Here is a 57,671-nt window from a genome sequence, read left to right as displayed (position 1 = left end):
GACGTGACGAAGGAGCCGATCCCGATGCTCCCGACCGTCCACTACAACATGGGCGGCATCCCGACGAACATCCACACCGAGGTGCTGCGCCCCACCGCGCAGGACCAGGATGCGATCGTCCCCGGGCTGATGGCCGTGGGCGAGGCCGCCTGCGTCTCGGTGCATGGCGCCAACCGCCTCGGCACCAACTCCCTGCTCGATCTCGTGGTCTTCGGCCGCGCCGCCGCGCTGCGTGCCGCCGAGGTGCTGAAGCCCGGCGCGACCCAGCCGCCGCTGCCCGCCAAGGCCGGCGAGAACGCGCTGGATCGCCTCGATCGCGTGCGCAACGCCAAGGGCGGCACGAGCGTCTCCGATCTGCGGCTGAACATGCAGCGCACCATGCAGAACCACGCGGCCGTCTTCCGCACCTCCGATCTGCTGAAGGAGGGCGTCGAGAAGATGGACAAGATCGCCGCCGGCTATGAGGACATCCGCGTCGCCGACCGCTCGCTGATCTGGAACAGCGACCTGGTCGAGGCGCTGGAGCTCGACAACCTGCTCGGCAATGCGCTGACGACGATCCATGGCGCGGAAGCGCGCAAGGAAAGCCGCGGCGCCCATGCCCAGGAAGACTACCCCGATCGCGACGACGTGAACTGGATGAAGCACACGCTCGCCTGGGTGGACGACAAGCGCGAGGTCAAGCTCGACTATCGCGACGTGAAGATGCGGACGCTGACCAACGAGGTCCAGGTGTTTCCGCCCAAGCCGCGGGTGTACTGAACATGGCAACCTTCACCCTTCCGAAGAACTCGACCATCACGGCGGGCAAGACCTTCAAGGCCGAGCCCGGCGCGACCAAGGTCAAGACCTTCAAGATCTACCGCTGGGATCCGGACGAGGACGCAAATCCGCGCACGGACAACTACGAGATCGATCTGAACAAGTGCGGCCCGATGGTCCTGGACGCGCTCATCAAGATCAAGAACGAGGTCGACACCACGCTGACCTTCCGGCGTTCCTGCCGCGAGGGCATCTGCGGCTCCTGCGCGATGAACATCGACGGGTTGAATACGCTGGCCTGCCTCAAGCCCATCGACGAGGTGAAGGGCGACGTGCGCATCAACCCGCTGCCGCATATGCCGGTGGTGAAGGACCTGGTGCCCGACCTGAGCCAGGTCTACGCGCAGTACCGCTCCATCGAGCCCTGGCTGAAGGCCGAGACGCCGCCGCCGCCGGATGAGGAGCGCCGCCAGTCCAAGGAGGAGCGCGCCAAGCTCGACGGCATGTGGGAGTGCATCCTGTGCTTCTGCTGCTCGACCTCCTGCCCCAGCTATTGGTGGAACGGCGACCGCTACCTCGGCCCGGCGATCCTGCTGGCCGCCTATCGCTGGATCGCGGACAGCCGCGACGAAGCGACCGGCGAGCGGCTGGACGATCTGGAAGATCCCTTCCGGCTCTATCGCTGCCACACGATCATGAACTGCACGCGGACCTGCCCGAAGGGGCTGAACCCCGCGGAAGCGATCGGCAAGATCAAGACGCTGATGGTTACCCGCCAGGGCTGATGCCCTGGCCTTCGGGCTCCGGTCGCAACGCGGCCGGGCCCGAACCAGTTCTTCACAGATCGCTTCAGTGACGATCTTGCCCGACTCCGGTGTCGGGCCCATTCATTCCTCGATGATCCATCTGATTAAGCTCTCCGTCGGGACCAAGGACGTCGCGCATCTTCAGGCGTGGCAGGCGGAGCGCGCGATCACCCATGCGCCGCTGCGCCACCGCACGCGCAACCGCCCCAAGCGGCGCGACGACATCCTCGACGGCGGCAGCATCTACTGGGTGGTGGCCGGCTTCCTGCAGGTGCGCCAGCGCGTCATCGACATCATCGACGACACCATGGAGGACGGGACGGCCTGCGCCGGGATCGTGCTCGACCCCTTGCTGGTGCCCGTGGCCGCGCGTTCGGTGAAGGCCTTCCAGGGCTGGCGCTATCTGGATCCCGAGGCGGCCCCGCCGGACCTCGCGGACCACAGCGCCGCTCCCGGCATCGACGGGCTGCCCCCCGCCCTGAGGGCGGCGCTGCGCGAAGCCCGCCTGATCTAGAGCCTTCTTCGTTCGCAAGGGCTCACTTCGAAGTCTCTAGATCCTTGTTTTTTCGAGCATCTTTACCCGACCAGACGATTCCGTCTGATCGGGTGATGCTCTAAGCTCGGTCAGGCGATCCCGGCAGGGATGCGGGGGCGGAGCCCCCGCCCGGCCTTACTTGTCGCCCAAATCCCAATACATCCCGGCAAAGGCCAGCAGCCCCTCGCGCGCCGGCCCCGGCAGCAGGTGCTCGTCCGGCCCATGCTGCTTGCAGCCGTTATAGCTGTGCGGCACCCAGATCAGCGGCACGTTCAGGTGGTCCACGAAGACATCGCCCGGCAGACCGCCCGAGGAGTTCGGGATCACCTGCACATGCTTGCCCAGCGACTTCTCCATGCTGTCGCGCGCCCAGACGACCCAGGGGTGCGAAGGCGAGGTGCGCGAGGCCGGCATGCGGGTGAAGGCGTTCTCGATCTTCACGTTCTGCAGCCCGTGGGCATCGAGGTGGCTACGCAGCGCCTCCGCGAAGGTGTCGGGATCGCTGTCGACGGTGTAGCGGATCTGGCAATGCGCGCGGGCGTCGGGTGCTACGGCATTCACCGGGTTCTCCGGGCGGCCGCTGACCATGGCCAGGATGATGAGGCTGTTCCAGCCATAGATCTTCTCGGCCGCGGTCAGTCCGGGCTCGCCCCAATCGGCGTCGATGGTCGCGGCCTCGCCGCCGCCGCCCACTTCGCAGCCGTCCAGCACGCCACGGACATCGGCGGGGACGCCGTTGCGGGGCAGCCAGTCGCGCACGAGGATCTTGCCGTTGCGGTCCATCATCGTACCGATGGCATGGGCCAGGATCACCGCCGGGTCGCTGGTGAGGCCGCCCCAATGGCCGGAATGCACGCCGCCGTCACGCAGCTTCACGACGAGATCGAAGTGGAAGGTGCCGCGCGTGCCGGTGGCGATGGTCGGCACCTCGGGCATGACGCGCGGACCGTCGCTGGCGATCAGCGCGTCGGCGGCCAGGAGCCGGGCATTCTGCGCGACGAATTCGCGCAGGCCCTTGCTGCCGCGCTCCTCGGCCATCTCGATCACGAGCTTCACATTGGCGTTGAGCTTGCCGCCGCGCGCGGCCAGGGCCGCCTCCAGCGCCATGAGGTTGATGACGTGCTGGCCCTTGTTGTCGGCCGTGCCGCGCCCGTACCACTTGCCGTCGCGCTCGATGAGCTCCCAGGGCTTGAGGCCCTCGCTCCACTGGTCGTCCAGGCCGCGCACCGTGTCGCCATGCCCATAGAGCAGCACCGTCGGTCGGGACGGATCCTCGATGCGCTCGGCGGTCAGGATGGGGCCGAAGCCCGGCAGGGGATTCGGGTTGAGCGTGACCGAAGTGAAGCCCAGGCTCTCGACCCAGGGCTTGATGGCCTGCTCCAGATACTGCGTGAGATAGGGCTCGTAGCCCTCCTCCTGCGCCGTCGAGGGGATGGCGACGAAGTCCGAGAGCCGGGCCTTCAGCTTCCCCTCGTCGAACATCGCCGCCGCGCGCGCGAGGGCATCGGCCCGGGCACCTGTCTCAATTGTCATTCAAATATCGCCTTTTCGAACCCGCCGTTTCGCCAAATAGCCGTGCAACCGGCCCTGCGTCCATGCCTCATGGCGCGTGTTCCGCGCGCCAGCGCAACCATTGCGCGATCTCGACGAGACGGCGCGGCGCCCCGCTCGGCCCGGTGAGGCGCAGCGCCACGGCGGGCGCGCCTTCCTGGACCGGCAGCGTGACGCGCAGGTCGATCACGTCGCGCGGCAGGTCGATCTGCCCGGCGAGCCCGAGCGTGAGACCGCCCTCGCCGCTCAGCGCCGCCTCGTCGATCGTCACGGTGCCCGCCGCCAAGGAAAGGTTCGCCATGCCCCGCTCGATGGAGGTCGCGCCGCCGCCCAGACCCGCGCGCAGCCCCGCCTCCGCCGCACGGAGCGCGGGCAGGCCGAGCGCCTCGGCGGCGGCGGCGGCGTCCAGCCCCTGCACCACGCCGTCGCGCAGCGTGAGCCGGGCCGTGCCGCCCAGCCCGGCGACCAGCGCCGCCGGCGCATTGCCGTTGCTGGCGAGCCGGAATTCCCCGGAGAGACGGCCGGCGCCGATATCCATGGGCCGCCCGGTGAGCGGTCCGGAGAGCACCACATCGGTGAAGCTGCCCTCGGTCGAGAATCGCAGCGCCGGGCCACGCTCCAGCCGGGCCGTGCCGGCCAGGGTCCCGCCGGCGAGATTGCCGCGCAGATCCTCCAGCCGCAGGGAGGCCGCGTCGGCGCGCAGATTGGCCGAGGCTTGCTCGATGGCCGGCAGGTCCATCGCCTCCACGCGGTCGGCCGTCAGCGCCAGGTCGAGACCCAGGCCGGGCCAGGCGCTCAGATCCAGTGCGCGCCAGCCCGGCAGCGGCAGGCGGTCCATCGCCAGGCGGCCGGTCAGGGTGCGGCGCCCTTCGGGGGAGGCCAGAGCCAGTTGGCCCCGGCCGCGCAGCTCGCCGGCGACCATCTCGAAGCTGTCGGCGCTCCAGCCCTCCGGGCGAAGAGCGAGGGCCGCGATGAGCGAGAAGGAGCCCTCGCCGATCCAGCCAGGCGGCTCGCGTTCCAGCAGGGTACCGAACATGCGGGCCGCGCCGGGGTGGCGCACGGTCACGGTACCCTGCCCGCGGCCCGGGCCCTGGTCGAACGAGGGTTGGTCGAGCGTGGCCTGGGCCTCGATGCGCGCCTCGGCGAGGTCGCCCTCGATCCGCAGGGCCAGGGCGTCCAGCGGGCCGCCGCCGCTGGCGCGCAGCCGCAAAGGCAGCGCGGCGAGGCCCGGGCGCTCCAGCCCCAGGCGGGCGAGCAGCGGGCCGGCCGCGCCCTCGGCCTCCAAACTGAGATCGCTGACGCGGCCGCCGGCCAGGGTGCCGGCCAGGGTCACGTCCAGGCCCAGATGGCGCCCGGCGAGGCGGCGCAGCAGCAGCCGCCCGCCCTCGGCCGCGCCGTCCACGGAAAGGCGCTCCCAGACGGAGCCGCCCAGCGCCAGGCGGCCGAAGCCGAGCCGCAGCTGGTAGTCCGTCCCGGCGCTGGTCTCGCGCAGCACGGCGAGGAGCTGGCTGGGCGTCACGCCCGCCTCCAACCCGTCGAATTCCAGCCCGAGCGCGAGGCTCGGCCGGGCCTGCTGGCGCCAGACGAAGCCGCCGGTCGCGCGCGCCGGGCCGAGGCGTGCCGTGAGGTCCGTCGCGGTGAATTGTCCCGCCTCCCAGGAGAGGCGCGTCTGGCCCTCAGAGCCGCCGAGAGGCAACGGCCATCGCGTCAGGCCCAAGGCCTCGGCCAGTTGCTCCGGCTGGGCCGAGCGCCAGCGCAAAGCGAGGTCGAGGCGCGGGCCGGCGCTGGCGCCGGAGGCCTCGAGCGTGGTCCCGCCGGGCAGTTCGGCGGAGACGTCGCTCAGCGTCAGGCGCTCGCCCTGGAGGAAGGCGCCGGCGCGCAGCTTGCGCAGGCGCAGCGGGCCGAGCGTCGCCCCCTCGGCCGTCACGTCGAGCGAGATGGGCACGGCCTGCGGTCCCGCGCCGCGCAGGGCGGCCAGCCAGGGCTCGACCTCCAGCCGCGGCGTGGCGAGGGTGAGGTCGAAGCGCGGCTCGCGGCCGAGGCGCAGCAGGGCCGAGCCGCGCACAGCCTGGCCGCCGACCTCGAGCGCGAGTTGCCGGGCCGTCAGCGCCTCGGCCCCCGCGACCAGGGAGGAGGTGGCGCGGAAAGGTCCGGGAGGCGCGGGAATCACGGCGGCGAGGTCGGGGCCGCTGACCTCCAGCCGGCCCTCGAAGCCGCCCTCGGCGAGCAGCACGCCGCGCGCCTGGAGGTTCACCCCGGCATGGCTGGCCGAGAGATCGAGCGGGGCGATGCCGTCATCGCCGGCGCGGCCGAGCGTGGCCTGGAAGCGCACCGTGCGGCTGCGCCAGGTGAGCGAGCCCTCGGCCGTCAAAGCCTCGGAAGGATTGCCGGCGGTCAGCCGCGCGGTGACGCCGTCGAGCACCGCATCCCCGATGGAGATGCGGCTCTGCTCCAGACGGGCGTCGAGCGCGGTAAGGCGCGGCAGAGGGGCGAGACCCGGCAGCGAGGTGGGCGGCCAGGGCAGGCGGATATCGGCGCCGACCAAGGCCAGCTCGCGCACCTCGATCCGGCCGAGCAGCAGCGCGCCGAGGTCCAGGCGCAGCCGCAGCGCGCGGGCGGACATCCGCACGTCGTCCGCCGTCTGGCCGATGACGATGCGCGAGGCCTCCAGCCGTGGCTGCGGCAGCAGTTCCAGCGTGACGGGGCCTTCGAGCCAGACCGGGCGGCCCAGCCGCTCGGAGGCGATCGCCGCGATGGTGCCGCGATGGCGGTCCCAGTCGAGATATCTGGGCAGCAGGTAAGCCGCCACCGCCGCCAGGACGGCGAGCCCCGCGAGAAGCGCGAGGACGACCCTGCGCGCGGTGGCGGCTCGGCTCAAGCCTCGTCCAAACCGTTTTGGCCCCAGCCGCCGCCGCCGGGCGTCTCGACGACGAGGATGTCGCCGGGCTCAAGGTCGGCCTTGCCGGCATTGCCGGGGATCACGTCGCGCGTGCCGTCGGCGCGGTCCACCCATTGCCGGCCGGGCGCGCCGTCCGCACCGCCGTGCAGCCCATGCGGCGCCACGTTGCGGCGCGAGGCCACGACCACCGCCTGCATCGGGCGCAGGAAGCGGATGCGCCGGCGCGAGCCGTTGCCGCCCTGCCACTCGCCCGCGCCGCCGGAGCCCTGTCGGATCGAGAATTCCTCGAGGCGCACGGGGTAGCGCATCTCCAGGATCTCGGGATCGGTCATGCGGGTGTTGGTCATGTGCGTCTGCACGGCGCTGGTGCCGTGGAAGCCCGGGCCCGCGCCCGTGCCGCCGCAGATGGTCTCGTAATACTGGTAGGTGTCGTCGCCGAAGAGCGAGTTGTTCATGGTCGACTGGGCGGCGGCGCAGGCGTCGAGCGCGGCCAGCAACGCGTTGCAGGTCACCTGGCTGACCTCGGTGTTGCCGGCGACCACGGCCCGGCCCGGCGTCGGGCTGAGGAAGCTCGCGGGCGGGACGATGATCTCCAGCGGCTTCAGGCAGCCGTCGTTGAGCGGGATGTCCTCGCCCACCAGCGAGCGGAAGCAATAGAGCACCACCGCCCGGCAGACGGCGGCCGGGGCGTTGAAGTTGTCGGGGCGCTCGGGGCCGGTGCCGGTGAAGTCGATGACCGCCTTGCGGTTCGCCTGGTCCACGCGGACCTCGACGACCAGCGGCGTACCGTCATCCGTGACGGTCTCGAAGCGGCCGTTCTTCAGCGTGGAGAGCACGCGGCGCACGCTCTCCTCCGCATTGTCCATCACGTGGCCCATATAGGCGCGCACGACATCGAGGCCGAACTCGCGCACGGCGCGGCGCAGTTCCTGCACGCCCATCTCGTTGGAGGCGACCTGCGCCTTCACGTCCGCCACGTTCACGTCCGGGCTGCGCGCGGGGTAGCGCGCGGAGGCCAGGAGCTCCCGGAACTCGGCTTCCCGGAAATGGCCGGCGTCGACGAGAAGGAAGTCGTCGATGACGACGCCCTCCTCCTCCAGCGTGGCCGAGCCCGGTGGGGTGGAGCCGGGGGTGAGGCCACCGATATCGGCATGGTGCCCGCGCGAGCCGACGAAGAAGAGGATCTCGCTCCCCGCCTCGTCGAAGACGGGCGTGATCACCGTCACGTCCGGCAGATGGGTGCCGCCGTTATAGGGGTTGTTCAGCGCCACCACGTCGCCCGGGCGCAGCGTTTCGGCGCGCGAGCGGATGACCGTGCGCACGCTCTCGCCCATCGCGCCGAGATGCACGGGCACATGCGGCGCGTTGGCGATGAGCTGGCCCGTCACGTCGAAGATGGCGCAGGAGAAGTCCAGCCGCTCCTTGATGTTCACCGAGAGGCTGGTGTTCTGCAGCACCGTGCCGGTCTGCTCGGCGATGGACATGAAGAGGCTGTTGAACAGCTCCAGCATCACCGGATCGACGCGGCCGGTCTCGGCCAGCCGCGCGGCGGCGCGGGCCTCGATGCGGTGGAGCACGAGGTGGTTCAGCGGCGTGACGCGCGCCTCCCAGCCCGGCTCGACCACCGTGGTCGCGATCGCCTCGCGGATGAGGGCGGGGCCGCGGATGGCGTCGCCCGCCAGCAGGGCCTCGCGGTCATGGACCGGCGCGTCATGCGACGCCCCTTGGGCGAAGAGCGTGGCGCGGTCGAGCAGCGGGATGGCCTCGCCGGACGGCCGGTCCGCGAGCTTCTCCTCCTGCACGGCCTCGCCCGGCATGGTGACTTCCACGAGCGCGGCCTCGACGACGACCTGGCGTTCCGGCGTCGCGAAGCCGAAGCGCGCGCGATGCGCCTCGGTGAACTCGCGCAGCACGCCGTGGTAGCAGCCGAAGGCGACGGGCAGGAAGGAATCGGTGCCGGCATAGCGCAGGTGCAGGCGATGCTCGGCCTTGAGACGGGTCGGATCGGCGCCCTGGCGCACCAGCTCGGCGCGGCCGGCGGCCTCCAGCTCGGCCAGCCGCGCCTCCAGCACGCCGATGCCCTCGGGCGCGAGGGGCTTCTCGACCGCCGCCTCGCGGATCACCGCCTGGTCGGCGAGGCCCATGCCATAGGCGCTCAGCACGCCGGCGAAGGGATGGATGAAGACGGTCTCCATGCCGAGCTCATCGGCCACGAGGCAGGCATGCTGCCCGCCCGCGCCGCCGAAGCAGGCCAGGGTGTATTTCGTGACGTCATAGCCGCGCTGCAGGCTCACCTGCTTGATGGCATGGGCCATGTTGGAGACGGCGATGCGGAGGAAACCCTCGGCCACCTGTTCCGGCGAGGGCGCGGTATCGGTGGTTCGCGAGATCTCGGCGGCCATCGCGGCGAATTTTTCGCGCACGACCCCGGCGTCGAGCGGCTGGTCGCCGTTCGGGCCGAAGATCGCGGGGAAGTGCTTCGGCTGCACCTTGCCGACCATGACGTTGGCGTCGGTCACGGTCAGCGGGCCGCCGCGGCGGTAGCAGGCCGGCCCCGGAACCGCGCCCGCGCTCTCGGGGCCCACGCGATAGCGCGCGCCGTCGAACTTCAGGATGGAGCCGCCGCCGGCGGCCACCGTGTTGATCGCCATCATGGGCGCGCGCATGCGCACCCCGGCCACCACCGTCTCGAAGGCGCGCTCGAAGGCGCCGGCGTAGAGCGCCACGTCGGTCGAGGTGCCGCCCATGTCGAAGCCGATGATGCGGTCGTAGCCGGCCATGGCGGCCGTCCGCGCCGCGCCGACGATGCCGCCGGCCGGGCCGGAGAGGATCGCGTCCTTGCCCTGGAAGCTCGTCGCCTCGGCGAGGCCGCCCGAGGACTGCATGAAGTAAAGCTTCGCGTTCCCGCCCAATTCCGACGAGACCTGCTCCACGTAGCGGCCCAGGATCGGCGAGAGATAGGCGTCCACCACCGTCGTGTCGCCGCGCGGCACGATGCGGGGCAGCGGGCTCGCCTGATGCGAGAGGCTGATCTGCGGGAAGCCGATCTCGGCCGCGATGGCGCCGATCCGCAGCTCATGCGCCGGATGCGCCCAGGCATGCATCAGCACGATGGAGACCGCGCGGATGCCGTCGTCATAGGCGGCCTGGAGCGCCGCGCGGGCGGCAGCCTCGTCCAGCGGCTCGATCTCGGCGCCGTCCACCGCCACGCGCCCGCCGATCTCGGCCACGCGCTCATGCAGCAGCTCAGGCAGCTTCACGTTCAGGTCGAAGAGCCGGGGGCGCGCCTGGTTGCCGATGCGCAGCATGTCGGCGAAGCCCACGGGGACCAGCAGCACCACGCGCTCGCCCTTGCGTTCCAGCAGGGCGTTGGTGGCGACGGTCGTGCCCATCTTCACGGCCTCGACCAGGCCCTCGGGCAGGGTCGCGCCGGGCGCGAGGCCCAGGACCTGGCGGATGCCGGCGACGGCAGCGTCCTTGTATCGCTCGGGATTTTCGGAAAGCAGCTTGGCCGTGGAGAGGGACCCGTCCGGATGCCGGGCCACCACATCGGTGAAGGTGCCGCCGCGATCGATCCAGAACTGCCAGGTCCCAACGGTCATTCGAAAACTCCTCAACTTGACGTTGCTTTGCAGGGCCGGGGCGTGGCGCGCAAGGGGGTTGGCGTGTTACTCCCTGGGAAGGCAAAGGGGTCGATGTTGAGCTTCTGGGGCAAGATCATCGGCGGAATCGCCGGCTTCGCGACGGGCGGACCGGTCGGCGCCCTCATGGGCGCCATGGCCGGCCATGCCGCCGACAGCGCCACGCGCCTCGGTCCCAACGCCGCCAACATGGCCGCCGCCCTCGGCTCGCGCGAGCAGCTCTTCGCCATCTCGGTGGTGGTGCTCTCGGCCAAGCTCGCCAAATGCGACGGCCCCGTGGTGCGCGCCGAGATCGACGCCTTCAAGCGCATGTTCCGCATCCCGCCGCAGAACATGAAGGACGTGGCCGAGCTCTTCGACGAGGCGCGCCAGACCTCCGCCGATTACGAGACCTTCGCCGACCGGCTGGGCGAGGCCTTCGCCGCCGAGAAGGCCGTGCTGGAGGATGTGCTGAGCGCCCTCTTCCAGATCGCCCGCGCCGATGGACCGCTGACCCGTGGCGAGGTCCGCTTCCTCCAGCGCGTGCAGACCGGCTTCAGGCTGGAGGCGCGCGAATGGGAGCGCGCCCGCGACGGCCAGGCCCGCCCCGGCGCGCGGGCCGGCGACATGCCGGGCGTGGACGCCTATGCCGTGCTGGGCCTGCCCCAGGACGCGACGGACGAGCAGGTCCGCACCGCCTGGCGCAAGCTGATGCGCGAGAACCATCCCGACGCCATGGCCTCGCGCGGGGCTCCTCAGGACCTGATCCACCGGGCCACGGGCAAGGTGGCCGAGATCAACAACGCCTGGGACCGGATCAAGAGAGAGCGCAAGCTTTGAGCCTCCGCGTCACGGAGCTCCTCTCGCCGAATGTCGATACCCGGCCCGAGGGCGCGGCGATCGACACGCTGATCCTGCATTATACGGGCATGACCTCGGGCCGGGCGGCGATCGAGCGCCTGCGCGACCCGCAGGCCGTGGTCTCCTCCCATTACGTGGTCGAGGAGGACGGCCAGGTCTTCCGCCTCGTCCCCGAGGCGCTGCGGGCGCGGCATGCCGGCGTCTCGCACTGGCGTGGGCGCGAGGTGCTGAACGACGTCTCGATCGGCATCGAGATCGTCAATCCGGGGCATGAATGGGGCTATCGCCCCTTCCCGGCGATGCAGATGGCGGCGGTGGCGGATCTCTGCCTGGAGATCCTGGGGCGTCATTCGATCCCCGCGTGCAACGTCGTCGGCCATAGCGACGTGTCGCCCGACCGCAAGCAGGATCCGGGCGAGCTGTTCGACTGGCAGGGCCTGGCGGCGAACGGCATCGGGCTCTGGCCGAAGGTGGACGGGCCGGCGGAGGGCGATGCGCGCGCGCTCCTTGGCCGGATCGGCTACCGCACCGATCTGGAGCTGCCGGTGCTGGTCACGGCCTTCCAGCGCCATTGGCGGCCGGAGCAGGTGAACGGCGTGGCGGATGCCGGCACGCTGGCGCGCATGCAGGGCGTCCTGACTGCCATCGGCTGATCCCGGAAGCGTCCGTCCCGCGCGGATGCCGCCCGCACAGCGGACGGCGCCGCCGCCGTCCGAGGGCGCAAAACAATGATGCCGGGTGGCCTGTAAGCCGGGTTCTGTCTTGGCCCCCAGGCTTTTGACCTTGGGGCCATGGACGACCATTCCTCTGGGACCCGCGTTACCGCGAGCCTCGCGCGGCCAACCCGGAGGACGAGGCGGAAATGCCCCTGCTTGCGCTGCCCTCCCTATTCGGCCTTGCTCCCGGTGGGGTTTGCCGTGCCGCCGCCATTGCTGGAAGCGCGGTGGGCTCTTACCCCACCGTTTCACCCTGACCGCCCGCACCCCGGCCGAAACCGAGGCTGGGACGGCGGTCTGTTCTCTGTGGCACTTTCCCTAGGCTCTCGCCCGCCGGCCATTGGCCGGCACCGTATTTCCGTGGAGCCCGGACTTTCCTCCAGCCCCGCGATCGCTCGCAGGACCAGCGGCCGTCCAGCCACCCGGCACCGCGCGCTTGTTGCGCCGACCTCGCGGCGGTGGTCAAGCGCGAATCTGTGTCTTCCCCGCCACACTCCCCAAAAAGGGTGTTTGGCGCCGAAGGTAAAATTTTAAAAGTGATCATCAAGCCACTGTCAAAGCTCAGGAATGTATCTCTCGAGCCCTTTGAGCCTGAGTCATTATCCCTTGATTGCCCATATCGACCCAGATAAAACCATTTCAGCCCAATACGGATGAGACGCTCGGGGGGGCGAGCATCCGGACAAGGGCTGGTCGGGCGAGCCGACGAGGTTCCGGGGGGGATCTCGTCGGCCGCTGCTCCCGACCCAAGGAACCCAGCCGACATTCCCCCTTTGCGCATTCGAAAGGGGCATCTGTCGGCACGATGACCCAATTTCGGGGCAAATTCATCAACGGGCTGGACAAGAAGGGGCGCTGCAGCGTGCCGGCCCTGTTCCGCACCCGTCTTGCCGGAGACAGCCTCGTCCTGCGCCGTTCCACGCGCCACGCCTGCATCGAGGCCTGGCCCGCCTCCACCTTCGACACCTCCCTCGACTCCCACGGCCCGCTCGACGAGCCGACCGAGGAAGAGGAGTTCCGCGCCTATGCGCTCTATTCGGACACCCTGGAAATCACCCCCGACCCCGACGGCCGCATGATTTTGCCGAGCGAGCTGATTTCCTTCGCCGGCCTCACCGACAGCGTCACCTTCCTCGGCCGCATGAAGTGCTTCGAGCTCTGGGAGCCCGCGGCCGCCGAGGCGCTGATCGACAAGGCCCGGACCTTCCTGACCGACAATGCGCGCGCCCGTGCCGCTGGGGGCGACGCCTGATGAGCCATATTCCTGTCCTGCTGAACGAGGTTCTGGAGCATCTGGCCCCCCAGGCCGGCGAGACCATTCTCGACGGGACCTTCGGCGGCGGCGGCTATGCCCGCGCCATCCTCCAGGCCGCGCCCTGCACGCTGTGGGCGATGGACCGCGATCCCGAGGCGATCGCCCGCGGCGCCGCCTTGGCCGCCGAGCATCCCGGCCGCCTGCACCTCATCGAGGGCCGCTTCGGCGACATGCGCAGCCATCTCGCTGCCGCCGGCATCGAGGCGCTGGACGGGGTGGTGCTCGACCTCGGCGTCTCCAGCTTCCAGATCGACACGCCCGAGCGCGGCTTCTCCTTCCGCTTCGACGGCCCGCTCGACATGCGCATGGGCCGCACCGGCCCGAGTGCCGCCGATCTCGTGAACACCCTCTCCGAAGGCGAGCTGGCCGACCTCATCTGGGAGTTCGGCGAGGAGCGCTTCTCGCGCCGCGTCGCCCGCGCCATCGTCAAGGCCCGTGCCGAGACGCCCTTCGAGACGACGCTGCAGCTCGCCGAGGTGATCCGCCGTTCCGTGCCGCGCGACCCCTCCGGCATCCACGGCGCCACCCGCAGCTTCCAGGCCCTGCGCATCCGCGTGAACGACGAGCTCGGCGAAATCGAGCGCGTTCTCGAACAGGCTCTGAGCCTGCTGGCGCCGGGAGGCCGAATCGTTGTCGTATCATTCCATTCCCTCGAGGACCGGATCGTGAAGCGCGCCTTCCAGAAAGCCGCCGGGCGCACGCCCGGAGAGTCGCGCCACGGCCCCGCCGCGCTGCTGGCGCCCCGCGCCGCGACCGAGTTCACCATCCTCACGCCCCGCTCCGTCCGTCCGGGCTCCACCGAGACCTCGGACAACCCGCGCGCCCGTTCCGCCCATCTCCGCGCACTGCTCCGCAAGCCCGAAAGCCGCGCCGCATGATCCACCCGCTGACCCTCGTCACCTTCGCGGCCTTCCTCGGCTCCGGCCTCTACGTCTTCCATACCAAGGAGGAGGTGGCCAAGCTCGATCGCGAGCTGCGCAGCGTGACCCGCGAGATCGAGGGCGAACGCTCGCGCACGCAGACGCTCTCGGCCGAATGGGCGCGGCTGAACGACCAGGACCGCCTGCGCAGCATGGTGTCCAGCTACCTGCCCCAGATGCAGCCCATGGAGCCCTCGCAGTTCCAGCGCCTCGACGACGCGCAGCGCCGCATGCCCCAGGCCGTGGCCTTCGTGGCCGAGGCCTCGACCGGCTTCCGCCGCCGCGCCGACGCGCCCTCCGCGCCGGGCGAGGTGCTCGTCTTCAACATCGCCTCGATGCAGGCCGATGCGCCGGCACGCCGCGGCGCGCCCGTGCAGCGCGTGATCGAGGCGCCGGTCGTCGCCGCGGCCGCGGCACCGGTGGTTGCGGCGCCGGTTGTGGCCCCGGCGCACGCGCCCGTCGTCGTCGCGGCCGCCGCGCCCGCCCTTGTGCTCCCCCCTGCGCCCGCCGCGATCGAAGCCACGGTGCGCCATGCCGCCGCCGCGCCGCGCGCGCCCGCCGCGCCGCGGATCGAGGTCGCCGCGCTGCCGCCCATCGCCGGTCCTGCGACCGCGGGGGCCACGACGCGCGCCAGCGCCCTGCCGCCGATCGCCGGTCCCGCCACCGTCGCGGCTCCCGTCGCCACCCCGGTCGCACGCCTCGCCGAAGCGCCGCGGCCGGCGCCGCGCGCCCGCGCCGAAGCCCCGCGTCCCTCGCAGCTGGCCCAGGCGCAGGTCTCCGCGCCGCCGACGCCGCTGCGCACGGCGATGCATGTGCAGCCCGCCGCGGCCTCGGGCGGTTCGCTGATCGGCGGCGGGATGAGCCTGCCGCCCCCCGTGCCCTTCGGCCGATGAGCGACGTCCAGCCTCCCGCCCCGGACGCCCGGCCCCTCGGCTTCGACGGGCAGCCCATGCCCGTCGCCCCGCCGGCGCAGGAGCTCTACGCGCGCGAGGTCCACCACACGCGGGAAAGTCCCTCGCGCGCGCTGGTGCGCGTGGCCTCCGTCGAGGCCGCGCAGATGCGCAAGATGCGCACGCGCCTGGCCTTCGCCTCGCTCGGTTTCGGCCTGCTTTTCGTCGCGGTCGCCGCGAAGCTCACCGATGCGACCGTGCTGTCGCCGGCCGCCTCGCGCATCGCGCAGACGCCGCGCCTGCCGCCTCCGGAGCCCCCCGTCAGCCGCGCCGCCATCACCGACCGCAATGGCGAGATCCTGGCCGTCACCGTGCGCGGCACCGCGCTCTACGCCCGCCCCGGCGAGATCGAGAATCCGGCCCAGGTTGCCGACCAACTGCACCGCATCCTGCCGCATCTGGACCGCGCGCGCCTGCTTCCGCGCCTCAGCCCGCCGCGGCAATTCGCCTATCTTGACCGCTTCATCACGCCGCGCCAGCAGCAGGCGATCAACGACCTCGGCATCCTCGGCCTTTACTTCGAGACGGCCGAGCGCCGCACCTATCCGCGCGGCCGCGACGCCGCCCATGTGTTGGGCGCCGTGGACGTGGATGGCGAAGGCATCGCCGGCGTCGAGAAGTGGTATGACGAGCGCCTGCGCGTGAGCACCACGGCGCTGCGCCTGTCCATCGACATCCGCGTCCAGCGCGAGCTGCGCGAGGCCCTCGAATTCTCCATCGACCGCTTCAGCGGCATCGGCGGCTCGGCCATCCTGATGGATGTGAACACCGCCGAGGTCATCGGCATGGTCAGCCTGCCGGACTTCGCCGCCGCCGATCTCGCCACCGCGCCGGCCGAGCAGCGCTTCAACCGCGCGGTGACCGGCGTCTACGAACCGGGCTCGACCTTCAAGCTCTTCACCGCCGCCATGGCGCTGGATTCCGGCAATGTCACGCTAAGCTCGGGCTACGACGCCACCCGCCCGATCCGCATCGGTCGCTTCCAGATCGACGACTTCCACGGCAAGCACCGCTGGCTCTCGCTGCCCGAGATCATCGCCTATTCGTCCAACCTCGGCACCGCGCACATGGCGATGGCGCAGGGGATCACGCGGCATCGCGAGTTCCTCGGGCGCCTGGGCCAGCTCTCGCGGCTCGGCGTCGAGCTGCCGGAGGCGGCCGCGCCGCTGGCGCCCTCCGCCCGGCGCTGGCGCGACATCAACACCATGACCATCGCCTTCGGCCAGGGCATCTCGGTCACGCCGCTGCACATCGTCACCGGCGTCTCCGCGCTGGCCAATGGCGGCATCCTGCGCCAGCCCACCGTGCTGGCCGTCCCGCCCGGCCAGGAGCGCGAGGGCGTGCGCGTCATCAGCGAGCGGACCTCGGAGAACCTGCGCCGGCTGATGCGCATCGCGGTCACCGACGGCTCCGCCCGCTCGGCGGAATCGCCGGGCTATTTCGTCGGCGGCAAGACGGGCACGGCGCAGAAGGTCGGCACGCGCGGGCAGTATCTCGAGAACCAGCGCATCTCCTCCTTCATCGGCGCCTTCCCCATCAATGCGCCGCGCTATGCCCTGCACATCCTGGTGGACGACCCCAAGGGCCGCGCGGATACGGGCGGCTACGCGACCGCCGGCTATGTGGCCGCGCCGGCCGCGCGCCGCGTGATCGAACGCACTGCGCCCATCCTGGGCCTGGTGCCCGAGATCGAGCGCATGGCGCAGATCCAGCAGACCATCGCCCTGTCGCTGAGCGGCGCCGTCGGCGGCGCCCCGCCCCGCCCTGCCGCCCCGCGCGCCGCCGCGTCCCCGGCCGCTGTCCCCGCGCCCGCGCCGCGCGTCCCGGCCGTCGCGCCGCGCTCCATCCCCAATGCGGAGCCGCAGGCCCCTCCCCTGCGCCGCACCGATGCCTCCGACGGCATCGCCATGCCGCGATTGGTGCTGCACATGCCTTCCCCTTTCCCCCAGCCCCCCGAGACAGGCCGTGCAACTCGATGAGCTCCGCGCCCTCTGCCCCGGGCTGAGCGGTTCAGGCTCAGCCGACATCAGCGGAATCACGGCTGACAGCCGGGCCGTGCGCCCGGGCTTCCTCTTCGCGGCCCTGCCGGGCGCGAAGGCCGACGGCACGCGCTTCATCGCCGATGCCGTGACGGCCGGCGCCGCGGCGATCCTCGCCCCCGAAGGCGCGGAATGGCCGGACGGGGTTCCGCCGCGCCCCCTGCTGCGCGCCGCCGATCCGCGCCGCGCCCTCGCCCTCGTCGCCGCCGCCTTCCACGGCCCGCAGCCCGAGCGGATCGTCGCCGTCACCGGCACCAACGGTAAGACCAGCACGGCCGAGTTCCACCGCCAGATCATGGCCGGGGCGGGGCGCAGGTCGGCCTCGCTGGGCACGATCGGCCTGGTGGCCGAGGGCTTCGCGACGGGGCCGAGCCTCACCACCCCCGATCCGGTGACGCTGCAGGCCACGCTCTCGGCGCTGCAGGGCGCGGGCATCACCGACGTGGCGATCGAGGCGAGCTCCCACGGGCTCGACCAGCGGCGGCTGGATGGCGTGCGGATCGCCGCCGGCGCCTTCACCAACCTGACGCGCGACCATCTCGACTACCACGAGACCCTCGCGGCCTATCGCACGGCGAAGCTGCGCCTCTTCGACACGCTGCTGCCCGCCGGCGCGCCGGCCGTGCTGCACGCCGACATGGACGCCGAGACCCTGGCCGCGCTGCGCGGGATCGTCGCCGCGCGCGGGCTGCGCGGCATCGAGGTGGGCGAGGCGGGAAGCGACATCCGGCTCCTCGCCCAGCGTCCGCTGCCGGACGGCCAGGTCATCGCGCTCGACGCCTTCGGCCGACGCGCGGAGATCACCCTCGCTTTGCCGGGCCGCTTCCAGGCCGACAACGTGCTGGTCGCCGCGGGGCTGGCCATCGGGCTGGGGCTGGACGTGGCCGCCACCCTCGCGCTGCTGCCGCGACTGGGGGGCGTGCGCGGGCGGATGGAGCTGGCCGCAACCCTGCCCAACGGCGCCGCCGTCTATGTCGATTTCGCCCATACGCCCGACGCGCTGGAGCGAATGCTGGCGGCGCTGCGCCCGCATGTCGCGCCCGGCGGGCGGCTGCATGTCCTCTTCGGGGCCGGCGGCGACCGCGATCCTGGCAAGCGCCCGCTGATGGGCGCGGCCGCGCATCTCGGGGCCGACCAGCTCTGGATCGCCGACGACAATCCCCGCAGCGAGGATCCGGCAACCATCCGCGCCGCCATCCTCGCCGCCGCCCCCGGCGCTCGCGACGCCGGCGAGCGCGAGGGCGCGATCGCCGCCGCGCTGTCCGCGCTGAAGCCGGGCGACGTGCTGGCCGTGGCCGGCAAGGGCCATGAGAGCGGCCAGACGATCGCCGGCATCACCACCCCCTTCGACGATGTCGAGGTGGTCCGCCGCCTCGCGGGAATTGCATCATGAGCGCTCTGTGGACCGGCCCCGAGCTGCGCGAGGCGACGGGAGGGGCCTGCGACGATGCCCTGGAGATCGCGGGCATCTCCATCGACACGCGGACCGTCGGCGCGGGCGAACTCTTCATCGCGCTCCGCGACACCCGCGACGGGCACGACTTCGTCGGCACGGCCTTCGCCAAGGGCGCGGCCGCCATGGTGGATCGCGATGTGGGGGCCGTGGGACCGATCCTGCGCGTGGCGGACACCCTGGCGGGCCTGACCGCGCTGGGCGAAGCCGGCCGCGCGCGCAGCGGCGCGAAGATCATCGCCGTCACCGGCAGCGTCGGCAAGACGACGACCAAGGAGATGCTCAGGCGCGCCTGCGCGGCGCTGGGCCCCACCCACGCCTCGGCCGCCAGCCACAACAACCATTGGGGCGTGCCGCTCACCCTCGCCCGCATGCCGCGCGGCAGCGAATGGGCGGCCGTCGAGATCGGCATGAACCATCGCGGCGAGATCGCACCGCTCTCGCGCCTGGCGCGGCCGGGCGTTGTGATCGTGACCACGGTGGGCAGCGCCCATATCGGCCATCTCGGCAGCCTCGAGGCCATCGCCGAGGAGAAGGCCGACATCGCCGCGGGCATCCTCCCCGGCGGGATCGCGATTCTTCCGCTGGACAGCCCCCATTACGCCCGCATGGCCGACATCGCCGCCCGTTACGGCGCGCAGGTGGTGGGCTTCGGCGAGGACCCCGGCGCCACCGCCCGGCTGCTGGCCTGGCGCGGCACGGAGGCGGGCAGCGAGGCCGAGTTCGATCTCGCGGGGCGCCACGTCACGCTGCGCCTCGACCAGCCCGGCAAACACATGGCGATGAACGCCCTGGCCGCCTTGGCCGCCATCCAGGCCGCGGGCGGGGATGCGGGCCTCGCGGCCGCCGCGCTCTCGGGCTTCGGCGCGGGTGCCGGGCGCGGCGAGATGCGCCGCGTCTCCACCCCCGACAACGGCACCGCCCTGCTGCTGGACGAGAGCTACAACGCCTCGGACACCGCCGTGCGCGCGGCGCTCGCGGTGCTGAAACAGCAGAAGGCGAGCCGCCGCATCGCCGTGCTGGGCGACATGCTGGAGATGGGCGAATTCGGCCCGGCCCTGCATGCGGCGCTGGCCTCCGATGCGGCCAGCGCGGCCGATCTGGTCTATGCCTGCGGCCCCCTCATGGGGCATCTCTTCGCCGCCCTGCCGGACACGCACCGCGGGGCGCACACACAAGACGCCGCGAGCCTCGCGCCCCTCGTCGCCGCGGCCCTCCGCGACGGCGATGCGGTGTTGGTGAAGGGATCGCTCGGCATGCGCATGGCCGAGATCATCCGCGCGATATCCGGCGCCGAGAGGAAGATTTCATGATCCCCCTGCTGCTCGGCCCGTTGGCCGACGAGTTCATCCTGTTCAACCTGGCGCGCTACACCACCTTCCGCGCCGGCGCGGCCTGCATGACGGCGCTGTTCATCTCGCTGGTCTTCGGCAAGCGGGTCATCGACTGGCTGCGCACCTTCCAGCCGCATGGCCAGCCCATCCGCGAGGACGGGCCGGCCAGCCATCTCCTCACCAAGAAGGGCACGCCCACCATGGGCGGCGTGCTGATCCTGCTGTCGGTGACGCTGTCCGTGCTGCTCTGGGCCGATCTGCGCAACGGCTTCGTCTGGACCGTGCTGCTGGTGACGCTGGGCTATGGCGCCCTCGGCTTCACGGATGACTGGCTGAAGGTCACCAAGCGCAACACCAAGGGAGTTTCCGGCAAGCAGAAGCTGATCGCGCAGGGCGTCATCGCGCTCGCCGCCGGCGTCTGCTTCTCGCTGATGCTGCCCGAGAACCTCTCCACCAACATGGCGGTGCCCTTCCTCAAGGGCACGCTGATCCCGCTCGGCTTCGCCTTTCCCTTCGTGGCCATGTTCGTGATGATGGGCGCGAGCAATGCCGTGAACCTGACGGACGGGCTGGACGGGCTCGCCATCGTGCCGGTGATGATCGCCTCCGCCGTCTTCGCGCTGATCGCCTATCTCGTCGGCAACCGCGTCTTCGCGGATTACCTGCAGCTCCACGGCGTGGCGGGCGCGGGCGAGCTCGCGGTCTTCTGCTCGGCGCTGATCGGCGCCTCACTCGGCTTCCTCTGGTTCAACGCGCCACCGGCCGCCGTCTTCATGGGCGACACCGGCAGCCTCGCTCTGGGCGGCGCCCTAGGCGCGACGGCGGTGGCGACCAAGCACGAGATGGTGCTGGCCATCGTGGGCGGGCTCTTCGTCGTCGAGACGCTGTCGGTCATCATCCAGGTCTTCTGGTTCAAGCGGACCGGCCGGCGCGTGTTCCTGATGGCGCCGCTGCACCACCATTTCGAGAAGAAGGGTTGGGCCGAGCCCACCATCGTGATCCGCTTCTGGATCATCGCGATGGTGCTGGCGCTGGTCGGCCTTTCCACCCTGAAGATCCGGTGACGGCGCAGGAGCGCCAATGGCCCTTCCTGGGGCAGCGGATCGCGGTCGTCGGGCTCGGCAAGGCCGGGCTGCCGGCGGCGCGCCGTCTGCGGGACTGGGGGGCGGAGGTCACCGCCTGGGACGATAAGGCGCCGGGCCGCGACGAAGCCACGGCGGCCGGGCTGCATGTGGCCGATCCGGCCCTTTATTTCACCTATGACGCGCTGCTGCTCTCGCCCGGCATCCCGCACAGCCTGCCGCGCGTGCATCCGGCGGCGGCGGCGGCGCGGGCGGCGGGCAAGCCGATCCTGGCCGATGTGGATTTCCTGTATCGCGCGGTGCGCGCCTCCGGCAGCAAGGCGCGCTTCGCCGGCATCACCGGCACCAACGGCAAGAGCACGACCACGGCGCTGCTGGCCCATCTGATCGCGCGGGCCGGGCTTCCCGTCCAGGCGGGCGGCAATCTGGGCCCCGCGGCGCTGGACATGCCCATCCTCGGCGACGATGGGATATATGCCCTGGAAATGTCTTCCTACATGCTAGAGCGAATCGAGACCCTTCGATTCAACTGTGCGGCCATGCTGAATCTCAGCCCCGATCATCTCGACCGCCATGGCGACATGGCCGGTTACCGCGCCGCCAAGGCCCGCATCTTCGCGACGCAGCGCGCCGAGGATACGGCCGTCCTCGGCATGGACGACCCTGAGACGGCAAGCCTGCGCGACGAGCTCGCGGGCCAGTTCATCCCCATCTCCGCGCATACGGCGCAGTCGGGCGGCGTCTGGGCGAACGGCAGCCTGCTGCGCGACGAGCCCGGCCTGCTCGCCGACCTGTCCACCTGCCCCACCCTGCCCGGCGCGCACAACGCCCAGAACGCGGCAGCCGCCTGCGCCATGGCCCTCGCCCTCGGCCTGCGCCGGAACGACCTGGCCGATGGGCTGCGGAGCTATCCCGGCCTGCCGCACCGGCAGGAGCTCGTGGGCGAGATCCGCGGCGTCCGCTTCGTGAACGACAGCAAGGCCACCAATGCCGACAGCACGGCGAAGGCGCTGGCGAGCTACGAGCGCGTTGTCTGGATCGCCGGCGGCACGGGCAAGGAGGGCGGCATCGAGCCGCTCGCGCCGCTCTTCGGGCGCGTCGCGCAGGCCTTCCTCATCGGCCAGGACGGCGGAATCTTCGCCGCGACCCTGGCCGAGCACGGCGTGGCGCATCGCCGCCTCGACACCCTGGCCGAGGCCGTGGAGGCCGCCGCCGAGGCGGCCTTCGCCGGCGCCGCGGATGTCGTGCTGCTCTCGCCGGCCGCCGCCTCCTGGGATCAGTTCACCGGTTTCGACCAGCGCGGCGACGCCTTCCGCGCGCTCGTGCGGAACCTGCCCGGAGGGCAAGCCTGATGGCGGTCTCGCGCAACGACACCTCGCTTCTCGGCCGCTGGTGGTGGAGCGTCGACCGCTGGACGCTGGCGGCCCTGATGGCGCTGATCGCCATCGGCTATGTGATGATGCTCTCCGCCTCGCCGGCCGTCGCCGAGCGCATCGGCGCCTCCTCGCGCCACATGTTCCTCCTGCGGCAGGTCTTCTATTCGGCGATCGCGGTCGCGGTGATGGTGGCCTGCTCGCTCTGCACGCCGCGCTGGGTGCTGCGCCTGGCGCTGCTGGGCACGCTCGGCGCGCTGGCGCTGACGGCCGCGACGCTGGTCATCGGTGTCGAGATCAAGGGCGCGCGGCGCTGGCTTCCCATTCCGGGCCTGTCGCTTCAGCCTTCGGAATTCCTCAAGCCCTGCCTCGCCGTGGCCTGCGGCTGGCTGATCGCCGAGGGGCGGCGGTCACGCCACTTCCCTGGCCTGATCATCGCCTTCGGCCTGATCGGCATGGTCGCCATGCTGCTGAAGCAACAGCCCGATATCGGCATGCTCGCGGTCATCGTGATGGTCTTCATGTCGCAGGTCTTCGTCTCGGGCATCAATCTCTTCTGGGTGCTGATCGGCGGCCTCGCCGCGCCGGTGCTGGGCGTGCTGGCCTATATGTTCCACCCCCACGTGCGCAGCCGCGTCCAGCGCTTCCTCGACCCCGAGGCCGGCGACAACTTCCAGATCCGCATGTCGCTCGAGGCCTTCGGCAATGGCGGTCTGCTCGGCCGCGGCCCCGGCGAGGGCCGCGTGAAGGACGTGCTGCCCGACGCCCATGCCGACTTCGTCTTCCCCGTGGTGGGCGAGGAATTCGGCCTGGTCGTCTGCCTCGTGATCCTCGCGGTCTTCGCCTTCGTGGTGATCAGCGGCCTCATGCGCCTTCGCCACGAGCGCGACCCCTTCGTGACCCTGGCCGCGACCGGCCTGCTGACCCAGTTCGGGCTCCAGGCCTTCATCAATATGGCGAGCTCCCTGCACCTCATCCCCACGAAGGGCATGACCCTGCCCTTCGTGAGCTACGGCGGCTCCTCGGTCATCGCCTTGGCGGTGGGCATGGGCTTCCTGCTCGCCCTCACCCGCCGCCGCACGGCGCGGGCCGAGGAGGCCCCAACCTTCCTTCCCGCCGGCCATCGCGCGCCGGTCCCGTCATGAGAGGCCCCCTGGTGCGCCCCATCGCGATCGCGGCCGGCGGCACGGGCGGGCATCTCTTCCCGGCCGAGGCCCTGGCGGCCGAGCTGACCGCGCGCGGCGAGCGCATCGTGCTCTTCACCGATGCGCGCTCCGCCGCCTTCGACAGCCCCGCCTTCGCCAGCGCCGAGCGCTTCGTCCTAAGCGGCGAGGGCATTGCCGGGCGCAGCCTGCTGCGCGCCGCCAAGGGCGCGATGAAGCTCGCCTCCGGCACGCTCACGGCGCGCGCCTTGCTCAAGCGGCTGGGCGCGGCGGCGGTGGTGGGCTTCGGCGGCTATCCGGCGATCCCTCCGGCCCTGGCGGCGCTGACCCTGGGACAGCGCCGCCCGGCCGTGATCCTGCATGAGCAGAACGCCGTGCTCGGCCGCGCCAACCGCGCGCTCGCGCCACGGGCCGACCTGCTGGCCCTGGCCTATGCTGAGACGACCAAGGTGCCGCGCAACGCCAAGGTCCGGGTGGTGGGCAACCCCGTCCGCCCGGCCCTCGCGGCGCTCGTGGGCGCCGATTATCCGCCCGCCGATGGCGCGCTGCGCCTGCTGGTGACGGGCGGCTCGCTCGGCGCGCGGGTCTTCGCGGACCTCGTGCCGCCGGCCATCGCGGCCCTGCCCGAGGCCATCCGCTCGCGCCTGCTCGTCGCCCAGCAATGCCGGGTCGAGGATCTGGAGCGCGTGCGCGCCGCCTATGCGCATACGGGAATCCCGGTCGAGCTCTCGCCCTTCTTCCCCGATATCGCCGGGCGGCTGGCCAATGCCCATCTGGTCATCGCGCGCTCCGGCGCCTCCACGGTGGCCGAGCTGGCCTGCGCCGGGCGGCCCTCGCTGCTGCTGCCCTTGCCCTCGGCCATCGACAACCACCAGTTCGCCAATGCCCGGGCGCTGGCCGAGGCCGGGGCCGCGCTGATCCTGCCCCAGGCCAGTACGACACCGGAACGTCTGGCGGAATTGCTGGCGGATTTCCTGGGCTCGCCGGAAAGGCTTGCCGAAGCGGCCCGCGCTGCGGCATCCCTGGCACGACCCCAGGCCGCGCGGGACCTCGCCGACCTGGTTCTCGCTTTCCGCCCATCGGGCCAACCAGCTTCAGGAACCTCGTTGATGCGCGCGCTGCCGCTCTCCATCGGAACCATTCACTTTGTCGGGATCGGCGGCATCGGCATGTCGGGCATCGCGGAGGTGCTGCACAACCTCGGCTATGCGGTGCAGGGCAGCGACCTTTCCGAGAGCGCGAATGTGCTGCGCCTGCGCGAGGCCGGAATCCGCGTGACGGTCGGCCATGCGGCGGAGAACCTGGGCGCGGCGCAGGTCGTCGTCGTCAGCACCGCCGTGAAGAAGGACAACCCCGAGGTCCAGGCCGCGCGCGCGCGGCTGCTGCCCGTCGTGCGCCGCGCCGAGATGCTGGCCGAGCTGATGCGCCTCAAATGGGGCATCGCCGTCGGCGGCACCCATGGCAAGACGACCACCACCAGCCTCATCGCCTGCGTGCTGGAACAGGCCAAGCTGGACCCCACCGTCATCAATGGCGGCATCATCAATGCCTATGGCTCGAACACGCGCATGGGCACGGGCGAGTGGATGGTCGTCGAGGCCGATGAGAGCGACGGCAGCTTCCTTCGCCTGCCCGCTACCGTCGCCGTCGTCACCAATATCGACCCCGAGCATCTCGACCACTGGGGCACCGAGGAGGCGATGAAGGAGGGCTACGCCCAGTTCGTCGGCAATATCCCCTTCTACGGCTTCGCCGTGCTCTGCGCCGACCATCCCGGCGTGCAGCAGATGATCCCCAAGCTGGACCGCCGCCTCGTGACCTACGGCTTCTCGCCGCAGGCCGATGTGCGCGCCGAGAAGCTGCTGACCAACCGCATGGGCGCGAGCTTCGAGGTCACGGTGCAGGACCGCACCACGGGCCGCCAGCGCACGCTGCAGCCCTTCCGCCTGCCCATGCTCGGCCAGCACAACGTCCAGAACGCCCTGGCGGCGATCGCCGTCGGCGTCGAGATGGACGTGCCCGAGGATGTGATCCGCGCCGCGCTCGCCGGCTTCAAGGGCGTGAAGCGCCGCTTCACCCGCGTCGGCGAGACCGGCGGCATCACGGTCATCGACGATTACGGCCACCACCCGGTCGAGATCGCGGCCGTGCTCAAGGCCGCCCGCCAGGCCGGCGCACGCGACGTGATCGCGGTGGTGCAGCCGCACCGCTACTCGCGGCTTCAGCAGCTCTTCCCCGAATTTTGCGCGTGCATGAACGATGCCGGCACGGTGATCGTGGCCGATGTCTATGCCGCCGGCGAGCAGCCCATCGAGGGCATGGACAAGGACGCGCTGGTCGAGGGTCTGCGCGCGCGCGGCCATCGCAGCGTCGTCCCTCTGCCCGAGCCCGCGAGCCTCGCCGAGATGATCAACGCCATGGCCAAGCCGGGCGACTACGTGATCTGCCTCGGCGCGGGCAACATCACCGCCTGGGCGCATGCGCTGCCCGAGCAGCTCGCAGCGCTTCAGGCCCAGGGCGGCCCCGGGGCGGGCGGGCGCGTCACCCCGCTGCGCCGCGCATGAGCATGCGCGACGCCACTCCCCACCGCATGCCGGTCCTCCGCGGCCGGGTGGAGGCGGGCGCGAGCCTCGCGCCCTTCACCTGGTTCCGCGTGGGCGGGCCGGCGGAGTGGCTCGCGCGCCCGGCCGATGTCCAGGACCTGCTGACCCTGCTGGCCGCGCTCGACGCCGCCACGCCGCTGACGGTCCTGGGCGCGGCCTCCAACCTCATCATCCGCGACGGCGGGCTGCCCGGCGTCACGCTGCGCCTGCCCGCGCGCGGCTTCGGCGCCGTGACGGTCGAGGCCGATGGCGTGATCGCCGGGGCCACGGCGCTGGACGCGACCGTCGCCGAGCATGCGGCCGCCGCCGGCCTCGCCGGGCTGGAATTCCTCTCGGGCATTCCGGGCAGCATCGGCGGCGCCATCGCCATGAATGCCGGGGCCTATGGGCGCGAGATCGTCGATGTCCTGGACTGGGCCGAGATCGCCACGCCCGCCGGCCTCGTCCGCCTGGATGCGGCCGGGCTGCGGCTCGCCTATCGCCATGCGGAGCTGCCGCCGCGCGGCGTCGTCACTCGCGCCCGCCTGCGCGCCGCGCCCGGCGACGGCGCGGCGATCGCCATGCGCATGGCCGAGATCAGGGCCTCGCGCGAGGCGACGCAGCCGGTCCGCGCGCGCACCGGCGGCAGTACCTTCCGCAATCCGCCGGGCCATAAAGCCTGGGCGCTGATCGACGCCGCCGGTTGCCGGGGCCTGCGCCTCGGCGGCGCGCAGGTCAGCGAGAAGCACACCAACTTCCTTCTCAACATCGGCGGCGCCACCGCCGCCGATCTCGAATCCCTGGGCGAGCAGGTCCATGCCCGCGTGCTGGAGCATTCCGGCATCGACCTGCACTGGGAAATCAAGCGCATCGGAGTTCCGGCATGAACGCGTTCACCTCGGTCCGCCGCGATCCGAAGGAGACCCATGTCGCGGTGCTGCATGGCGGCATCTCGGCCGAGCGCGAGGTCAGCCTCGCCAGCGGCGGGCAGGTGATCGCGGCGCTGCGCGAATTCGGCTATCGCGTGACGCCCATCGACGCCGGCGCCGATCTCGCCGCGACCATCACCGCGCTGCGCGCCGCCGCGCCGGACGTGGTCTTCAACGCGCTGCACGGCCGCTTCGGCGAGGATGGCTGCATCCAGGGCGTGCTGGACTGGATGGGCCTGCCCTATACGCATTCGGGCGTCCGCGCCTCGGCGCTGGCGATGGACAAGGTGGCCGCCAAGGCCGTCTTCCGCGCGGCGGGCCTTCCCGTGACGCCGCACAAGGTCGTGGACATGGAAGAGCTGGAAGCCGGCGACCCCATGCCCCGGCCCTATGTCGTGAAGCCCGTGAACGAAGGTTCCTCCGTCGGCGTGCACATCCTGCGCTCGGGCGATAACCGCCGCGCCGAGATCGCCCGCGGCTGGACCTTCGGCCAGGCGCTGGTCGAGGAGTTCATCCCCGGCCGCGAGATCACCGTGGGCGTCATGGGCGACCGCGCTCTGGCCGTCACCGACATCCTCGCCGAGGCGGGAGAATTCTACGACTACGAGTCCAAATACGCCGAGGGCGGCTCGCGCCACGTCATCCCCGCCGCCATCGATCCGAGCGTCTATGCCAAGGCCATGGAGGTCGCGGTCGCGGCGCACCAGGCGCTGGGCTGCCGCGGCGCCACCCGCTCGGACTTCCGTTACGACGACACGCAGGGCGAACCCGGCCGGCTGATCCTGCTCGAGGTGAACACCCAGCCCGGCCTGACGCCCACCTCGCTGCTGCCCGAGCAGGCGGCGCATCAGGGCATCGGCTTCCCCGCGCTCTGCGCCTGGATGGTGGAGCAGGCTGCCCATGGCCCCTAAAACGTCCAGGGTGGAAACCGCCCGCACGCGCAATGCCGCAAAGCCCCCCCGGCGCCCTTCGAAGACGCGCCTGTGGTTCAAGCGCTGGCGCAATGCCCTGCAGAAGGTCGGCCTCGCCTCGGTGGCGCTGGGCGCGGTGGGCGTGCTGGCGATCGGCGTGGTCGCGCTCGACCCGGCCGCGCGGCTGCGCGACACCGCCGCCAGCCTGGCCGAGCTGGGCCGCGGCCCCGGCCTCTCCATCCAGGAGATCCGCATCGAGGGCCGCGAATTCGCCCCGCGCGAGGCCCTGCAGAACGCCATCGCCACCACCCCCGGCGAGGCCATGCTCGACTTCGACCCCAACGCCGCCAAGGAAAGGCTGGAGCGGATCGCCTGGGTGCAGCACGCCCATGTGGAGCGGCGGCTGCCCGGCACCATCCTGATCCGCATCACCGAGCGGCAGGCCTTCGCCATCTGGCAGAAGGAGGGCCGCTTCTCGGTGATAGACCGGCAGGGCAACGTGATGGCGAGCGAGCGCCTCCAGGCTTTCGGCCCGCTGCCGCTGGTCGTCGGCGCGGGCGCCGAGCGCTACGCCGCCGCCATGATCGACCTGCTCCGCAGCTCGCCCGAGATCGCCGACCGGGTGCAGGCCATCGTGCGCGTCTCCGAGCGGCGGTGGAACCTGCGCCTGCAGAACGGCGCCGACGTCCTGCTGCCCGAGGGCCAGGAGGAGGCGGCCATCGCCCGCCTCGCCGAGCTCCAGGCCCGCGACAAATTGCTCGACCGCCCGCTCGCCGCCGTGGATATGCGCCTGCCCGACCGCCTCGTGGTGCGGATGCAGGCCGCCGCGCCGGCCGCGCCTGCCACTGCCACCCCTGCCCGGAGTCAGCGCGGATGAATGAGCTCGTTCGCTACACCCCCCCGCAGGCCGACGTCCCCAGCCGGGGCATCCGTCTCGGCCGGGCGCGGCCCGGCGTCTTCGGCGTGCTGGATATCGGCTCGACCAAGGTCGTCTGCCTCATCGCCCGCATCGAGAGCGACGGCACGCCGCGCGCCCTGGGCTTCGGCTGGCAGAAGTCGCGTGGGGTGAAGGCGGGCTCGATCGTGGACATGGAGGAGGCCGAGCGCAGCATCCGCGCCGCCGTCGCCTCCGCCGAGGAGATGGCCGACACGCTGCTCAAGGGCGTGATCGTCAACCTCTCCTGCGGCCAGCCGGAGAGCCGGACGCACAACATCCTCTGGCAGGTCGCGGGACGTCCCGTCACCGAGGCCGACCTGCGCGGCATCATGGGCGAGGGCGTACGCCGCACCGAGGCCGAGGGGCGCGAGGCGGTGCACTCCTTCCCGCTCGGCTTCCAGGTGGATGCGACGAGCGGCGTGGACGATCCGCGCAACATGGTCTGCGACACGCTGAGCGCGCGGCTGCACGTGCTCGATGCCGCGAGCCACGCGCTGTTCAACCTCGGCCAGTGCCTGCATCGCTGCGAGCTGGAGGCCGAGGAGATGGTCTCCTCCCCCTTCGCCTCGGGCCTCGCCACGCTGGTGGACGACGAGCGCGAGCTCGGCGCCGTCGTGGTGGACATGGGCGGCGGCACGACGAGCATCGCCGCCTTCGCCGACGGCCGGCTGATGCACACCGCGCAGCTGCCGGTGGGCGGCTGGCAGGTGACGAACGATCTGGCGCGGGTGCTGTCCACGCCCATCACCCATGCCGAGCGGCTCAAGACCATGCATGGCAGCGTGCTGGAATCCGCCGAGGACCGCGGCGAGATGCTGCCAGTGCCCCTGGTCGGCGAGGATGACGACCAGATCGCGCGCATCCCGCGCGAGATGATCGTGCGCATCATTCGCCCGCGGCTGGAGGAGAGCTTCGAGCTGCTGCGCGACCGGCTGGAGAGCAGCGGCCTGCCCGCCGAGATGCGCCGGCGCGTCGTGCTGACCGGCGGCGCCTCGCAGCTCATCGGCGCGCGGGAACTCGCGCAGCGCGTGCTGGGGCGCGAGACGACCATCCGCCTTGGCCGCCCGCGCCTGGTGCGCGGCCTGCCCGAGACCGCCTCGGGCCCCGGCTTCTCGGGGGCCATCGGACTGCTGGCCTGGGCGGCCGGCGAAGGGCGCCCCTTCATGGATTTCGCGGCCGGCCCGCCGGTCGTGCACGGCGGCTGGATCCGCCGCAGCTTCGCCTGGTTGCGCGAACGCGTGTGATGGCATGGAATAGCTGCGCGGCTCCATGATGGATTTTCGCGCAGAAGACTGTGGATAACAGGCGGCAATACCCTGGACGTGCAGACTCGAATCGCTTCGGGTGCTCTAAGCTAGGATCGAGGAGACCTCACCGAATGACCCTGAACCTGACGCTGCCGGTAAACCAGCACACGGATTTCTCCCCGCGCATCGCCGTGATCGGCGTGGGTGGCGGCGGAACCAACGCTGTCAACAACATGATCAATCTCGGCCTCGACGGCGTCGAGTTCATCGTGGCGAACACGGACGCGCAGGCGCTGATCAACAGCCGATCCGAACGCCGCGTGCAGCTGGGCCCGCATCTGACGCAGGGCCTTGGCGCCGGCGCCAAGCCCGAGATCGGCCGCGCGGCCGCCGAGGAGGCCACCGATGAGCTGGCCCGTCACCTCGAGGGCTGCCACATGGTCTTCGTCACCGCCGGCATGGGCGGCGGCACGGGCACGGGCGCGGCCCCGGTCATCGCGCGCATGGCGCGCGAGCGCGGGATCCTCACCGTCGGCGTCGTCACCAAGCCCTTCGATTTCGAGGGCCCCAAGCGCAAGCGCAGCGCCGACCAGGGCCTGGAAGAGCTGCAGCAGTTCGTGGACACGCTGATCGTGATCCCGAACCAGAACCTTTTCCGTCTGGCGAATGAGCGCACGACCTTCGCCGAGGCCTTCAAGATGGCCGACAACGTCCTCTACATGGGCGTGCGCGGCGTGACCGACCTGATGGTCAATCCCGGCATCGTGAACCTCGACTTCGCCGATATCCGCACGATCATGGCGGAGATGGGCAAGGCCATGATGGGCACGGGCGAGGCCGAGGGAGAGGACCGCGCGGTGAAGGCCGCCGAGGCCGCCATCAGCAACCCGCTGCTGGAGGACACCTCCATGCGCGGCGCCAAGGGCGTGCTGATCAACATCACGGGCGGCCTCGACATGACGCTGTTCGAGGTGGACGAGGCCGCGATGCGCATCCGCCGCGAGGTGGATGAGGACGCCAACATCATCTTCGGCTCCTCGATCGACGAGAACATGAACGGCCGCGTCCGCGTCTCCGTGGTCGCAACGGGCATCGACCTCGCCTCGATGGGCGAGGTCATGAACACGACGGCCGCCGCCGCGGCCGGTCCACGCCTCGCCGTGGTGAACCCGCCGATGGCCGCACCCGCCCCCGCCGTGCCGGTTCGCGCCGCCTCCGGTCCGCTCGGCGCGCCGACCCTGCCCGCCGCGCCGCCCGCGCGCCGTCCGGTCCAGGTCGGCGGCGCCGGCCTGCTGCGCCAGCCCGCCGCGACGGCCATGGCGGCCGCCCCTGTCGCGGCCCAGGCCCCGGAGCCGCAGCCCTACACCTATGCCGAGCAGCAGATGCCGCAGCCGGTCATGGTGCAGCCCGCGCCGATGCCCACGGCCGCGCCGGCGCAGCCGCTGCACCAGCCTTCGCTGGCCGATGCGACTCAGGGCGCCGGCTGGCGCGGCCTCTTCCGGAACGCGACCGGGCTGATGCGCCGCACCGTCGAGACCGAGGCACCGATGGCGGCCCCGCGCGCCGAGCCGTCCCTGGGCGAGCCCGCGCGCCAGCCCCGGCCGGCCCAGCCGCAGCCGGATGAAATGGGGCTCGATATCCCCACCTTCCTGCGCCGCCAGAGCAACTGAATGACGTCGATCGAGGCGCGGCATGTTCCGCGCCTCGATCGTTCTTGCGGCGCCCCGCGCCGATTCACCCAACCTTTCGAGTGTAGTGCGCCGTCGCCCCATAGGGCCCGGCCGAAGGTTGCGCACGTGAAATATTGGCACAATTTCGCCTTCTTTTCCGACATTTAGCAGGAAACATCGGGAAACAACGCTTGAGTGGCCGCGCGGCCCCTGCGCTGTCATTTTAAGCTCCAGTAAACCGGGCGGAGGGGAGCCCCCGGCCAATTTTTATCGGGGGCTTTCTCTATATGGATGGTTTTGCACCTTTGACGCTCGGCCGTCGCCGTCGCCTTGCTTCCAGCATTGGCTGCAAGGGCATTGGGCTTCACTCCGGTCGCAACATCTCGCTCACGCTGCACCCCGGCACTTCCGGCGCGGGCATCGTCTTCTATCGCAGCGACCTCGACATCAGCATTCCCGCCCGCTTCGACTACGTCCTCGAGACGCGCCTCTGCACGGGCCTCGCCCTGGCCGACAACCCTGAGGCGCGCGTCGGCACCGTCGAGCATGTGATGGCCGCCCTGGCCGCCGCCGGCGTGGACGACGCGATCGTCGAGCTCGACGGCCCCGAGGTTCCCATCCTGGATGGCTCGGCCGATCCCTTCCTCTTCCTCATCGACTGCGCCGGCATCACCGAGCACCTGGGCAGCCGCCGCACGATCGAAGTGCTGAAGCCGGTCCGCGTCGAGGACCGTCACGGCGCCTGGGCCGAGCTGACGCCGACCGAGGAGCTCGCCCTCGACGCCGAGCTGACCATCGATTTCGGCGAGACCGCCATCGGCCGCCAGAGCTTCGCGCTGCGCGTTTCCAGCGACACCTTCCGCAGCGAGCTGGCCAACGCCCGCACCTTCACCCTGGCCGAGGAAATCTCGCGCCTGCGCGCGGCCGGCCTCGCCCGCGGCGGCAGCCTGGACAACGCCATCGTCGTCGACGGCACGATGATCGTGAATCCGGGCGGGCTGCGCCGGCCGGACGAGTTCGTCCGCCACAAGCTGCTCGACGTCGTGGGCGACCTGGCCCTGGCCGGAGCCCCGATCGCCGGGCGCTTCACGGGCCATCGCTCGGGCCATGCCATCAACAACCAGCTTCTGCGCAAGCTGATGGCCGACCGCTCGGCCTGGCGCTATGCCGGCGGCCATGCGCTGACCGATGCCCGCCCCGTCCGCCAGATCCCGGTCCGGCAGATCTCCGACCGCCAGCCGGTCGCGGCCTAGCTCCCCCCGCAGCCTAGCAGTCGCCGGGAACCGCGTGGTATAGAGCGGCCCGACTGGAGCCGAACTTCGCCATGAATCTGCTGACCCGCACTTCCCTGCTGCTCGCCTTGGCCCTGCCCGTGACCGGCTGCGGGATCTCGTCGTGGGACGGCTCCATGGGATCCCTCTTCAGCTCGCCCTCGGCAACCTCGGGCCTCATCGACCGCTCTCCCGAGTCGCTCTACGGCGCCGGCATCGAGGCCCTTCAGGCCCGCCGCTTCGGCCAGGCCGTCGAGATCTTCGACACGCTGGAGCGCGAGCACCCCTATTCGACCTGGACCACCAACGCGAAGATCATGGGCGCCTATGGCGACTACATGCGCAATCGCTACACCGAGACCATCGGCTCGCTGGACCGCTTCATCCAGCTGCATCCGGCGCATCGCGACATCGCCTATGCCTACTACCTTCGCGCCCTGTCCTATTACGAGCAGATCTCCGACAGCCAGCGCGACCAGCGCGGCACGCAGCTCGCCCTCGCGGCGCTGCAGGACGTCGCGAACCGCTTCCCCGACACGGCCTATGCCCGTGACGCCCGCCTCAAGATGGACCTCGCGCGCGACCATCTCGCGGGCAAGGAGATGAACATCGGCCGCTTCTACCAGCGGCAGGGCCTCTTCGGCGCCGCCATCGGCCGCTTCCGCCGCGTGGTCGAGGAATACCAGACGACCAATCACGTCCCCGAGGCGCTGCACCGGCTGACGGAGATCTATCTCCGCCTGGGCCTGCGCGACGAGGCGGCGCAGTCGGCCTCCGTGCTGGGCCACAACTTCCCTGGCAGCCCTTGGTACCAGGACAGCTACGCGCTGCTGACGCCCGGCGCCCAGGCCTCCGCCGACGACCGGCCCGGCCTCATCCGCCGCGCCTGGGGCACCATCTTCTGATCTTGAACAACGGCCGATCCGCCGCGACGGCCGAAGGGCGACCGCAGCGGATCGGAGGCGTGTCCAACGGCCGCTTCACCACTACGATCTAACGGCAACCGCAGCGGATCGGACGTGTGCCGAAAGGCCGATTCACCGCTACGGTCTCATGGCAACCGCAGCGGATCGGACTTTCACGGGCATGCTCACCTCCCTCTCCATCCGAGACGTGGTGCTGATCGAGCGCCTGGACCTGCAATTCGGCGCGGGCCTCTCGGTCCTGACGGGCGAGACGGGGGCGGGAAAATCCATCCTGCTGGATTCGCTGGGCCTCGCGCTCGGTATGCGGGCCGAAGCCGGGCTCGTGCGCCTCGGCCAGGCCCAGGCGAGCGTCGCCGCGATGTTCCTGCCGCCCGAGGGGCATCCGGCCTTCTCCATCCTGTCCGAACAGGGGATCGAGGCCGAGGACGCGCTGGTCCTGCGCCGTGTCCTCCAGGCGGACGGCCGGTCGCGCGCCTTCGTCAACGACCAGCCCGTCGGCGTCGGCCTGCTGAAGCGGCTGGCGGCGACGCTGGTCGAGGTCCAGGGCCAGCACGACCAGGTCGGCCTCGCCGATCCCGCGACCCATGCCTCCCTGCTCGACGCCTTCGGTGCGCTGGACAAGCCGCGCGGCGAGGCGGCGGCGCGTTTCCGCGAATGGCGGGCCAGCGAAACCGCCCTGGCCGCCGCCGAACAGGCCGTGGCCGCGGCGGTCCGCGACGAGGAATGGCTGCGCCACGCCGTCGAGGAACTCGACAAGCTGGCCCCCGAGGAGGGCGAGGAGGAGCGCCTGGCCCAGGAGCGCCAGGGCCTCCAGCAGGCCGAGCGCCGCAACGAGGCCATCGCCTCGGCCCTTTCCGAATTGCAGCCGCGCGACCGCCGCTCGGCCAATCCGGGCGCGGCCCTGCGCAGCGCCGTCCGCGCGCTGGAGCGCCTGCCCCCGCCCAATGAATCCGCCGCCCCCGCGCTGACTGCCCTCACCGCCGCGCAGGACGCACTGGCCGAGGCCGAGCAGCTGCTGGAACGCCTCGCCTCCGACGCCATGCCCGATCCACGGCGCCTGGAAGTGCTGGAGGACCGGCTCTACGGTCTGCGTTCGGCCGCCCGCAAGCACGGCATCGCCGTGGTGGAACTGCCCCAGCACCTGGCCGACCTGCGCGAGCGGCTCTCGGCCCTGGACGCCGGCACCGGCCGCGTCGCCGCCCTGCGGGCCGCCCGGCAGCAGGCCCGCGCCGCCTATGTCGCCGCCGGCACCGCGCTCACCGAGGCCCGCCGCGCCGCCGCCGGCAAGCTGGAGCGCGCGCTGGCCAAGGAATTGCCGCCGCTCAAGCTCGACCGCGCCCGCGTCGTCGTGGAGGTCGCGCCGCGCGAGGACAGCGCCTGGGGCGCGGATGGGATGGACCGGGTGACGCTGCTGGTCGCCACCAACCCAGGCCAGACGCCGGGGCAGCTGGTCAAGATCGCCTCGGGAGGCGAGCTCTCGCGGCTCATGCTGGCGCTCAAGGTCGTGCTGGCGCGCGGCTCGCCCGTGCCGACCCTGGTCTTCGACGAGGTGGATGCCGGCATCGGCGGCGCGACGGCCGCCGCCGTAGGCGAGCGGCTGACCCGCGTGGCCGAGCGCCTCCAGGTGCTGGTGGTGACGCATTCGCCGCAGGTGGCCGCGCGCGGGGCGCAGCATCTGCAGGTCGCGAAATCCGTGCGCGGGACCGCCGCCGAGACGCGGGTGATACCGCTCGACGCCCCTGCCCGCCGCGAGGAGATCGCGCGCATGCTGGCCGGCGAGGTCGTGACCGAGGCCGCCCGCGCCGCCGCGGCCAGCCTTCTAGAAGGGGCGGCCTGAGAGGAACAGGCGGCGTCCGCATGCTTGCCGCAGACCGCAATCCGCCGGAGATAGGCGCATGAGCGACACGCCCGACACCGAGATTCCCCGGCTCATCGCCGAGATCCTCCGGCACGACCGCGCCTATTACGAGAACGATGCGCCCGAGATTTCGGACGCGGAATACGACGCGCTGATGCGCCGGCTGCGCCAGCTGGAGGCGGAACACCCCGAGCTCCGGCAGCCCGACAGCCCCACCCAGAAGGTCTCCGGCCAGGCGGCCGAGGGCTTCGCCAAGTCACGCCACCTGGCGCCCATGCTCAGCCTCGACAACGCCTTCGCGCCCGAGGACCTTCTCGAATTCGAGCCCCGTATCCGGCGCTTCCTGAACCTACCCGAGGCGGAGCCGCTGGATTTCATCGCCGAGCCCAAGATCGACGGGCTGAGCGTGAACCTGCTCTATGAGCATGGTCGCTTCGTGAAGGGCGCCACGCGCGGGGATGGCATCGAGGGCGAGGACATCACGCCCAACATGCGGACGTTGAAGGACCTCCCCCTCAAGCTGGTGGCCCCCTTCCCCGATCTCATCGAGATCCGCGGTGAGGTCTTCATGGACCGCGCCGATTTCCTCGCCTTCCGCGCCGAGCAGGAGCAGGCGCTGGCCGAGCGCGAGGCGCGCAAGGCGCGCGGCGAGAAACTCGGCCCCGCCGTCACCATCCCGGTGAACCCGCGCAATGCTGCCGCCGGCTCGCTGCGGCAGCTCGACGCGGCGATCACGGCGTCGCGGCCTCTGAAGCTCTTCGCCTATGCCATGGGCCAAGCCAGCGAGGCCCCCGTGGAGACACACTGGCAATGGCTCTGCCTGCTCCGGCGCTGGGGCTTTTCCGTAAACCCCCTCTCAGCCCCGGTCACCAACGCCGTCGAGTTCCAACAGAAGATTGCCAGTAAGCGGGCTAGCCTGCCCTATGAGATCGACGGCGTCGTCTACAAACTGAACCGGCTGGACTGGCAGGCGCGTCTCGGCTTCGTCGGCCGCGCGCCGCGCTGGGCCATCGCCTGGAAGTTCCCCGCCGAGCAGGCCCGCACGAAGCTGCTCGCCATCGAGATCCAGGTCGGCCGCACGGGCGCGCTCACCCCGCGCGCGGTCATGGCCCCGGTCTTCGTCGGCGGCGTCACCGTCACCCACGCGACGCTGCACAACGAGGACGAGATCGCGCGCAAGGACGTGCGCATCGGCGACACCATCACGCTCCAGCGCGCCGGCGACGTGATCCCGCAGGTGGTGGGCGTGGTCGATGCCGACCGTCCGGATCGCGGTCCGCCCTATGTCTTCCCCACCATCTGCCCCGCCTGCGGCAGCCATGCCGTGCGCGAGGGCGACGACGTGGTGCGCCGCTGCACCGGCGGGCTGATCTGCCCGGCCCAGACGGTCGAGCGGCTCAAGCATTTCGTCAGCCGTGGCGCGATGGATATCGAGGGGCTGGGCGAGGAGAACATCCTCCAGCTCCACGACGAAGGCCTGGTCAAAAGCCCCGCCGACCTCTTCCGGCTCAAGGACCACGCCGAGCGGATGCGGCAGTGGGAGGGCTGGGGCAAAGGCGCGAAGGGCGAGGCGAAGAAGGTCACGAACCTGCTCGCCGCCATCGAAGCCCGGCGCCGCGTGCCGCTGGAGCGCTTCCTCTTCGGCCTCGGCATCCGGCGGATCGGCGCGCAGAACGCCAAGCTGCTGGCGCGGCACTATCACAGCATCGGCAATCTGCGCGCCCGCATGCTGGAGGCGCGGATCATCGGCAGCGAGGCGCGCGAGGAGCTGGGGAGCATCCAGGGCGTGGGCCCCTCGATCGCGACGGAGCTCGTCGAGTTCTTCGCCGAGCGGCACAATCTGGAAGCTCTGGACGACCTGCTGCGCTATGTGACGCCCGAGGACGCGGCCGAGATCGATGCCTCCGGCAGCGCCTTCGCCGGCAAGGCCCTGGTCTTCACCGGCACGCTGGAGACCCTCTCCCGCGCCGAGGCCGAGGCCAGGGCCGAAGCCCTGGGCGCGAAGGTGACCAAGAGCGTCTCCAAGAAGACCGACTTCGTGGTCGTCGGCGCCGATGCCGGCTCCAAGGCCGCCAAGGCCACCGAGCTCGGCGTGCGCGTGCTCAGCGAGGCGGAATTTCGAGAACTGGCGGGTATCCCTGCAACCTGAAGGCAGCGCGCGGCGCTGATGCGATCATGAAGCGCTCCCTTGCCCTCGCGGCCCTCCTCCTCGCCACCCCCGCCGCGGCCGACGACACCACGCGCGTCGGCCGGGTGAACACGGCCATCACCAATCTCGGCCTTACGCGCAGCCACCAGATCGTGGTGGAGCGCTTCACCGATCCGGCCATCCCCAACGTCGCCTGCTATGTCAGCCAGGCGCGGACGGGCGGGATCGCGGGGATGGTGGGCGTCGCGGAGGACCCGACGCGCTTCGCTTTGTCCTGCACCCGGACCGGGCCGATCGTCCTCCCCGAGGCCGCGCGCCGGGGCGAGCGCGGGGAGCAGATCTGGGAGGCCTCCACCAGCCTATTCTTCAAGGAAACGCGGGTACACCGCTTCATCGACGAGGAGCAGCATGTGCTGGTCTATCTCGCCTGGAGCACGCGGGTGGTGGAGGGCTCGCCCTATAACGCCGTGGCGACCGTCCCCTACCGGTGAGCTCTCTCGCCCCCATCTCCTGAGGGCCTTCACGGCGCAAACGGTCAGGAGATCGACGATGGATAAGATCAACCCGCTCTACACCGCCCATGCCTTCGCCACCGGTGGCCGCAACGGCCACACCCAATCCGATGACGGCCTGGTCTCGGTCGACCTCTCCGTGCCCAAGGCGATGGGCGGGCCGGGCCGCGACGGCACGGCCACGCCCGAGCACCTCTTCGCCGCCGGCTACTCCGCCTGCTTCGGCGGCGCGCTCGACTTCGTGGGCAAGCAGCACAAGAAGGACGCCTCCAAGGCCAAGGTCTCGACGGCGGTCTCCATCGGCCCGCGCGAGGGTGGCGGCTTCGGGCTGGCCGTCGAGCTGACCGTCGAGGACCCCTCCCTGCCCCAGGCCGAGCTCGAGGCGCTGGCGAAGGAAGCGCACGAGAAGATCTGCCCCTATAGCCACGCCACGCGCGGCAATGTGGACGTGAAGCTGACCGTCAAGGGCGGCTGACGGCCCTTCGATCGCGGGCCGGCTCCCGGCCCGCGATCTCCCCTTCCGTTTCGGAGACACCCCATGATCTCCCGCATCGACTACCCGGCGGCGCGACGCGCCGATCGCCGGGAGGAGCATTTCGGCCTGGCGGTGGCCGATCCCTATCGCTGGCTCGAGAACGACGCCCGGAGCGACGCGGAGGTCGCCGCCTGGGTGACCGCCCAGCAGTCCGTCACCCGACGCCACCTCGATCCCCTGCCCGGCCGCGACCTGTTCAGGACGCGGCTGCGGGCGCTCTTCGATCATGAGCGGGTGAGCGTGCCGCGGGCGCGCGGCGGGCGCTATTTCCACAGCCGGCATTCCGGCCTCGCCAACCAGCCGGTTCTCGTCGTCCGCGACCGTTTCGACGGCCACGAGCGCGTGCTGATCGATCCGAACCTCTGGTCGGCGGACGGCGCAACGGCGCTGGCGGAATGGGAACCGTCCCGCGAGGGCACCCATGTCGCCTTCGCCGTCCAGGAAGGCGGCACCGACTGGCGCACGATCCAGGTGCTGGACCTCGCTTCCGGTGAGGTCCTGGCCGACCGGATCGAATGGGCGCGCTTCACCGGCATCTCCTGGGCGAAGGGCGGCTTCTTCTATTCGCGCTATCCGGAGCCCGGCCCAGCAGGGGCGCAGGCGGGCGTGACGGACCACGCGGTCTGGTTCCACACGCTCGGCACGCCCCAGTCGCAGGACAGGCTCGTCCATGCCACGCCGGAACAGCCGCACCTGCTGCATCTGGCCGATGTCACCGAGGACGGGCGCTATGCCGCGATCATTTCCACGCCGGGACCGGGCACCAATGCGCTGGCCCTCGTCGATCTCGCCTCGGACGATTGGACGCCGCGCCGGCTCGTCGCGGATTTCGATGCCGAATGGTCGGTCCTCGGCCATGTCGGAACGCGGCTCTTCGTCATGACCAGCCACGGCGCCGAGCGCCTGAGGCTGGTGACGCTGGACCTGTCCGAGGCGGCGCCGGAATTCCGGGAGCTGGTGCCCGAGCAGGAGGCGGTGCTGACCTCCGCCTCGCTGATCGGCGGGCGGCTGGTCGCCACCTATCTGGTGGATGCGAAGACCGAGATCCGGCGCCATCGCCTCGACGGCACGCCCGACGGCGTGGTGGCGCTGCCCGGCATCGGCACCGCCGGCGGCTTCCAAGGCGATCCCGAGGGAAGCGAGGCCTTCTTCGTCTTCACCAGCTACAACGCGCCCACCATCGTCTACCGCTACGATGTCCCCAACAATGCCAGCGAGGTCTGGGCCCAGCCCGAGGCGGGGTTCGACGTCGGCAGCATCGCGGTGGAGCAGCGCTTCTGCACCTCGAAGGACGGCACGCGCGTCCCGCTCTTCGTCGTGCGGCGCAGGGACACGACGGGGCCGGCGCCGACGATCCTCTACGGCTATGGCGGCTTCGGGATCAGCATGATCCCCTATTATTCACCAACGCTGCTCGCTTGGGTCGAGCAGGGCGGCGCCTATGCCGTGGCCAACCTCCGCGGCGGCGGCGAATACGGCAAGGCCTGGCACGATGCCGGGCGGCGCGAGAACAAGCAGAACGTCTTCGACGACTGCATCGCCGTCGCCGAATACCTGAAGACGGAGGGGATCGCCGCCGCGGACGGGCTGGCGATCCAGGGGGAATCCAATGGCGGGCTGCTCGTCGGCGCTGTCGTGAACCAGCGGCCGGACCTCTTCGCCGCCGCGCTGGCCGGCGTCGGCGTGATGGACATGCTGCGCTTCCACAAATTCACCGGCGGCACGCTGTGGATGGCGGATTACGGCGATCCGGAGAAGGAGGCCGATTTCCGGAACCTCCTCGCCTATTCCCCCTGCCACAACGTACGGCCGGGCCGGGACTACCCCGCGATTCTCGTCACCACGGCCGAGACCGACGACCGCGTCGTTCCCGGCCACAGCTTCAAATACGCGGCGACCCTCCAGGCGGCCGGGGTCGGCGACGCAGGGATTGGGGATAGGCCGCACCTCATCCGCATCGAGACCCGCGCCGGCCATGGCGCGGGGAAGCCGATGGACAAGATCATCGAGGAAGCGGCCGACCAATGGGCCTTCGCAGCCTATTGGACCGGCCTGCTTCCGGGCTGATCACGCCTCCAGGGGCGCGCACTCCGCCTCCATCCAGGCTCGGGTCGCCTCGTCCAGATGCGGCCCGACCTCCTCCAGCACCCGCGCCTGATAGGCGTCGATCCAGCGGATCTCGGCCGGCGTGAGCAGCGCCGGCTCGATGAGGGCCCGCGCATAGGGCGCCAGCGTCAGCGTCTCGAATTCCAGGAAGGGACGCACCTGGTCGGGCTGCGGCTCGGCGAGGCGCGCCAGCAGCAGGTTCTCGATGCGAATGCCGTATTGGCCGGGCAGGTAATAGCCGGGCTCGTCGGAGAGGATCATGCCCGGACGGATGGGCACGACCTTTGCTGCCCGGCTGAAGGCGACCGGCCCCTCATGGACGGAGAGGAAGCTCCCCACCCCATGGCCGGTGCCGTGGTCGTAATCGAGCCCCGCCTCCCAGAGCGGCCGGCGCGCGATGGCATCCAGATGCGGCCCCGCCACGCCCTCGGGGAAGCGCAGCGTCCCCAGCGCGATATGCCCCCGCAACACCGCCGTGTAGCGCGCGCACAGCCCAGCCGGGGCCGCACCGGGTCCGCTCCAGAGCGTGCGGGTGATGTCGGTGGTGCCGTCGGGGAACTGGCCGCCGCTGTCGATCAGGTAGCATTCGTCCGCCGCGATGGGCCGGTCGGTGGCCTCGGTGACGCGGTAATGGACGATGGCGCCGTTCTCGGCCGCGCCCGAGATCGCGGGGAAGCTTTCCGCCGTGAAGCCCTTCACCTCGCGCCGGAAAGCGAGAAGTTGGTTGGCGGCCGACATCTCGCTCTGCCCGCCCTTCGGCGCCTCGGCGGCGAACCAGGCGAGGAAGCGCGCCACGGCCACGGCGTCGCGGGCATGGGCGTCGCGCGCGCCCTGCTGCTCGACCGGGTTCTTCATCGCACGCGGCAGGCGGCAGGGGTCCTCGCCCGCGACGACGATGGCACCGGCCTCGCGTAGCGTCGCGGCGAACCATTCGGGGGTGAGGTCGGGGTCGATCCGCACCTTGCGGCCGGACAGCTCCCCTAGCGCGGCCGGCAGATGCGCGCGCGGCTCCACCGCCACGCGATTGCCCAGGATGGATCGCGTCTCGGCCGAGACGCGGTCGGGCGCATGCAGGAACATCCGCACCGAGCCGTCCGCGCGCAGCAGCGCGAAGGCCAGGGCCAGCGGCGTGTTCGCCAGATCCGCCCCGCGGATGTTCAGCAGCCAGGCCACGGAATGCGCGTCGGCCAGGACCACCGCGTCCTCCCCCGATTTGCGCAGCTCCGCCGCGGCCGCCTCGCGCTTTGTCTCGGCGGTGACGCCGGCATATTCGAGCGGATGGGCGACCACCGCGGCGGCGGGCGGCGCGGGCCGGTCGCGCCAGACGGCGTCGATGGGATTGGGGCTCATGGGCACCAGTTGCACGCCGGTGATCCGCTTCAACGCCGCCTCGCTGTGCAGCCAGGGATCGTAGCCAATACGCCGGCCCTCGGCATGGGCGCGCAGCCAGGCTTCCAGCGGCTCCTCGGTAAGGTGCCGGCGCTCGAAGAGGCTGTCATCGGTCTCGGCCTGGACCTGGGTGGTGTAGCGGCCATCGGTGAAGACGGCCGCCTTGTCCGCCAGAACCGCAGCCATGCCCGCGCTGCCCGTAAATCCGGTGAGCCATGCGAGACGCTCGCCCGAAGCCGGCACGTATTCGCCCAGATGCTCGTCGGACCGCGGCACAAGGAAGCCATCCACCCCCGCGGCGGCGAGGACGGAGCGCAGGGCGGAGAGGCGTTCAGAGTGGTTGGGCATAGGTTTCCGATCCGTCAAAAACACAGTATTTCACAGCGTGTCATGCATCCAGAGCGCGGCTGAGCTTTGAGGTTCGCGCGAGCATTCCCATCATGGCTCACCTAAATATTCGTCCGCAGGGGCAAATGTCTGCCCCGCAAGACGGATCTCCTACCATGAACTCCCGCGTCATCTCAGCCGAAGCCGCGCTGCTGATGCCCTTCACCCTCCGCGACGCCAAGACCGAAGAGCTGGCCCGCCTGATCGCCGAGGCGCGCCGCGCCCGCGACGACGCGATGATCGCCCGCATCAGCGGGTTCTTCGGCGGCCTTCGCCATTGGTTCGCCACCATGATCGCCCGCCGCGAGACGGTCGAGCAGCTGAACAGCCTTTCCGATCGCGAGCTCGCCGATATCGGCCTGTCGCGCGGCGGCATCGTGGCGGCGGCGCATGCCTCCGCGCCGAGCCCGGCCAACGACCAGGCCCGGATCCACCGCGCGGCCTGATCCTTACGAGGGCCTTTCCGCCTCGCGCGGTCAGACCCTTCAGGCCCGGTTGGCTGCTCCCCAGCGGCCGGGCCACACCAATTGCGTTGCGCCAGACGCATGACGGCCACGGCGTTCCTTTCGCTTGTGCGCGGAGGGGCGCTCCGGTCTGTTCCGTGCATGCAAAGCGCCGAAGCCTCCGCCCGTTCCGCCAAGACCGTGTTGTTGATCGCGCTGATCGCGGCCTCGGCGACTTCGAGCCTCGGCATGGGCATCCGCCAGACCTTCGGCCTGCTCCTCCTGCCGCTGGCGACCGAGAGCGGCGTGGCGCCCTGGGCCTTCGGCCTGGCGGTCGCCTTGCACAACCTGGTCTGGGGCCTCGCCCAGCCGTTCAGCGGCGCGATGGCCGACAAATACGGATCGGGCCGGGTCATGGCGGCGGGCGCCATCTTCTATGTGATCGGCTGCGGCCTGCCGGCCCTCTTCCCCTCGAATGCCACCGTCCTGATCGGCATCGGGCTCTTCTCGGGCCTTGGCGTCGCCAGCGCCGGCACGGGCCTCGCCCTCGCCGCCGTGGCGCGGCTGGCTCCGGCCGCCAAGCGCGGCGAGTATATCGGCATCGCCAGCGCGGGCGGCAGCCTCGGCCAGGCGGCCATGGTCCCCCTGGTCTTCCACGCGATCGGCTGGATGGGCGCCACGGGCGCGATGGCCATGCTCGCGATCTCGGCCCTGCTCATCATTCCGATCGCCCGCAACATCGAGTGGAAGCCGACCCCGCGTATCGGCCCGCCCGCCGCCGGCCTGCGCGGCCTGCCCGCCCTGGCCCGCAACGCCCTGGCCGACCGCAACTTCGCCCTGCTGACGGGCGGCTTCTTCGCCTGCGGCTTCCAGCTGGCCTTCCTGACCACCCACCTGCCCTCGCATATCGCGCTTTGCGGCCTGCCGGCGAATATCGGCATGACGGCCCTGATGATGGTGGGCCTGTTCAACATCCCGGGCTCCTGGCTTTGCGGCTGGCTCTCCTCGCGGATCCGCCCCGAGAACGGCCTCGCCTGGATCTACCTCTTCCGAACCATCGCCATCGCCATCTTCGCCTACACCACGCCCACCGAATGGGGGACGATCCTCTTCGCCTCGGTGATGGGCTTCGTCTGGCTGGGGACGGTGCCTCTGACCTCCGCGGCCATCGCGCGGAGCTTCGGCGTCGCCAATCTCGGCGCGCTCTACGGCGTCTGCTTCTTCAGCCACCAGATCGGCGGCTTCCTGGGGGCTGGCTCGGGCGCGTTGCTCATGGAGACGGTCGGCAACTACACCGCCTTCTGGCCCGTGATGATCGTGGTCGGCCTCATCGCCAGCCTGCTCAACTGGATGACGCGGACCTCCGGGCCGCGCGTCGCGGCGGCGTGAGGCCCGTCAGGGCTTGCAAGCCCACCCCCGGACGCCCCAAATAACAGGCCAATACTGGCTTTGGGGACACCCTCCTCCATGATCGACCCGTTCGGTCGCGATATCTCCTATCTCCGCGTCTCGGTCACGGATCGGTGCGACCTTCGCTGCGTCTATTGCATGGCGGAGGACATGACCTTCCTGCCCAAGGCCGAGGTGCTGAGCCTCGAGGAGCTGGACCGGCTCTGCGGCACCTTCATCGATCTCGGCGTGCGGAAGATCCGCCTCACGGGTGGCGAGCCGCTGGTGCGCAAGAACGTGATCTCGCTGGTGCGCAGCCTGGGCGCGCGGCTCGGAAACGGCCTGGACGAGCTGACGCTGACCACCAACGGCACGCAGCTCGCCCGCCATGCCGACGACCTCGCCGCCGCCGGCATCCGCCGCGTGAACGTCTCGCTCGACACGCTCGACGCCGGAACCTTCCGCGCCGCGACCCGCTGGGGCGATCTGGACAAGGTGCTGGGCGGCATCTTCGCCGCCAAGGCCGCCGGGCTGCACGTGAAGATCAACGCCGTGGCCCTGCGCGGCGTGAACGAGGACGAGTTCGACCGCATGCTCGCCTGGTGCGGCGAGCACGGCTTCGACCTCTGCCTCATCGAGACCATGCCGCTCGGCGAGACCGGCGAGGACCGCACGGAACAATTTCTCCCGCTCAGCGCGGTGCGCGCGAAGCTGAAGCAGCGCTGGACGCTCAACTCCACCGACTATGTCACCGGCGGCCCCGCGCGCTATTACGACGTGGCCGAGACCGGCACCCGGCTGGGCTTCATCACGCCGATGACGCATAACTTCTGCGAGAGCTGCAATCGCGTTCGGATCACCTGCACCGGCAAGCTCTACATGTGCCTCGGCCAGGACGACGAGGCCGATCTGCGCGCGCCGCTGCGCGATGAGGAGCTGGGCGACGAAGGCCTTCGCACGGCCATCCTCGAAGCCATCACGCGCAAACCCAAAGGACATGATTTCATTATCGACCGCCGCCACAAGATGCCCGCCGTCGCACGCCATATGAGCGTGACGGGGGGCTGATGCTACAGGATCTCGCGACCCGGCTGACCCTGCCCGGCCTGCCGGAATGGACCGGGCTGATCGCCCTTTTCGTGCTTCTGCTGCTGGCGCTCTGCCTGCTGGTGATGCCCTTCTCCGTCTTCGGCGTGAAAGGCCGGCTCGACAATCTCGAGGCGCAGCTGGACGAGATTCGCGCCGAGCTGCGCGCCTTTGCCGCCCGCATGCCCGATACGCGGCGGACCGAATGGCGCGGCGGCGAGCATGAGATCGAATTGCCGGTCCTTTCCGCCCGGCCCGATCCCGCCCCGCTCTCCGACCAACATCCGTCTATCTTCCCCGGTGGGCGCGCCGAGCCCAAGATTTCCTGGCCGAAGCGCTAGGTGGTGCTCGCCGGGCTACTGTGGGGTTGCCTGCACGCCTGAGGAGGCCCGCTTTGTTCGGGCCACGTTATGTGGCTTGATGGGCCCATGCGCATTTCCGCCATCCAGATGAATCAGGGCAGCGACAAGCAGGCCAACCTCGACCAGGCGCGACGCCTGATCGAGGCCGCGCTCGACGCCGACCGCCCCCATATCGTCACCCTGCCCGAAACCTGGACCAATCTCGGCGGCGGGCGCGAAGCCCGCTCGAGCGCGGCCGAGGTGCTTCCGCCCGTGGGCTCCAACGAGCCCGGCGGTCCCGCCTACGAGATGATGCGCGGGATCGCGCGCCAGGCGCGCATCCACGTCCACGGCGGCTCCATCATCGAGCAGGGCAGCGAGAAACTCTTCAACACGACCTTGGTCTTCGACCCGATGGGTGCGGAGATCGCGCGCTACCGCAAGATCCACCTCTTCGACATCACCGGCCCCGACGGCACCGGCTATCGCGAGAGCGCGCTTTATGGCGGCGGTAGCGAGATCGTCACCTTCCGTGCCGGTGACGTCACCTTCGGCTGCACCATCTGTTACGACATGCGCTTCCCCGAGCAATATCTGGCCCTGCGCCGCGCCGGCGCCGAGGTCATCCTCGTGCCGTCCAACTTCACCCTGATGACCGGCAAGGATCATTGGGAGGTGCTGCTGCGCGCGCGCGCCATCGAGACGCAATGCTGGATCGTCGCCGCCGCCTCGCATGGTTCCTATGAGGAGCGCGGCGCGATGCGGCAGGTCTATGGGCATTCGCTCATCGCCGACCCCTGGGGCCATGTCGTCGCCAAGGCGAGCGACGGCATCGGCTGGGCCACCGCGCGCATCGACCCCGCCGTCACCGCGCGCGTGCGGCGCGACATGCCCGTCCTCGAACACCGTCGCCTCGCTTGAGCGACGCCCCCCGGATCGCCTTCCTGGCCGCGACCACCGAAGTCGCGCAGCTGGCGCGCGACCGCCTGGTTGCCCTCTATGGCGACGCCCCGCCGCAGGAGGCGCAATTCATCGTCGCACTCGGCGGCGACGGGCTGATGCTGGAGACGCAGCACCGCTTCCTCGGCCGCAACGTACAGGTCTACGGCATGAACCGCGGCAGCGTCGGCTTCCTGATGAACGAGTATCGGGAGGAGGACCTGCCGGCGCGCCTCGCCGCCGCCCAGGCCGCCATGCTCCATCCGCTGCGCATGCGCGCCCATACGAGCGACGGGAAGACCCACGCGACCCTGGCCATGAACGAGGTCTCGCTGCTGCGCCAGACGCGGCAGACGGCCAAGCTGCGCATCCTGGTCGACGGCAAGGAGCGAATGGAGGAGCTGATCTGCGACGGCATCATCGTCGCGACACCGGCCGGCAGCACGGCCTATAACCTTTCGGCGCACGGGCCGATCGTGCCGCTGGACGCCAACCTCCTGCCGCTCACGCCCATCTCGGCCTTCCGCCCCCGGCGCTGGCGCGGCGCGCTGCTGCCCTCGACGGCGAAGGTGGTCTTCGAGGTGCTGGAATCCGACAAGCGCCCCGTCTCCGCGACGGCCGACTACACCGAGGTGCGCGACGTCCGCCGCGTGGAGGTGCGCGAGGATCGCAGCATCACCATGACCATGCTCTTCGATCCCGACCGCAACCTCTCCGAGCGGATCATCAACGAGCAGTTCACCGTCTAGGGGCTTCGTCAGATCTTCTCGGGCAGCGCCAGGTTGGCCGGCGGGGGCACGAAGCGCGGGGCCGTCGCACGCACCGGTCCGCGAAGGCGCCGCTGGGCCGGGCGGAGGTCGTCGGTCAGCGGCAGGCTGATCGCCGGGGTACGGACGGCATCGGCCAGCAGGGCGTCCACGATGCGCGGCGCGGCTTGGCCGTCCCCATAGGGGCTCTCCGCGCGCGCCATCGTCCGCCAGGCGGCCGCATCGTCCAGCAGAAGCGTCGCCTCGCGCAGAAGCGCCACGCCGTCCGTGCCGACCAGCCGCGCGGTGCCGGCGGTGATCGCCTCCGGCCGGTCGCTCTCGTTGCGGGTGACCAGGACAGGCCGGCCGAGGCTCGGCGCCTCCTCCTGCACGCCGCCGCTGTCCGTCACCACGAGATGCGCGCGCCGCATCAGCCACACGAAGCCCGCATGATCCTGCGGCGGCAGCAGATGCACATGCGGCAGATGCCCCAGCGCGGCGCGGGCCGGCGCCCCGGCGCGGGGATTGAGATGCAGCGCGAAGACCACCTGCACGTCCGGCCGCGCCGCCAGCACCGCCACGGCGCGCGCCACGCGGTCCAGCCCGCCCATGAAATTCTCGCGGCGATGGCCGGTGACGAGGATCAGCCGCCGCGCGGGATCGAGAAAGGCGAACCGCGCCGCCAGCGCCCCATCGTCCCGGACGCGGCCCGCCACCAGCAGCAGCGCGTCGATGCCGGTATTGCCCGTGACCGCGATGGCGCGAGCGGGGATTCCCTGGCGCCGCAGGTTCTCCGCCGCCAGGGGCGTCGGCGCGAAATGCCGCGTGGCCAGGCCGGTGATGAGGCCGCGGTTCATCTCCTCCGGCCAGGGCGCCAGCGGGTTCCAGCTGCGCAGCCCCGCCTCGACATGGCCGACCCGCACCCCGCCATAGAACCCGGCCATGGCGCCGGCGAAGGCCGTGGTCGTGTCGCCCTGCACCAGCAGCCAGTCGGGCCGCAGTTCAGGCAGGAGCGGGGCAAGCCCCCGCAGGACGCCGGCCGTCAGATGGGTCATCGACTGGTCGGGGCGCATCAGGGCGAGATCGTGGTCGGCCGCCAGCCCGAAGCCGGCCAGCGCCTGGCCCAGCATCTCGCGGTGCTGGCCCGAGGAGACGATCACGCAGTCCAGGCCGCGCGCCCGCAGAGCGAGGATCACGGGAGCCAGCTTGATCGCCTCGGGGCGCGTGCCGAGCACGCAGGTGACGCGCATGCGGCCAATGAACCGCGCGCAAACGGCGAAATCAATACAACTCTTACTCGCGCGATTACATTATCGAATCACGCAATAGTTTAATATGCGCGGGGATGCACCATCGCTTCTTCGGGTCAGAACCGGCTATTGAGCCGCAACAGCACGCGCGTTTCGTCGTAATCCGCCGATTTGTCGTAGCGGAACATCGCACCCAGATTGATCCGGGGCGTGATCGCATAATCGACGTCGCCGCGCAGGCTGCCCACGAAGGTCTGGCGGCTCTGGCCGGGGGTGTTGGCCAGCACGGTCGCGTCGGCCTGGGCCCGGGCCGCGACGGCGCGTTGCAGCCCGGCATCGTTCGGATAGAGCGGCGAGGCCGACTCCCGGAACACCGCATAGCCGGCCGTGGCGCCCAGCCGGTAGCCGAAATCGCCCACGCGCCCGCGGTAATCCAGCGGCAGGTTCACCGAGGTGAAGGATTGCGGGCTGAAATAACCGCCATTGCCATAGGTGAAGGCGCGCTGGTTCCGGTCATAGCCGAAATAGACGAGGTCCGTGCCGATGGTCAGGCCCTCGGTGATCGTGCCGATGAGCGGATAGGCGAAGCCGGCGCCGGCCTCGATGCGGCTGTTATTGGCCGTGTTCGTACCGTCGAAGATCGAATAGCCGCCGCCGACATAGGCATAGCCCGGCCCCACCGGCACCTCGACCTGCGCGCGCCCGCCCGAACGGACCACCGCGCCCCAGCTGCGCCCCGAGACGCTGTCGCGCAGCCCGGCCCAGGAAAGCACGCTGTCCGTCACCGAGCGCCGCTCGCCGGTCAGCCGCAGCCGCACGCCGCCGATCTGCGGCGCCACTTCGAGGCCGCCCAGGATCGTCGTGGTCGGGAAGCCCAGCGGCGAGGAACCGATATCCGCCCGGAAGACGTCGCCGCGCCGATAGGTGGCGCCGACGCCCACGCCCGCCGCCGTGCTGCGCGGCGTGGCGCTCGTGAAATTGGCCGCGTTGGTCCCGTAGCGCTGGAGGGTGTTGCGGTCCGTCGCGATCGAGGAGGAATCCAGCGAATAGCCCGTCACGGTCGCCGTCAGCCGTCCGCCGATGCCCGGCGGCGTGACCTCGGCCTCGGCCGTGCCGGAGATCTCCTGCAGCCGGTCGAGCCCACGGCTGCCCGAGCGCTGGCGCAACCCGGCGGTGAGCGTGGCGCGCCCGGCATTGATGTCCTCGAGCGCGGCCAGCTCCTGCGAGATCTCGCGGGCGATGCGGTCGGCCGGCTGGGCCGCCGACCCTCCGGCGATGACCTGCAGCGGCACTGCCGCGCCCGGGCGCAGGAAGGGATTCTGCATGCCGCCCGGCGTGACATGGGTCACGCCCGAGGGCAGGTTCGCGACCTGGCCGATCTCCGCCTGCCGCTGGGCCTGGGCGGTCTCCAGCGCGCGGCGGGCGCGGGCGTCCTGGTTGAAGGCGCGCGCGATGCGCGCCTCCATCAGCGAGATGCGGCTGTCATTGGGGAAGTAGTCGCGCCCCTCGGCGAGAAGCTGCTCGGCCCTGGCGCGCTGGCGCAGCGCGATGGCGGCGCTGACCGCGCCCTGCCGCGCGTCGAAGTTGCGCGGGCTGCGGGCCAGCACCCCCTCGGCGATGCGCAGCGCCTCGGCCGGCTCGCGATTGCCCTGGTAGAGGCGCGCGAGGGCGAGATTGACGTCCACGTTCTCCGGGTCGCGCTCCAGGGTCGGGCGCAGGCGCTCGAAGCCCTGGGCCTGCTGACCCTCGGCATTGAGGCGGTCCGAGGCGCGGACGGCGATCCCCGCGCGCAGCGAGGCGACGTCGCGCCGCTGCTCGGCCGAAAGCGGGCCGGCACCGGCCTGATCGGCCAGGGCCATGGCCTCGGCCTCCAATCCGGCACCGAGCAGGGCTCCGGCGATCGCGATGCGCACCGGCGCGCCGCCGGCGCGGTTGGCGGCCTCGCCCACGCGGGCGGCCTCGGCCGCGCCGAAGCGATCATTGGCATCGCCGAAGGCGCGGACAACGGCGGCGGCGGTCGAGCCCGAAGGATCGGGGCGCGCGGCGATGGTCAGCAACTGCGTGCGCGCCTCGGCCCGGTTGGAGCCCAGCATCGCCGCCGCGCGGCTCACGTCGCGCTGGGTGCGGATGCGGGCCTGGAGCTGCGACATGTCGCGCGAGCGGCCGGTGGGCGGGATACGGCTGAGATAGCTCTCGGCATCGGCGAGGCGGTTGTCCTCATCGGCGAAGAGGGCGGCGGCGAAGAGGCTGTCGGGGCGCGGATCGCGGGCGATCTGCTCCTCCATCACCGAGCGGCCCTCGGCGGCGCGGCCCTGCCGGCGCAGCGCGCGGGCGAGGTCCAGGCGCAGCCAGGGATCGTTGGGCTGCTGGGTCAGCGCCTGGCGCAGCAACGCCTCGGAGACGACCGTGTCCGGCGAGCGATTGGCCTCGGCGCGGAGCTGGCCGCTGGGGCCGGTCGGCTCGGGAGCCTCGCCGGCGATGCGCGGCACGCGCTCGGCACGGGGAAGTGCCGAAGCCTCGACGACCCGGCCCTGGCCGCGCAGGGCCTGGTTCAACCCGTCGCGGGCCGGCGCGAAGCCGGGGCGGCGCGACAGCGCGGTGCGGAAGCGCTGCTCGGCGGCCGCGGTATCGCCCCGACGCAGCGCGATCTGGCCCAGCAGCACCTCGATATCGGTGCGGTCCTCGACCTGACGGCGGGCGGCGCTGCGAGCGATGGTATCGGCGCCGTCCACGTCGTTGCGGCGCAGCGCGGCGCGGGCCTCGGCGAGCTCCAGCCCATAGCTCGCCCCGTCCAGCGCGCCCTGCCATTGCGTCGCGCGCGACGGATCGGCGGCGACGGCGCGTTCCAGCAGCTGGCGCGCCTCGGCCGCGCGGCCCTCGCGCAAACGCACGATCCCCAGCCCGCCCAGCGCATCGGCATCGCGCGGATTGGCGGCGATGGCCGTCTCGAACCGGCGCGCGCCCTCGCGCAGGCCGGTGGCGCCCCCGGCCTCGAGGGCGGTGAAGCCCTCCTGCCGAAGCGCCGCATTGGGATCGGGCGGGGCGGCGGCCGCGGCGGTGCGGGCCGTCTCCATGGCGCGGCGCAGCTCCGGATCGTCGCCGACGCGCTGGAGATAGGCCTGGATCTGCGGCGCATTGGCCGGATCGGCCGCGCCCCAGACGAGCGCCTGCCGCCAGGCGCGGCGGGCATCGCCGCCGACCTCCGGATCATTGGCCAGGGCCTGGAGGCGCGCGATGCCGTCGGCGCGGGTGCCCGGCTGGAAGGTCTGGTTCTGGGCGAAGGCGAAGCGCGCGCGCGGCGTGGCCGTCGGGGATTCGGCGAGGCGGGCCAGGCCGCTGCGGCCGGCCTCGCGCCCCGCCGTCGTGGCGGCGAGCGCGGCGTAATATTCCTGCGCGAAGGCCGGCGTCGGCCCCTGGGCGCCGAAGATCTGGCGATAGCGCGCGGCGGCGGCCTCGGCCTGGCCCTCACGCGCGAGGCGGCGGGCCTCCTCGATGGCCGCGCGGTCGATCGTGGCGCCGCGCAGGGCGCTCTCGGCGGCGGAGCGCTGCTCCTCGGTCGCGCCCGCCTCGCGCAGGCGGGTGGCGAAGCCGGCCGCCGCGGTGCGGTTGTTGCGGGCGGCCTCGATCCGGGCGGCCATGGCCAGGGCCGCCGTGTTGCGCGGCTCCGCGGCCAGCGCGCGCTCGATGGAGACGGCCGCGAGATCGGCACGGTCCTGCGCCAGCCAGCGCTCCGCCTGACGGATCAGGATGTCCACGGCCCGCGCAGGCGCCTGGGCCGTCGCGGCCGGATCGGCGGCGACGGTCTGCGTCTGGGCGGCGGCGGACCCCATCGCTGCTCCCCCGAGCAGCAGGGCCAAAGGCACGGCGCGCATGTATAATCCCCCGACGGTCAGAATCTCACGAAGGCGTGCGGGCACGCAACCTCGAAAGCGACCTGCGACGCAGCATCCAGAAGAACGGCACGCCGATCAGCGCAGCCGCGCCCAGCAGCAGTAGCAGCACCCGCTCCGGATGCTCGGCCAGCCAGACCTGCGGCCACATCCACCAGGGCAGCCGGCCGACGCGATAGGGCGTCTGCGTGCTGAAGCTCTGCATCGTTCCGCCCGAGAGCAGCGCGACATCGCCCTGGATGCGCGGCGCCAGCACGGGATCGCGCAGGGCCACGACCAGCCCGGCGATGGCGACCGGCGTCACGCCCGTCAGCGCCACCACGGAGCGGCCGGCCTGCAGCGGGCTTTCCGCGCCGAGCAGCATGGCCATCCCCTCCCCGCCGCTCTCATTGACGATGGCGCTGGCGCGGCCGCGCTCGGCGCTGGTCGGCGCGTCGAGGAAGACGGCGCGCACGTCCTGGATCGCGTCCGGCAGAGCGAGCGTCAGGCGTTCGCCCTCGATCCGCACGGGCGTGTCGCGCAACAGGGTGGTCAGCGCCGGGTTGCGCCCGAGCGTGCCGATGACGAGCAGATCGCGCTGGGCGACGGATTGCAGCCCGCCCGGCGTCACCACCTGCAGCCCCGTCGCGGGCAGGCCCACCGTCGCGGCCAGCTGGCCGATGACATCGAGAAAGGCGGTCAGCTCCACCGGGCTCGCGCGTTCGGGCAGCACCACGGCAGTGTTGGAGAGGTCGGCCATCCGCGTGAAGGGGAAGCCCGAGGAGGCGAAGAAGCCGAGATTGGGCATGCGCGCATGGCGATGCGCGCGCCGCAGGTCCACCGTGCTGCTGGGCTCGATCGCGGCGCGCACGTTCTGGGGCACGCCCACGCAGTCGCCGCGCGCCAGAGGCTGCATGTCGAAGCGCAGCTGCAGCTCGTCGCGGCCCAGGATGAGATAGGGCGGGATGTTCACCCGGCCGCTGCGCGTCTCCGTGCTCGCGGCCAGGCCGACCGCGTCGGAGAACCAGTCCCAGGCCCCGGTCATGCTGGGGAAGATCGGCGCATCGGCGAGCCGGAAGGAGCGCAGATAGACGCCGGAGACCGAGGCATCCAGGCGGGCCGAGGCGACGTCGACCACCGGTCCCGGCGGGGCGCGGTACTCCAGATTCAGCGGGAAGCCGCGATTGCGCCAGGTGAGGATGTCGGGCGCGGTGCGCAGCGGGACGCGGATCGGGCCGGGCGAATAGCCCGCCGATTGCAGGTCCTCGCGCGAGAGGAGGCTGCCGAGCTCCACCGGGCGATCCGTGCGGATCCAGCGCGGCGCGTCATAGGGCTGGCGGCCGGGGATGGAGGGCGCCACCACCCGCGCCACCTCGCCCGAGAGCGCGGCGCGAGCCGCGACCAGGGACTGCGCCGCGGCGACCGCCTCGGCCTCGCTGCGCCCGCCGACGATGAGCAGCGTGCCGAAGGCGTCGGTCGGATTGGCGACCAGGGCCAGGGTCGGCCCCTCCATGCGCGGCAGGGTGACGCCGGGGACGGAATCCACGCCGACGGCGATCACGATGCCGTCGCCCCGCTCCGGCACGGCGCGCGAGACCGGGAAGGTCGCGCCGCGATAATCGGCCTGGACGGCAAACCAGGAGGCGGCGATGGCGGCGGCGCGCAGCCCGGCCGGCCCTAGCGTGTCGGGCAGGACCATGGGCAGGGTCACGATGCCCTGGAGGATGCGCCGGTCGAAAAGCGGCTCGGGCAAGCGCGCCAGCTCACGCTGCGGCGGCAGTCGCTCGATCCGCATCTCGACGGTGGACTGGTCGGAAACGGTGGCCCAGAGCAGGCCGGAGAGCGGGTCGTTGCACTCATTGGTGTAGCGGCCGGCGAAGCGGAAGTTCAGCCGGTTGACCTCGGCGAAGTAGAGGGGGTCGAGCGGGAATTCCATCGGGCCGAAGGCCTGGCGCGCGGAATCCATCGGGATGGTGCCGACGGGCTGGTCGTTCAGCGTGATGCTGATCTGGCTGAGATTGGGGATGAGCTGAGGCGAGGCGCCGCCGGCCACGTTCATCCGCGCCTCGGTCACCACTTCGTCGCCGCGCAGGCCGAAGAGAACGCCCTGGAGGTCCGCGGTGCCGCGCAGCTGCATCGGCCCGCTGAGACCGAGTTCCTTCAGCGTGCGCGTCACCACCCGCGCGCCGGGCGGCAGCGCGTTGGCGAGAGCGGGATCGGGAATGGCGGCCGGGGGCGGCGCGGGCACCGGCAAGGGCGCGCTCCCCTGGGCCAGAACCCCCTGGCCGACATCGCCTTGTACGCCCCCTGGCGCGACCCCTTGCGCCGCCGCCGGCGCGGCGAGGCCGAGCCCCGCGGCGAGCAGCAGCGCCACCGCCGTTTCCATGGCCGGCCTGGCCGCCCTCGTCACGGGGCGGCGGGGCGCCACCACATCCGAGACGCGCGGGGCCTGCGGCTTGGCGGGCCCGATGGGCTTGGCCGCGCGCAGGATGCCGAAGCGGTACTTGCGGAACACGGCGTCAGCCGTGGCCAGGACGACGTTGAGAAGCGAGCGCAGGGGTTTGTCCTCGGGCCAATGGTCCCAATAGAGCCAGGCATCCGGCCGGCCGAAGAAGGCCCGCACCACGGCGGCCTCGGCGGCGATGTCCTCGATGACGAATTGCAGATAGGCCTCGGTGCCGTCCCAGCGGATCACCTGGGCAGTGAGCTCGACGATGTCGCCACCGGTGTCGAAATAGACCTGCACATGGTCGCCCTCGGCGACGCCGATCGCCCGCTCCAGGTTGAGCCGTGCGCCGGAGAGCGAAAGATTGGCGCTGTGCGCCGCGAGCAATTCGCCGCTCGGCAGGCGGATCTGCGCCGGCAGGTCGGCCTCGACGCGGGCGCGCAGGCGGGACTGCTCGCGCTCGCGGCCCACGGCCACGCTGGCCGACAGCGGGATGAGGCACATGCCGGCCCAGATCGTGTTGAGCAGATAGGCGTTGCCCTCGATCGAGCCGAACTCCGAGGCGAAGCAGCCCCAGAGCCCGATGAGGAAGCCCGCGCCCAGCAGCACCAGCATGACGAGGTTGGGCAGCACCGCGCGGAAGTCGAGATAGCCCGCCTCCAGGATGCCGCCCTTGTCCGTCACGTTGAATTTTCCTTTCGACGGATCCCACAGCGTCATCAGCGTCACGGGCAGCAGGGGCACCGCCAGGGACGCTTCGTAGATCTCGGACCAGAAGGAATGGCGGTGCTTGCCGTTGAGCCGTGCCGTCGTGCCGACGGCATGAAACATGTGGCTGCCGGCATAGGCGATGATGGCGAGCGGGCTCGCCGCGATCACGCTCTCGCCAAAGAAAAGAAAGGCCAGCGGCGAGGTCAGGAAGATCACGCGCGGGAGGGAGAAGAGGAAGCCGAAGCCCGCGATGAAGTAGCAGAAGCGCTGCGCCCATTTCAGCCCGGGCGCGAAGAGCGTGTTCTCCGTGCGCATGATCTGTAGCATGCCGCGCGCCCAGCGCAGCCGCTGGCCGATATGCAGCGCCAGGCGCTCGGTCGCCAGGCCCGCCGCCAGCGGGATGCGGATATAGGCCGTGTGCCAGCCCTTCTGCTGCATCTTCAGCGCGCAGTGGCAGTCCTCGGTGACGGTGACGTGGGGCACGCCGCCCACCTCCTCCAGCGCCTCGCGGCGGATGACCGCGCAGGAGCCGCAGAAGAAGGCCGCGTTCCACAGGTCCGATCCGGGCTGGATGCCGCCGTAGAAGAGCAGCCCCTCATTGGGGACGAGGCGCTGGCGCGCGAGGTTCCGCTCGAAGGGATCGGGCGAGTAGAAATGGTGCGGCGTCTGCACCAGGGCGATGCGCTTGTCGCGCACGAGCCAGCCCAAGGTGAGCTGCAGGAAGGCGCGGGTCGGCGCGTGGTCGCAGTCGAAGATCGCGATATATTCGCCATCGGTGTGGCGCATCGCGTGGTTGAGATTGCCGGCCTTGGCGCCCTTGTTGTCGGGGCGGATGATGTAGCCGCAGCCCGCCTCCTCGGCGAATTCGCGGAATTCGGGGCGGCGGCCGTCATCCAGGATCCAGACGTTCAGCTTGTCGCGCGGGTAGTCCATGTTCATCGCGGCCAGCACGGTCGGCCGCACGAGGTCGAGGCCCTCGTTGTAGCTGGGCACGTAGACGTCCACCGTCGGCCAGGTCTCGGGGTCGGCGGGCAGCGGCACCGGCTTGCGGTCCAGCGGATAGGACGTCTGGATATAGGAGAGCGTCATCAGGATGCCGGCATAGAGCTCGGCGGCGAAGAGCCCGGTGCCCAGCGCGGTCTGCAGCAGGCTGTCGAATTCCAGCGTCTCGGTCGCGCGCCAGAAGAGATAGCGCGAGCTGATCATCACCGACATCACCACCAGGATCATCCCCATCTTGCGGGATTCGCTGCGGTTGATGACGAGGAAGGCCGCGATGCCGCCCAAAGTGAGCCAGACCTGGCCCATCTCCTCGAGCGGGACGGTGATGTAGAAGAAGGCGCCGATGAAGCCCAGCACCGTCGCGCCCAGGCGCTTCAGCCGCGCGAGGCGCGGCGCGGGACCGGGGAAGGTCTGAACGAACTCGGAAAATCGCTCGCCGCTCAAGGCTGCCTCCATTCGAACAGGCCCGGATTGCCCTGCGGATCGGCGCCCGGCAGCCTCAGGCGCCGCAGGATGGCGTCGGCCAGGACGTCGAAATCCTCGCCCGCGCCCTCCTCGCCCTCGATCAGCATCCGCTTGTCGGCCAGGGCCTCGGCGAGCCCCTGGTCGCGGCAGATGGCGCCGATCAGCCGCTTGCCCAGCGCGTTCTGCGCCATCTGCA

The 57,671-nt window shown here is 71.2% G+C and carries 41 protein-coding genes, 1 other RNA gene and 1 pseudogene (2 of these 43 cut by a window edge); 34 read left to right on the top strand and 9 right to left on the bottom strand.

Features of this window, described 5'->3' with window-relative positions; genetic code table 11:
• From sdhA to ACO057_RS03265, 3 genes are all read left to right on the top strand, one after another.
• Positions 1-762 carry the 3' end of a succinate dehydrogenase flavoprotein subunit gene (gene sdhA / locus ACO057_RS03275; RefSeq protein ID WP_421988914.1) on the top strand. The gene continues 1,050 nt to the left of window position 1, outside the view, so the window shows 762 of its 1,812 coding nt (coding positions 1,051-1,812); its start codon lies off the left edge, out of view; the stop codon is at positions 760-762.
• 2 nt (positions 763-764) lie between these two features.
• The gene (locus tag ACO057_RS03270) at positions 765-1,547 is read left to right on the top strand and encodes a succinate dehydrogenase iron-sulfur subunit (protein WP_421988913.1); all 783 of its coding nucleotides are present in this window, start codon (positions 765-767) and stop codon (positions 1,545-1,547) included.
• 112 nt (positions 1,548-1,659) lie between these two features.
• Positions 1,660-2,082, top strand: coding sequence for a DUF1489 family protein (locus ACO057_RS03265; protein ID WP_421988912.1), 423 nt, complete (start codon positions 1,660-1,662; stop codon positions 2,080-2,082).
• A 156-nt stretch (positions 2,083-2,238) separates the two neighbouring features.
• Here ACO057_RS03265 and ACO057_RS03260 read toward each other — a convergent pair whose 3' ends face one another.
• The 3 genes from ACO057_RS03260 to ACO057_RS03250 form a co-directional block, all read right to left on the bottom strand.
• Positions 2,239-3,636: a M20/M25/M40 family metallo-hydrolase gene (locus ACO057_RS03260; RefSeq protein ID WP_421988911.1), complete on the bottom strand. Its 1,398-nt coding sequence runs from the start codon at positions 3,634-3,636 to the stop codon at positions 2,239-2,241.
• 67 nt (positions 3,637-3,703) lie between these two features.
• Positions 3,704-6,532, bottom strand: coding sequence for an AsmA family protein (locus ACO057_RS03255; protein ID WP_421988910.1), 2,829 nt, complete (start codon positions 6,530-6,532; stop codon positions 3,704-3,706).
• Positions 6,529-10,155 carry a hydantoinase B/oxoprolinase family protein gene (locus ACO057_RS03250; protein ID WP_421988909.1) on the bottom strand — a complete coding sequence of 1,209 codons (3,627 nt, stop codon included), beginning with the start codon at positions 10,153-10,155 and terminating at the stop codon, positions 6,529-6,531. The genes ACO057_RS03255 and ACO057_RS03250 overlap by 4 nt, the downstream gene beginning before the upstream one ends.
• 96 nt (positions 10,156-10,251) lie before the next feature.
• Between ACO057_RS03250 and ACO057_RS03245 the strand changes: the two genes are divergently transcribed.
• Together ACO057_RS03245 and ACO057_RS03240 are read left to right on the top strand one after the other, a co-directional pair.
• On the top strand, positions 10,252-11,013 hold the full coding sequence (locus tag ACO057_RS03245) for a TerB family tellurite resistance protein (protein ID WP_421988924.1): 762 nt from the start codon (positions 10,252-10,254) through the stop codon (positions 11,011-11,013).
• Positions 11,010-11,687 (top strand): N-acetylmuramoyl-L-alanine amidase, encoded by a 678-nt coding sequence (locus ACO057_RS03240; protein WP_421988908.1) that lies wholly within the window; start codon positions 11,010-11,012, stop codon positions 11,685-11,687. Before ACO057_RS03245 ends, ACO057_RS03240 begins: the two co-directional genes overlap by 4 nt.
• A gap of 77 nt (positions 11,688-11,764) precedes the next feature.
• On the opposite strand, the gene rnpB is transcribed toward ACO057_RS03240, so the two are convergent.
• Positions 11,765-12,176: RNase P RNA component class A (rnpB, locus tag ACO057_RS03235), an RNA gene on the bottom strand.
• Positions 12,177-12,555: 379 nt separating this feature from the next.
• Here rnpB and ACO057_RS03230 point away from each other — a divergent pair.
• The 23 genes and pseudogenes from ACO057_RS03230 to ACO057_RS03120 all read left to right on the top strand — a co-directional run bounded on the left by ACO057_RS03230 (position 12,556) and on the right by ACO057_RS03120 (position 40,973).
• A complete protein-coding gene (locus ACO057_RS03230; protein WP_421988907.1) occupies positions 12,556-13,002 on the top strand; it encodes a division/cell wall cluster transcriptional repressor MraZ in 447 nt (148 codons plus the stop codon).
• The gene (gene rsmH, locus ACO057_RS03225) at positions 13,002-13,943 is read left to right on the top strand and encodes a 16S rRNA (cytosine(1402)-N(4))-methyltransferase RsmH (protein ID WP_421988906.1); all 942 of its coding nucleotides are present in this window, start codon (positions 13,002-13,004) and stop codon (positions 13,941-13,943) included. Before ACO057_RS03230 ends, rsmH begins: the two co-directional genes overlap by 1 nt.
• Positions 13,940-14,878, top strand: coding sequence for a cell division protein FtsL (gene ftsL / locus ACO057_RS03220; RefSeq protein ID WP_421988905.1), 939 nt, complete (start codon positions 13,940-13,942; stop codon positions 14,876-14,878). The genes rsmH and ftsL overlap by 4 nt, the downstream gene beginning before the upstream one ends.
• Positions 14,875-16,914 (top strand): peptidoglycan D,D-transpeptidase FtsI family protein, encoded by a 2,040-nt coding sequence (locus ACO057_RS03215; protein ID WP_421988904.1) that lies wholly within the window; start codon positions 14,875-14,877, stop codon positions 16,912-16,914. The genes ftsL and ACO057_RS03215 overlap by 4 nt, the downstream gene beginning before the upstream one ends.
• On the top strand, positions 16,823-18,367 hold the full coding sequence (locus tag ACO057_RS03210; RefSeq protein WP_421988903.1) for a UDP-N-acetylmuramoyl-L-alanyl-D-glutamate--2,6-diaminopimelate ligase: 1,545 nt from the start codon (positions 16,823-16,825) through the stop codon (positions 18,365-18,367). The genes ACO057_RS03215 and ACO057_RS03210 overlap by 92 nt, the downstream gene beginning before the upstream one ends.
• On the top strand, positions 18,364-19,740 hold the full coding sequence (locus ACO057_RS03205; RefSeq protein WP_421988902.1) for a UDP-N-acetylmuramoyl-tripeptide--D-alanyl-D-alanine ligase: 1,377 nt from the start codon (positions 18,364-18,366) through the stop codon (positions 19,738-19,740). The genes ACO057_RS03210 and ACO057_RS03205 overlap by 4 nt, the downstream gene beginning before the upstream one ends.
• Positions 19,737-20,825, top strand: coding sequence for a phospho-N-acetylmuramoyl-pentapeptide-transferase (gene mraY / locus ACO057_RS03200; RefSeq protein WP_421988901.1), 1,089 nt, complete (start codon positions 19,737-19,739; stop codon positions 20,823-20,825). The genes ACO057_RS03205 and mraY overlap by 4 nt, the downstream gene beginning before the upstream one ends.
• On the top strand, positions 20,822-22,195 hold the full coding sequence (gene murD / locus ACO057_RS03195) for a UDP-N-acetylmuramoyl-L-alanine--D-glutamate ligase (RefSeq protein WP_421988900.1): 1,374 nt from the start codon (positions 20,822-20,824) through the stop codon (positions 22,193-22,195). Before mraY ends, murD begins: the two co-directional genes overlap by 4 nt.
• The gene (locus tag ACO057_RS03190) at positions 22,192-23,361 is read left to right on the top strand and encodes an FtsW/RodA/SpoVE family cell cycle protein (protein ID WP_421988923.1); all 1,170 of its coding nucleotides are present in this window, start codon (positions 22,192-22,194) and stop codon (positions 23,359-23,361) included. The genes murD and ACO057_RS03190 overlap by 4 nt, the downstream gene beginning before the upstream one ends.
• A pseudogene (murG, locus tag ACO057_RS03185) lies at positions 23,358-24,428 on the top strand (undecaprenyldiphospho-muramoylpentapeptide beta-N-acetylglucosaminyltransferase); the annotation flags it as partial. The gene ACO057_RS03190 and the pseudogene murG, both read left to right, overlap by 4 nt.
• 60 nt (positions 24,429-24,488) lie before the next feature.
• A complete protein-coding gene (murC, locus tag ACO057_RS03180) occupies positions 24,489-25,943 on the top strand; it encodes a UDP-N-acetylmuramate--L-alanine ligase (protein WP_421988922.1) in 1,455 nt (484 codons plus the stop codon).
• Positions 25,944-25,945: 2 nt separating this feature from the next.
• Positions 25,946-26,848, top strand: coding sequence for a UDP-N-acetylmuramate dehydrogenase (murB, locus tag ACO057_RS03175; RefSeq protein ID WP_421988921.1), 903 nt, complete (start codon positions 25,946-25,948; stop codon positions 26,846-26,848).
• Positions 26,845-27,801, top strand: a complete 957-nt coding sequence (locus tag ACO057_RS03170; protein WP_421988899.1) for a D-alanine--D-alanine ligase — start codon at positions 26,845-26,847, stop codon at positions 27,799-27,801. The genes murB and ACO057_RS03170 overlap by 4 nt, the downstream gene beginning before the upstream one ends.
• A 10-nt stretch (positions 27,802-27,811) precedes the next feature.
• Positions 27,812-28,678, top strand: a complete 867-nt coding sequence (locus tag ACO057_RS03165) for a cell division protein FtsQ/DivIB (RefSeq protein ID WP_421988898.1) — start codon at positions 27,812-27,814, stop codon at positions 28,676-28,678.
• Entirely contained in the window at positions 28,675-29,982 is a 1,308-nt protein-coding gene (gene ftsA, locus ACO057_RS03160; RefSeq protein WP_421988897.1) for a cell division protein FtsA, read from the top strand. The genes ACO057_RS03165 and ftsA overlap by 4 nt, the downstream gene beginning before the upstream one ends.
• A gap of 134 nt (positions 29,983-30,116) precedes the next feature.
• Positions 30,117-31,655 (top strand): cell division protein FtsZ, encoded by a 1,539-nt coding sequence (ftsZ, locus tag ACO057_RS03155; protein ID WP_421988896.1) that lies wholly within the window; start codon positions 30,117-30,119, stop codon positions 31,653-31,655.
• Between the two features lie 305 nt (positions 31,656-31,960).
• Entirely contained in the window at positions 31,961-32,908 is a 948-nt protein-coding gene (gene lpxC / locus ACO057_RS03150; RefSeq protein WP_421988895.1) for a UDP-3-O-acyl-N-acetylglucosamine deacetylase, read from the top strand.
• Positions 32,909-32,979: 71 nt separating this feature from the next.
• Positions 32,980-33,831 (top strand): outer membrane protein assembly factor BamD, encoded by an 852-nt coding sequence (locus tag ACO057_RS03145; RefSeq protein WP_421988894.1) that lies wholly within the window; start codon positions 32,980-32,982, stop codon positions 33,829-33,831.
• Positions 33,832-34,012: 181 nt separating this feature from the next.
• Positions 34,013-35,689, top strand: a complete 1,677-nt coding sequence (recN, locus tag ACO057_RS03140) for a DNA repair protein RecN (RefSeq protein ID WP_421988893.1) — start codon at positions 34,013-34,015, stop codon at positions 35,687-35,689.
• Positions 35,690-35,747: 58 nt separating this feature from the next.
• Positions 35,748-37,859 carry an NAD-dependent DNA ligase LigA gene (gene ligA, locus ACO057_RS03135; protein ID WP_421988892.1) on the top strand — a complete coding sequence of 704 codons (2,112 nt, stop codon included), beginning with the start codon at positions 35,748-35,750 and terminating at the stop codon, positions 37,857-37,859.
• A gap of 26 nt (positions 37,860-37,885) precedes the next feature.
• Positions 37,886-38,350 (top strand): CreA family protein, encoded by a 465-nt coding sequence (locus tag ACO057_RS03130; protein ID WP_421988891.1) that lies wholly within the window; start codon positions 37,886-37,888, stop codon positions 38,348-38,350.
• Between the two features lie 58 nt (positions 38,351-38,408).
• Complete coding sequence (locus tag ACO057_RS03125) at positions 38,409-38,846, top strand: organic hydroperoxide resistance protein (protein ID WP_421988890.1); 438 nt, start codon at positions 38,409-38,411, stop codon at positions 38,844-38,846.
• Positions 38,847-38,909: 63 nt separating this feature from the next.
• On the top strand, positions 38,910-40,973 hold the full coding sequence (locus ACO057_RS03120) for a prolyl oligopeptidase family serine peptidase (RefSeq protein WP_421988889.1): 2,064 nt from the start codon (positions 38,910-38,912) through the stop codon (positions 40,971-40,973).
• On the opposite strand, the gene ACO057_RS03115 is transcribed toward ACO057_RS03120, so the two are convergent.
• Positions 40,974-42,749, bottom strand: a complete 1,776-nt coding sequence (locus tag ACO057_RS03115; RefSeq protein ID WP_421988888.1) for an aminopeptidase P family protein — start codon at positions 42,747-42,749, stop codon at positions 40,974-40,976.
• 155 nt (positions 42,750-42,904) lie between these two features.
• On the opposite strand from ACO057_RS03115, the gene ACO057_RS03110 reads away from it, so the two are divergent.
• The 6 genes from ACO057_RS03110 (at position 42,905) to ACO057_RS03085 (ending at position 47,735) form a co-directional block, all read left to right on the top strand.
• Entirely contained in the window at positions 42,905-43,234 is a 330-nt protein-coding gene (locus ACO057_RS03110; RefSeq protein ID WP_421988887.1) for a DUF1127 domain-containing protein, read from the top strand.
• A gap of 159 nt (positions 43,235-43,393) precedes the next feature.
• Complete coding sequence (locus ACO057_RS03105) at positions 43,394-44,620, top strand: MFS transporter (RefSeq protein WP_421988886.1); 1,227 nt, start codon at positions 43,394-43,396, stop codon at positions 44,618-44,620.
• 78 nt (positions 44,621-44,698) lie between these two features.
• Positions 44,699-45,688: a GTP 3',8-cyclase MoaA gene (gene moaA / locus ACO057_RS03100; protein WP_421988885.1), complete on the top strand. Its 990-nt coding sequence runs from the start codon at positions 44,699-44,701 to the stop codon at positions 45,686-45,688.
• Positions 45,688-46,047 carry a hypothetical protein gene (locus tag ACO057_RS03095; RefSeq protein WP_421988884.1) on the top strand — a complete coding sequence of 120 codons (360 nt, stop codon included), beginning with the start codon at positions 45,688-45,690 and terminating at the stop codon, positions 46,045-46,047. The genes moaA and ACO057_RS03095 overlap by 1 nt, the downstream gene beginning before the upstream one ends.
• A gap of 87 nt (positions 46,048-46,134) precedes the next feature.
• Positions 46,135-46,968 (top strand): carbon-nitrogen hydrolase family protein, encoded by an 834-nt coding sequence (locus ACO057_RS03090; RefSeq protein ID WP_421988883.1) that lies wholly within the window; start codon positions 46,135-46,137, stop codon positions 46,966-46,968.
• Positions 46,965-47,735 (top strand): NAD kinase, encoded by a 771-nt coding sequence (locus tag ACO057_RS03085; RefSeq protein WP_421988882.1) that lies wholly within the window; start codon positions 46,965-46,967, stop codon positions 47,733-47,735. The genes ACO057_RS03090 and ACO057_RS03085 overlap by 4 nt, the downstream gene beginning before the upstream one ends.
• An 8-nt stretch (positions 47,736-47,743) precedes the next feature.
• Here ACO057_RS03085 and wecB read toward each other — a convergent pair whose 3' ends face one another.
• From wecB to ACO057_RS03065, 4 genes are all read right to left on the bottom strand, one after another.
• On the bottom strand, positions 47,744-48,982 hold the full coding sequence (gene wecB / locus ACO057_RS03080) for a non-hydrolyzing UDP-N-acetylglucosamine 2-epimerase (RefSeq protein WP_421988881.1): 1,239 nt from the start codon (positions 48,980-48,982) through the stop codon (positions 47,744-47,746).
• A gap of 116 nt (positions 48,983-49,098) precedes the next feature.
• Positions 49,099-52,854 carry a cellulose synthase subunit BcsC-related outer membrane protein gene (locus ACO057_RS03075; RefSeq protein ID WP_421988880.1) on the bottom strand — a complete coding sequence of 1,252 codons (3,756 nt, stop codon included), beginning with the start codon at positions 52,852-52,854 and terminating at the stop codon, positions 49,099-49,101.
• Positions 52,855-52,879: 25 nt separating this feature from the next.
• The gene (gene bcsA, locus ACO057_RS03070) at positions 52,880-57,454 is read right to left on the bottom strand and encodes a UDP-forming cellulose synthase catalytic subunit (RefSeq protein ID WP_421988879.1); all 4,575 of its coding nucleotides are present in this window, start codon (positions 57,452-57,454) and stop codon (positions 52,880-52,882) included.
• Positions 57,451-57,671 carry the final stretch of a cellulose synthase operon protein YhjQ/BcsQ gene (locus tag ACO057_RS03065; protein ID WP_421988878.1) on the bottom strand. 589 nt of this gene lie beyond the right edge of the window, so only the last 221 of its 810 coding nucleotides appear in the window; its start codon lies beyond the right edge, outside the window; the stop codon is at positions 57,451-57,453. The genes bcsA and ACO057_RS03065 overlap by 4 nt, the downstream gene beginning before the upstream one ends.

Source organism: Roseococcus sp. (assembly GCF_965227005.1).
Classification (GTDB): domain Bacteria; phylum Pseudomonadota; class Alphaproteobacteria; order Acetobacterales; family Acetobacteraceae; genus Roseococcus.
This window is presented reverse-complemented; position numbering and strand designations above follow the sequence as displayed.

What these genes read in the sequence shown, in the direction of transcription:
- ACO057_RS03270 (WP_421988913.1), top strand. Translation starts at nt 765, where the DNA reads ATGGCAACCTTCACCCTTCCGAAGAACTCGACCATCACGGCGGGCAAG.
- ACO057_RS03265 (WP_421988912.1), top strand. Translation starts at nt 1,660, where the DNA reads ATGATCCATCTGATTAAGCTCTCCGTCGGGACCAAGGACGTCGCGCAT.
- ACO057_RS03260 (WP_421988911.1), bottom strand. Translation starts at nt 3,636, where the DNA reads ATGACAATTGAGACAGGTGCCCGGGCCGATGCCCTCGCGCGCGCGGCG.
- ACO057_RS03250 (WP_421988909.1), bottom strand. Translation starts at nt 10,155, where the DNA reads ATGACCGTTGGGACCTGGCAGTTCTGGATCGATCGCGGCGGCACCTTC.
- ACO057_RS03230 (WP_421988907.1), top strand. Translation starts at nt 12,556, where the DNA reads ATGACCCAATTTCGGGGCAAATTCATCAACGGGCTGGACAAGAAGGGG.
- rsmH (WP_421988906.1), top strand. Translation starts at nt 13,002, where the DNA reads ATGAGCCATATTCCTGTCCTGCTGAACGAGGTTCTGGAGCATCTGGCC.
- ftsL (WP_421988905.1), top strand. Translation starts at nt 13,940, where the DNA reads ATGATCCACCCGCTGACCCTCGTCACCTTCGCGGCCTTCCTCGGCTCC.
- ACO057_RS03215 (WP_421988904.1), top strand. Translation starts at nt 14,875, where the DNA reads ATGAGCGACGTCCAGCCTCCCGCCCCGGACGCCCGGCCCCTCGGCTTC.
- ACO057_RS03210 (WP_421988903.1), top strand. Translation starts at nt 16,823, where the DNA reads ATGCCTCCGACGGCATCGCCATGCCGCGATTGGTGCTGCACATGCCTT.
- ACO057_RS03205 (WP_421988902.1), top strand. Translation starts at nt 18,364, where the DNA reads ATGAGCGCTCTGTGGACCGGCCCCGAGCTGCGCGAGGCGACGGGAGGG.
- mraY (WP_421988901.1), top strand. Translation starts at nt 19,737, where the DNA reads ATGATCCCCCTGCTGCTCGGCCCGTTGGCCGACGAGTTCATCCTGTTC.
- murC (WP_421988922.1), top strand. Translation starts at nt 24,489, where the DNA reads ATGCGCGCGCTGCCGCTCTCCATCGGAACCATTCACTTTGTCGGGATC.
- murB (WP_421988921.1), top strand. Translation starts at nt 25,946, where the DNA reads ATGCGCGACGCCACTCCCCACCGCATGCCGGTCCTCCGCGGCCGGGTG.
- ACO057_RS03170 (WP_421988899.1), top strand. Translation starts at nt 26,845, where the DNA reads ATGAACGCGTTCACCTCGGTCCGCCGCGATCCGAAGGAGACCCATGTC.
- ftsA (WP_421988897.1), top strand. Translation starts at nt 28,675, where the DNA reads ATGAATGAGCTCGTTCGCTACACCCCCCCGCAGGCCGACGTCCCCAGC.
- ftsZ (WP_421988896.1), top strand. Translation starts at nt 30,117, where the DNA reads ATGACCCTGAACCTGACGCTGCCGGTAAACCAGCACACGGATTTCTCC.
- ACO057_RS03145 (WP_421988894.1), top strand. Translation starts at nt 32,980, where the DNA reads ATGAATCTGCTGACCCGCACTTCCCTGCTGCTCGCCTTGGCCCTGCCC.
- recN (WP_421988893.1), top strand. Translation starts at nt 34,013, where the DNA reads ATGCTCACCTCCCTCTCCATCCGAGACGTGGTGCTGATCGAGCGCCTG.
- ligA (WP_421988892.1), top strand. Translation starts at nt 35,748, where the DNA reads ATGAGCGACACGCCCGACACCGAGATTCCCCGGCTCATCGCCGAGATC.
- ACO057_RS03130 (WP_421988891.1), top strand. Translation starts at nt 37,886, where the DNA reads ATGAAGCGCTCCCTTGCCCTCGCGGCCCTCCTCCTCGCCACCCCCGCC.
- ACO057_RS03125 (WP_421988890.1), top strand. Translation starts at nt 38,409, where the DNA reads ATGGATAAGATCAACCCGCTCTACACCGCCCATGCCTTCGCCACCGGT.
- ACO057_RS03120 (WP_421988889.1), top strand. Translation starts at nt 38,910, where the DNA reads ATGATCTCCCGCATCGACTACCCGGCGGCGCGACGCGCCGATCGCCGG.
- ACO057_RS03115 (WP_421988888.1), bottom strand. Translation starts at nt 42,749, where the DNA reads ATGCCCAACCACTCTGAACGCCTCTCCGCCCTGCGCTCCGTCCTCGCC.
- ACO057_RS03110 (WP_421988887.1), top strand. Translation starts at nt 42,905, where the DNA reads ATGAACTCCCGCGTCATCTCAGCCGAAGCCGCGCTGCTGATGCCCTTC.
- ACO057_RS03105 (WP_421988886.1), top strand. Translation starts at nt 43,394, where the DNA reads ATGCAAAGCGCCGAAGCCTCCGCCCGTTCCGCCAAGACCGTGTTGTTG.
- moaA (WP_421988885.1), top strand. Translation starts at nt 44,699, where the DNA reads ATGATCGACCCGTTCGGTCGCGATATCTCCTATCTCCGCGTCTCGGTC.
- ACO057_RS03095 (WP_421988884.1), top strand. Translation starts at nt 45,688, where the DNA reads ATGCTACAGGATCTCGCGACCCGGCTGACCCTGCCCGGCCTGCCGGAA.
- ACO057_RS03090 (WP_421988883.1), top strand. Translation starts at nt 46,135, where the DNA reads ATGCGCATTTCCGCCATCCAGATGAATCAGGGCAGCGACAAGCAGGCC.
- wecB (WP_421988881.1), bottom strand. Translation starts at nt 48,982, where the DNA reads ATGCGCGTCACCTGCGTGCTCGGCACGCGCCCCGAGGCGATCAAGCTG.
- ACO057_RS03075 (WP_421988880.1), bottom strand. Translation starts at nt 52,854, where the DNA reads ATGCGCGCCGTGCCTTTGGCCCTGCTGCTCGGGGGAGCAGCGATGGGG.